The organism is Pseudomonas frederiksbergensis (assembly GCF_003732665.1).
Taxonomy (GTDB): Bacteria; Pseudomonadota; Gammaproteobacteria; order Pseudomonadales; family Pseudomonadaceae; genus Aquipseudomonas; species Aquipseudomonas frederiksbergensis_G.
Genome location: NZ_MOBP01000024.1, coordinates 1 through 57,671 on the forward strand (window position 1 = coordinate 1; position 57,671 = coordinate 57,671).

Here is a 57,671-nt window from a genome sequence, read left to right on the forward strand (position 1 = left end):
AAAACGTAAAGGATGTCCCCGGTTTCGTTTGTAAAGGATGTTCCCGTTTCTACATCGCGAAGAACGATAACGCGGTCTAACGCTGCAACACCAAAATCCGCGACAACAACTCATCCCGATCCACATAACACCCCTGGAAATGCCGGGCGCCAGTAGCAGGATCGAACGCATTGCGCGCATGCAAGGTGCGGCGGTTGTCAAAGCACCACAACTCCCCCGGATTGAGCCGCGTCATCACCCGAAACCGCGCCTCGCGGGTCATGGCAATAAAGCGCCGATACGCCCGATATAGCGTGGGCATGTCGTCGATCGAAGCATCAAACGGCCCGCGCAGAAAGTTCGCCATGCGAATTTCCGACACTTGCCCCAACGCATCCAGCGCGATGATCGGCGCCAGGCAGCGGTAGTCGCTGTGGCGGTCCTTGTTGCGGAATTCCACGGGGATTTCACACAGGGCCCGGAACGACTCCGGGCTCTCCACTCGCAACGCCTGGGCAATGGCAAAACCGTCGACGAAAATACTCTCGCCACCCTCGGCGTCATTCACCAGGCAATGCAGAAATTGCAGCCCCGGTTGCAACTCCCGGGTCGGCAGATCGCTGTGCAGTGGCAGATTGAAAGCGGTGTAGGCGTTACTGTCGGCATCGGCCTTGGATTGCACGTTGAACAGCACGCCGAAATTGCTCTCGCGGATGAAAGAAATGCGCTGGGCGATCAGCTTCAACGAACCGGGTTCGGTGGGCACGCCGCGCACCTGGGTCAGGCCGATATCCCGCACTGCCAGCAGCCATTGCAGCAACGCGTCGTTGTCGTTCATCAATGCTTGATAGTCGAACACCGGCAACTGCAAATCGCTGTTCCACAATTTGGATTTCGGTTTGCCGGCCAAGCGTTCGGCGCGGGATTCGTCGTCGTAGGCGTGGGCGCGCAACCAGCCAGGATCGAAGCGACTGAGGTGGCCATCCTGCCAATCGACATGGAGGCAACCCTCGGTGTCGATTCGGGCCGCATTGGGTATCAGATTTTCCGCGACATCGACGATTTCCAGCACTTGTTCGCGGGTCACGCTGTAGACGCACAACGGGCACGGGCAGTTGTCCCGCAGCCATTGGTGATGGAAGGGGCTGACGCGGCCATCGGCCCAGGTCACCTGGACTCGGTCCGCCAGGGTTTGCACGGCGGTTAACGCGCTGATCAACGGGTAGGTGCGGAAGTCGGCAAAAGCGGCGGCGGTGTTCATGGCGATCTCCTTGTTATTTTTTTGGGGGCAGTGCGATCACTCGGCCAATGTAGTCAGGGGTAGGCAGGTCGGTTTGCTCGGCGACGATGGCTTGCAGCTTGCTCAGGGTTTCTTCGCTGAACGGCGCCGAGCGCGGGCCGGCGAGGTCGACGTGCAGCAGCATTTGCTCGTTGCCGGCCAGCTCCTTGTCACCGCCGACCAAATGCAGGCTGTGGTAGAGGTGCAGGCGTTTGCTGTCGTGGGCGATGATTTGCGTGCGGACCTCAACGTCGGCGTCGAGCTTCACCTCGTGCAGGTAGTTGAGGTGCAGTTCGAGGGTGAACAACGAGTTGCCGCTGGCTTCGCGGTTGTTGCTGTCCATGCCCAGGCGATCCATTAGCGCGTCGGTGGCGTAGCTGAAAATCAGCAGGTAGAAGGCATCGCGCAAGTGGCCGTTGTAGTCGACCCAGTCGGGGATGATTTTGGTTTGGTAGGTGGTGAGAGCGGGCATGATGATGTTTCCGAAATGGGTGGTGACTGGACTGCCGCCTTCGCGAGCAAGCCCGCTCCCACATGGGGTACGCATTCCAATGTGGGAGCGGGCTTGCTCGCGAAGGGGCCAGACCTGCTGACGCGTTACTCGCTGAAGGCCATCCCATGCTTCTCTTTGGTGGTCTTCACCGCCTCCAGCACCGCCAGCAGGCAATCATCACGATAGCGCTCCAGCGCCGAGATGCTGTGGCTGCCCAACTGATCGCTGGTGCCATCCACCACGTCATCAATCAATTTGTCGGTCAGCTCCGGCGCCGGTAGATAGGTCCAAGGCAATTGCAAAGCCGGGCCGAATTGCGCCATAAAGTGCCGCATGCCCGCATCGCCACCCGCCAGGGTGTAGGTCAGGAACGTGCCCATGAACGACCAGCGCAGGCCCGCGCCGAAGCGAATCGCGTCATCGATTTCGCCGGTGGTCGCCACGCCGTCATTGACCAGGTGCAGCGCCTCGCGCCACAGCGCTTCGAGCAAGCGGTCGGCAATAAACCCGGGCACTTCCTTGCGCACATGCAGCGGGCGCATGCCCAAGGATTCGTAGACTTTGATCGCCGCTTGAATCGCTTCCGGCGCGGTGTTCTTGCCGCCGACCACTTCCACCAGCGGCAACAGGTAAACCGGGTTGAACGGATGCCCGACCACGCAGCGTTCCGGGTGGGTCGAGCCTTCATAGAATTCGCTCGGCAACAGCCCCGAGGTGCTGGAGCCGATCAGTGCATTGGGCTTGGCCGCCGCGCTGATTTTGCCGTGCAATTCCAGTTTCAGCTCCAGACGTTCCGGGGCGCTTTCCTGGATGAAATCCGCGTCGCGCACGCATTCTTCAATGGTCGCGACAAAGCGCAGGCGATCTTGCGAGGCGCCGGGGGCCAGGCCTTGTTTCTCCAGCGCGCCCCAGGCATTGGCGACACGCTTGCGCAGCGCCGCTTCGGCACCGGGCGCCGGGTCCCAGGCCACCACGTCGAGGCCATGGGCGAGGGCGCGGGAGACCCAACCGCTGCCGATGACACCGCTGCCCAGCGCGGCGAAGGTTTTGATTTCGGTGATAAAGCTCATGGCGTCGTCCTGAATGAATTCGGTGATCCCTGTGGGGCTGGGCTTGTGTGGCGAGGGGGCTTGCCCCCGTTGGGCCGCGAAGCGGCCCCAAAACCTGCAACCGCGGTATGCCAGGCATACCGCATGCAATGGTTTACGACTGCTTCGCAGCCGAACGGGGTGGTGCGGCATTCCGACAAGCCCCCTCGCCACACAAGCCCGCTCCCACAGGTTGAATGTGTGGTGTGGTTTAACCGCGCTTGGTCAGGCCCATTTTTGCCCGGCCTTCCGCTGGCGTCAGGACGCGGGCGCCGAGGCGGCTGAGGATTTCGCTGGCGCGCTCCACCAGTTGGCCGTTGGTCGCCAGTACGCCTTTGTCCAGCCACAAGTTGTCTTCCAGCCCGACCCGCACGTTGCCGCCCAGCAGCACCGCTTGCGCCGCCATGGGCATTTGCATGCGACCGATACCGAACCCGGCCCAGACCGCGTCGGCCGGCAGGTTGTCGACCATGGCTTTCATGGTGGTGGTGTCGGCCGGCGCGCCCCACGGGATGCCCAGGCACAGTTGGAACAGCGGGTTGTCGAGCAAGCCTTCCTTGATCATCTGCTTGGCGAACCACAGGTGACCGGTGTCGAAGATTTCCAGCTCGGCCTTCACGCCCAGCTCTTGAATGCGTTTGGCGCCAGCCCGCAGCTGCGCTGGAGTGGAGACGTAAATCGTGTCGCCATCGCCGAAGTTCAGGGTGCCGCAATCGAGGGTGCAGATTTCCGGCAGCAGTTCTTCGACGTGAGCCAGACGGGTCAGCGGACCGACCAGGTCGGTGTTCGGGCCGAACTCCATCGGGTTCTCGCCGCCGCCGATTTCCAGGTCGCCGCCCATGCCGGCGGTGAGGTTGACGATGATGTCCACGTCCGCCTCGCGGATGCGCTCCATCACTTCGCGGTACAGCGCGACGTCACGGCTGAACTTGCCGGTTTCGGGATCGCGAACGTGGCAATGGACCACCGTGGCGCCGGCCTTGGCGGCTTCCACGGCAGCGGCCGCGATTTGTTTCGGGGTGACCGGCACGTGTGGGCTTCTGGCGGTCGTGTCGCCAGCACCGGTGAGTGCGCAGGTGATGATGACGTCGTGGTTCATGAGGCGGGTTCCTTGCAGGCGTGATGAGTCCGTTCGCAGCCCGTTCGGGCTGCGATTCGGTGGTTCAATCGGGTTTATTTACTGGTCAATGACAGGTTTTCAGCCGCTGGTTTGCCATCGAAAGTCGTCACACCTTCGAGCCAGCGTTGCTTGTCTTGCGGGTGATCTTTGAGCCATTGCTTGGCCGACTCGAAGGCGTCCTTGTGATCCAGCAGCGGCTGCATCATCCGGCTCTCGTCTTCGGCGGTGTAGGTCAGGTTGCTCAGTAAGCGGCTGACGTTGGGGCATTGTTCGGCGTATTTCGGCGCAGTGACGGTCCAGACCGTGGCCATGCCTTCGTTCGGGCCCAGGGCGTCTTCGCTGCCGGTGAGGTAAGTCATTTTCACGTTGACGTTCATCGGATGCGGCGCCCAGCCGAAGAACACCACGGCCTCGTTGCGGCGCACGGCGCGGTCCACGGCGGCGAGCATGCCGGCCTCGCTGGACTCGACCAACTGGAACTTGCCCAGGCCAAACTGGTTCTTGGCAATCATCGCCTTGATCTGGGTGTTGGCGCCCGAGCCAGGCTCGATGCCGTAAATCTTGCCGCCCAGTTCTTTTTCAAACTTGGCGATGTCGGCGAAGGTTTTCAGGCCCTTGTCGGCGAGGTAAGTCGGGACGGCGAGGGTGGCGCGGGCGTCTTTCAGGCTTGGAGCCTCAAGCACCTTGACCTGATTGGCCGCGACGAACGGGGTGATGGTCTGGGTCATCAGCGGGTTCCAGTAGCCCAGGAACAGGTCCAGGCGCTGGTCGCGGATCCCGGCGAAGATGATTTGCTGGGACGCACTGGTTTGTTTGGTGTTGTAGCCGAGGCCATCGAGCAATACCTGAGTCATGGCGCTGGTGGCGATCACATCGGTCCAGTTCACTACACCCATGCGCACGTTCTGGCACGCGGCGGGGTCGGCGGCCATGACACTGGCGCTCAAGAAAGCAGTACCGCTGAGTGCAAGAACACAGCTGCTGATCAGTCGTTTCATGGTGGGTTCCTCGGCAGGTCGTTATTGTGGGTTCCGGCGTCTTCATGCGCGGTGATGACCAAGTTACGCAGCTAAGCCCCCGTACAAACGCACTGCGGCGACCAGCTCTTGCACTGCAGCGACCTGAGCTCTTGAATGAGGGCCACAAGTGGCGTATCAACGACCACACGCTACCGCCCTCACGTTACCTGCCAGTCGAGTGCGCTCCATGTCCCAGGATTTCTACTTCATGTTGATGCCGGGTTTCTCGGCCATCGGTTTTATCTCGGCCATCGAGCCGCTGCGGGTCGCCAATCGCTTTCGCGGCGAGTTGTATCGCTGGCATGTATTAAGTGCTGATGGCGGCGCGGTTCTGGCCAGCAACGGCATGTCGGTGAACGCCGATGCGGCGCTGGAACCGCTGAAGAAAGGTGCGACGCTGTTGGTGGTCGCTGGTTTCGAACCGCTGAAATTTGCCACCCCGGCCCTGGAACACTGGCTGCGCCGACTGGACAACGAAGGCGTGACCCTCGGCGCCATCGACACCGGCAGCTTCGTCCTCGCCGAAGCCGGCCTGCTCGACGGCCATCGCTTGACCCTGCATTGGGAAGCCATCGACGCCTTCAAGGAATCTTATCCACAGCTCAGCGTCACCCAGGAGCTGTTCGAGATCGACCGCCGACGCATCACCTCCGCGGGCGGCACCGCGTCCATCGACCTGATGCTCGACCTCATCGCCCAAGCCCACGGCCCGGAACTGGCGATCCAGGTCAGCGAACAATTCGTACTCGGGCGCATCCGCCCGCGCAAAGACCACCAACGCATGGAAGTCGCCACGCGCTATGGCATCAGCAACAAGAAGCTGGTGCATGTGATTGGCGAGATGGAACAACACAGCGAACCGCCGCTGAGCACGCTGGCGTTGGCGGAGTCGATCAAAGTCACCCGGCGGCAGTTGGAGCGGTTGTTTCGCCTGCACCTGAACGACACGCCGAGCAACTTTTATCTGCGGCTACGGCTGGAGAAGGCGCGGCAGTTGTTGCGTCAGACGGATATGAGCGTGCTGGAAGTGAGCATTGCGTGCGGGTTTGAATCGCCGTCGTATTTCACCCGCAGCTATCGGGCGCGGTTTGAGCGGTGTCCGCGGGAGGATCGGCGTACCGCCAAGGCATGAACCCGACACAAAACCAATGTGGGAGCGGGCTTGCTCGCGAATGCGGCGAATCCGTCGGCAAATGCATCGACTGATACACCGCATTCGCGAGCAAGCCCGCTCCCACATTTGATCTTCATTGTCTGGAAGAGAGGATTATTTCTTCATCAGCGCCGAACACGCCGCTTTATAAGCTTCATGCTGATACTTGTTCAGCGTCCCCGGCAGCTCGAAATTGTGCTTTTTAGCCTGGGCATTGATCGTCTGCGGCGACAGCAGCGTCACCTCGCAATTCTCCAACAGCTGAAAAACCCCCTCGATCTTGAACGTCGTCGGCCCACCGGCAAACTCACCCTTCTTGCTGCGCTTCTTGATCGCAATCCGGTCAATGGAATTCTCCCGCACAAACGACGCGACCTGAGCGGCGAAGACTTTCACGTTCGCGGCCTCGTCGTCATCGTCCAGGGCGATTTTCTTGGTGGCCAGGGCGACGTGGCTCAGCGCCTGACCGTCGAGAGAGGCCACGGCGATGATCGCTTCGCTGCCTTTGATTTCGATGCCGCAGATGTTCATTGGATATTCCTTAACGAGCTGATGGCGGACAGCTTACAACTCAAGCTGATCGGCGTTGATGCCAAATGCAGGGGCGATTGTCTCGCGAGTGGTCAGATGGTAAAAATAAAAGGAAAAGTTACTCTTTTTAAAAGACTATATATTGCCTATTAATCTTTATTTATTCGTATTGTGGTCCAAATGATGCCTTTTAAAAATTAACCGCTTTTGGCGCTGCTACACTTGCTCACATTCCCAATGAGGTTGAAGCGTGGCCCTTACCCATATCCTCTACTCCCCTGGAGAGCTCGCCTTACAGATTGCCGGAAATGCCAAGCGTCTAAGGCTCAGCAAAAACCTGTCGAGGCGTACTCTCGCGCAAAAGTCTGGAGTGCCTGAGTCCAACATCAAGCGTTTTGAAACCACCGGCAAGATTTCACTCGATGGATTGCTCCTAATTGCGATCTGCCTGGGGGTTGAAGAGCCGCTGACGAGTTTGTTTGCGTCCACTCAATCTCTAACGCTTCAAGAACTGAAAAACTACGAAAGGACACGTGGCCGCCAATGAAATCCGTCAAGGCACTCAGCGTCATGCTTAAGGAATCGAGAGTCGGCGAGTTGGTTGCGATTCCTCGTCAGGGCCTGTTTTTTTCCTACGATCCGGGTTGGTTGGCGAAGGGGTTCAATCTGGCCCCGTTTCATATGGACTTTTCTATCAATCCGCAGAAAGCCGCCGATTTGGCGCTGTTTGACGGCCTGCACGGTGCTTTTAGCGATTCTCTGCCGGATGGCTGGGGTCTGCTGTTGATGGATCGGTTCTTTCGCAGTCAATTGGGCGTTGATCGCCACGCGATAGGACCGCTGGATCGTCTTGCCTATATGGGTAATCGAAGCATGGGCGCGCTTGAGTACGTTCCAATGTTCGAAGCCGTTGAAGCAGACGAAGACCTCGATCTGGCCGCGCTCTTTGAGGCATCACAAACCATACTTTCCGGCAGCACCGACGAGGTCATCACGTCGCTGCGACTGGCGGGTGGTTCCCCCGGAGGTGCCAGACCCAAAGCAGTTATCGGTCTGTCACCAGACAAGTCTCGCGCCGTTTCTTCGTTCGGCGAAATGCCCAAGGGATATGAGCACTGGTTGATCAAATTTCGCTGCGAAGAAGAGCATCGCGATAGCGGTGCCATCGAGCAGGTGTACGCTCTTATGGCACGTAGAGCAGGGGTCGAGATTTCCGAGTCGAAACTGTTTCAGGTGGAAACCGCCAGGGGGGCAGAGCAATTCTTCGCCACGAAACGGTTTGACCGAGAGGCAGGCTCCAAGCGCCATATGCTCACCGCTGCGGCTATTTTGTACGCCGACTTCCGTACGCCAAGCCTTGATTACAGTGATTTGCTGCGAGCAACTTGGGCCATGACCCGGGATGCGACCGAGGTCGAGAAAATGGCCCGATTGATGGTATTCAATGCTCTTGCCCATAATCGTGACGACCACGCGAAAAATTTCTCTTTTTTTGGCGGCCAGGATGGCTGGAAAATGGCCCCCGCTTACGACCTGACGTTTTCCAGCACCGGCGGGCGTGGTAACGAGCACACCACGGCATTCGCTGGCAGAGGCAAGCCCTCACGCAAGGCCCTCATAGAGGTGTGCAAACCTTTCAGCTTTCTCGAGCCCGAAAGCTACATTGAGCAGACGCTGGATGCTTTTTCAGAATGGGGCACCTGTTGCGCTGATCTAGGGATTGATAAACCGCAGAGACAGAAGCTGCTAACCATTCTTGAGTCATTGTGGCAAACGCTCTAACGCCTCACTCCTGCGAAATCGACTCCAAAAACTCCGACCGCTCATCACTCATCCGCGCCACGCAATCATTTTGCGCAATGGTGAATGCCTTGCTACCACTCGTCGCCGGAAACGCTTCCACCGCGCAATCCGCATCACGGGTTTTCAGCCATTGCTGTTGAGCGACTTTGAGTTTTTCCGTGATGTCAGCCAATTGCGCCTTGTTCTTGGCGTAAACCGACTGCAGGCGTTCGTTCAGCCCCTGATAGTTTTCTTTGAGCAGTTGTTCGGCGGTGGTTCTGCTGTAGGCCGAGCATTCCAGGGTCTGGACGTCGTTTTCGACGGCATCGCAGGGGTTGTTGTCGGACTCTTCCGCCGCCTGTAAGCCGGTCGCTATCAGTGCCAAAGCCAGGAACATCGTTTTCATTGCATAGCCCCACATTCCAGTAATGCCGCGAATTCTGGCCCATGCGCAGGCCCTTGAACAGGTGCGTGATCGGTCGCGGCGACGACCCTTTGTCGCGGATTGACGCTTTCGGCAAACCCCCTGTCGTTTTTGCACCCGGCTGCCCCGGTGCTCAGGCATATGCTGGCCCCAAAGCGCCGGCACACGATTCGGCGCACGAATCGCTAATAGGGGACAGCCTGATGAGCCCAGCCGAATTGCACGCCGACAGCATCGTTATCGACGGGCTGATTATCGCCAAGTGGAACCGCGAGCTGTTTGAAGACATGCGCAAGGGCGGTCTGACCGCGGCCAACTGCACCGTGTCGGTGTGGGAGGGCTTCCAGGCCACCGTCAACAATATCGCCGCCAGCCAGAAGCTGATCCGCGAGAACAGCGACCTGGTGATTCCAGTGCGCACCACCGCCGATATCCGCAAGGCCAAGGAGCAGGGCAAGACCGGCATCCTCTTCGGCTTCCAGAATGCCCACGCGTTTGAAGACCAGATCGGCTATGTCGAGGTGTTCAAGCAGCTCGGCGTCGGTATCGTGCAGATGTGCTACAACACCCAGAACCTGGTCGGCACCGGTTGCTACGAGCGCGATGGCGGCCTGTCGGGCTTCGGTCGTGAAATCGTCGCCGAGATGAACCGCGTCGGCGTCATGTGCGACCTGTCCCACGTCGGTTCCAAGACCTCCGAAGAAGTCATTCTCGAGTCCAAGAAGCCGGTCTGCTACTCCCACTGCCTGCCGTCGGGTCTGAAAATCCACCCGCGCAACAAATCCGATGAAGAACTGAAGTTCATCGCCGACCACGGCGGTTTCGTCGGTGTGACCATGTTCGCGCCGTTCCTGGCCAAGGGCATCGATTCGACCATCGACGACTACGCCGAAGCCATCGAATACACCATGAACATCGTCGGCGAAGACGCCATCGGCATCGGCACCGACTTCACCCAGGGCCATGGCCAGGACTTCTTCGAATACCTGACCCATGACAAGGGCTACGCCCGCCGCCTGACCAGCTTCGGCAAGATCATCAACCCACTGGGCATCCGCACCGTCGGCGAGTTCCCGAACCTGACCGAAACCCTGCTCAAGCGCGGCCACTCCGAGCGCGTGGTCCGCAAGATCATGGGCGAGAACTGGGTCAACGTCTTGAAAGACGTCTGGGGCGAATAAGCCACCGCATTTCTGAATCCTTTCCCCCGGCCGTCCGCGCCGGGGGCAACACCCCAATTTTTCTGGAGTTAAGTTTCCATGGCCAAGATCGCCCCGCAATTGCCAATCGAAGTCGACAGCGAAACCGGTGTCTGGACCTCCGACGCCCTGCCGATGCTGTACGTACCGCGTCACTTCTTCGTCAACAACCACATGGGTATCGAGGAAGTGCTGGGCGCTGAAGCCTACGCCGAGATCCTCTACAAGGCCGGCTACAAATCCGCCTGGCACTGGTGTGAAAAAGAAGCTGAATGCCACGGCCTGGAAGGCGTCGCGGTGTTCGAGCACTACATGAAACGCCTGTCGCAGCGCGGCTGGGGCCTGTTCAAGATCCAGGACATCGACCTCGACAAAGGCACCGCCAGCGTCAAGCTCGAACACTCGGCCTTCGTCTACGTGTACGGCAAGGTCGGGCGCAAGGTCGACTACATGTTCACCGGTTGGTTTGCCGGTGCCATGGACCAGATTCTTGAGGCTCGCGGCAGCAAGATTCGCACGGTTGCCGAGCAAGTCTACGGTGGCTCCGAAGAAGGCCACGACGACGGTTTGTTCACCGTCAAGCCGTTGTAAGTCGAGGAACCCGCCATGGCTTTCGAAGCAATGTTCCAGCCGATCCAGATCGGCAAACTGACTATCCGCAACCGCGTGCTCAGCACCGCGCACGCCGAGGTCTACGCGACCGACGGCGGCATGACCACCGACCGGTACGTCAAGTATTACGAAGAGAAAGCCAAGGGCGGGATCGGCCTGGCGATTTGCGGCGGTTCCTCCAGTGTGGCCATCGACAGCCCGCAAGGCTGGTGGAAGTCGGTCAACCTGGCCGACGACCGGATCATCCCGCACTTCCAGAACCTGGCCGATGCCATGCACAAGCATGGCGCCAAGATCATGATCCAGATTACCCACATGGGCCGTCGTTCCCGTTGGGACGGCGAGCACTGGCCGACCCTGTTGTCGCCGTCGGGCATCCGTGAACCGGTGCACCGTGCGACCTGCAAAACCATCGAACCGGAAGAAATCTGGCGGGTGATCGGCAACTACGCCACGGCGGCTGGCCGCGCCAAAGCCGGTGGCCTGGACGGCGTTGAACTGTCGGCGGTGCACCAGCACATGATCGACCAGTTCTGGAGCCCTCGCGTCAACAAACGCACCGACGAATGGGGCGGCAGCTTCGAAAACCGCATGCGTTTCGGTCTGGAAGTGTTGAAGGCTGTGCGCAAGGAAGTCGGCGACGATTTCTGCGTTGGCATCCGTCTGTGCGGTGATGAATTCCACCCGGACGGCTTGTCCCACGAAGACATGAAACAGATCGCCAAGTACTACGACGACACCGGCATGATCGACTTCATCGGCGTGGTCGGCTCGGGTTGCGACACCCACAACACCCTGGCCAACGTTATCCCGAACATGAGTTATCCACCGGAGCCATTCCTGCACTTGGCCGCCGGGATCAAGGAAGTGGTCAAGGCCCCGGTGCTGCACGCGCAGAACATCAAGGACCCGAACCAGGCCACGCGGATTCTGGAGGGTGGCTACGTGGACATGGTCGGCATGACCCGCGCCCACATCGCCGACCCGCACCTGATCGCCAAGATCAAAATGGGCCAGGTCGACCAGATCAAACAATGCGTCGGCGCCAACTACTGCATCGACCGTCAGTACCAAGGCCTGGACGTGCTGTGCATCCAGAACGCCGCGACTTCCCGTGAATACATGGGCGTGCCGCACATCATCGAGAAATCGACCGGTGTGAAGCGCAAAGTCGTGGTGGTCGGTGCCGGTCCTGCGGGGATGGAAGCGGCGCGTGTGTCGGCTGAACGTGGCCACGACGTGACCCTGTTCGAGAAGAAAGAATTCATTGGCGGGCAGATCACCACCGCGTCGAAAGCCCCGCAACGGGACCAGATTGCCGGTATCACTCGCTGGTTCCAGCTGGAATTGGCACGTCTGAAAGTCGACCTGCGCCTGGGCGTGGCCGCCGATGCGGCGACTATTCTCGACCTGCGTCCGGATGTGGTGGTGCTCGCCGTCGGCGGCCATCCATTCCTGGAGCAGAACGAACACTGGGGCGCGGCTGAAGGGCTGGTGGTCAGCAGTTGGGACATCCTCGACGGCAAGGTTGCGCCGGGCAAGAACGTGCTGGTCTACGACACCATTTGCGAATTCACCGGGATGTCCACCGCGGACTTCCTCGCCGACAAGGGCAGCCAGGTCGAGATCGTCACCGACGACATCAAGCCGGGCGTGGCGATTGGCGGCACGTCGTTCCCGACCTACTACCGCAGCATGTACCCGAAAGAAGTGATCATGACCGGCGACATGATGCTGGAGAAGGTCTACCGCGAAGGCGACAAGTTGGTGGCGGTGCTGGAAAACGAATACACCGGCGCCAAAGAGGAGCGGGTGGTGGACCAGGTCGTCGTCGAAAACGGCGTGCGTCCGGACGAAGAAATCTATTACGCGCTGAAGGAAGCGTCGCGCAACAAGGGCCAGATGGACATCGAAGCCCTGTTCGCGATCAAGCCGCAGCCATCGCTGAGCCAGGCGGGTGACGGCTACTTGCTGTTCCGCATCGGCGACTGCGTGGCCCAGCGCAACACACACGCGGCGATCTACGACGCGTTGAGGCTCTGTAAGGATTTCTAAGGCTTGCACATAACCCTGTGGGAGCGGGCTTGCTCGCGAAAGCGGTGGGTCAGACGACATCGATGTTGAATGTCAGTCCGTCTTCGCGAGCAAGCCCGCTCCCACAGGAACCGAGTAAGGCATCTCGACCTGCATGACCCCGAGGTCTTTGGGAGCTCCACATGTTGAACACCCTTCTTCCAATTCTGCTGTTCGCTGCCCTGGGCCTGGCTGTCCTGGGCGCGTTGCGGCGGGTGAATATGTGGCGCCGGGGCCGGGCCTCGAAGGTCGACCTGATCGGCGGCCTGCTCGCCATGCCCAAGCGCTACATGGTCGATTTGCACCACGTCGTCGCGCGGGACAAATACATCGCCAACACCCACGTGGCCACGGCCGGCGGGGCGGTGGCGTCGATTGTGCTGGCGATCCTGGTTCACGGTTTTGGCCTGCACAGCCGCATTCTCGGTTTCGCCCTGTTGATCGCCTCGGCGGTGATGTTCGGCGGGGCGATTTTCATGTTCCTGCGCCGTCGCAATCCACCGGCGCGTCTGTCCAAAGGGCCGTGGATGCGTTTGCCGAAAAGCCTGTTGGCGTTCTCGGCGAGTTTCTTCCTGTTGACCCTGCCGGTCGCCGGCATCCTTCCGGAAAACTTCGGCGGATGGGTAGTAGCTGCGATTCTCGGCGTCGGCGTGCTGTGGGGCGTGAGCGAGTTGTTCTTCGGCATGACCTGGGGCGGGCCGATGAAGCACGCCTTCGCCGGTGCCCTGCACCTGGCCTGGCACCGTCGCGCCGAACGCTTCGGCGGTGGTCGATCCACCGGTTTGAAACCCCTGGACCTCAACGACCCGACCGCGCCACTGGGCGTGGAAAAACCCAAGGATTTCACCTGGAACCAACTGCTCGGCTTCGACGCCTGCGTGCAGTGCGGTAAATGCGAAGCAGCATGCCCAGCCTTCGCCGCCGGCCAACCGCTGAACCCGAAAAAACTGATTCAAGACATGGTGGTCGGCCTCGCTGGCGGCACCGACGCCAAGTTCGCTGGCAGTCCCTATCCGGGCAAAGCCATCGGTGAACACGCCGGTAATCCACATCAACCGATCGTCAACGGTCTGGTAGACGCCGAAACCCTGTGGTCCTGCACCACCTGCCGCGCCTGCGTCGAGGAATGCCCGATGATGATCGAGCACGTCGATGCCATCGTCGACATGCGCCGCCATCTGACCCTGGAACTTGGCGCCACGCCAAACAAAGGCGCCGAAGTCCTGGAAAACCTGATCGCCACCGACAACCCGGGCGGCTTCGCCCCGGGCGGGCGGATGAACTGGGCGGCGGATTTGAACCTGAATCTGATGAGCGAGAAGAAGTCCGTCGACGTGCTGTTCTGGGTCGGCGACGGTGCCTTCGACATGCGCAACCAACGCACCTTGCGCGCCTTCGTCAAAGTGCTGAAAGCGGCCAAGGTCGATTTCGCGGTACTCGGTCTTGAAGAGCGCGACAGCGGTGACGTGGCCCGGCGTCTGGGCGACGAAGCGACGTTCCAATTGTTGGCCAAGCGCAACATCCAGACCCTGGCCAAATACAGCTTCAACCGCATCGTCACCTGCGACCCCCACAGCTTCCACGTGCTGAAAAACGAGTACGGCGCCTTCGACGGCCACTACCTCGTGCAGCATCACAGCACCTACATGGCCGAGATCATCGGCGCTGGCGCTCTGAACCTCGGCCAGCACAAAGGCAGCAGCGTGACCTATCACGATCCGTGCTACCTCGGTCGCTACAACGGCGAATACGAGGCGCCGCGTGAAGTGCTGCGCGCCCTAGGGATTGAAGTGAAGGAAATGCAACGTTCCGGTTTCCGCTCGCGCTGCTGCGGCGGCGGTGGCGGGGCGCCGATCACCGACATTCCGGGCAAGCAACGGATCCCCGACATGCGCATGGACGACATCCGCGAAACCGGCGCCGAACTGGTGGCCGTGGGTTGCCCGCAGTGCACCGCGATGCTCGAAGGCGTGGTCGAACCCCGTCCGCTGATCAAGGACATCGCCGAACTGGTGGCCGACGCGTTGCTCGAAGACGCGGCACCGAGCAAGCCGACCACCCCGGCCAAACGTGAACCTGCGGAGGCCCACTGATGAGCGACATTATCCGCCGCGACCCCCGCGCCGAATGGATTGCCCGTAACCGCTTGCACCCGCTGCACGCGGCGATGCAACCGGCGCAACACAGCTGGATGGGGCCCAACGGCGTCATCCGCAAGAACCTGCATGGCATCGGGTTTATCGGCCCCAACGGCATCAAACGCATCGACCGCAGTGGCGCGCAGCAGGGCGGGGCGACCAAACGTTCAGCCGCCGTTGAAGTGCAACTGCCGCTGCATCAAGTGCCTGCGCCAGCGTTCTACATCAGCGTGGTGCCGGACATGGTCGGTGGCCGCCTGAGCAGTCACGACCGCGATTTGCTCGGCCTCGCTCACCAGTTGGCGGGCAAGGACGGCGCGGTGTTGGCCGTGATTTTCGGCGAACACAAGGAAAACGCCTTCGCCACCGCAGGCGTCGATCGCTTGCTGGTGCTTGAGGGTGATCAATTCAACGGTTATGCACCGGAACAACGAGTCCAGGGCCTGCGGGCTGTGGATAACCAGTTCAGCCCCCGTCACTGGTTGCTGCCGGACAGTCGCAGCGGTGGCGGCGAACTCGGTCGACGTTTTGCCGCGACGTTGGGCGAACGCCCGGCCACGCGGGTCTGGCAGGTCAAGGATCAGGAATGCATTGGCCGCGCCGGTGCTGGCCTGCAAGACCTTGCGCGTCCGGTTGCACGTTTGATTCTGGCCGCCGTCGAATGCGCCGAGCCGGTCAGTGAAACCCGTCACGAAGCCTTGCCGGTGGAGTTATCCACAGCCGTGGTGCGCAGTCTGTCGCGTATCGAGGATCTGGGCGCGGTGGCGGTGGATCCGGCGGCGATTCCAATGGCCGAAGCCGAGTTCATCTTCTCCGGCGGCAACGGGGTCAAGGACTGGGGACTTTTCCACAGGACGGCCGAAGCCTTGGGCGCGACCGAAGGTGCGTCGCGGGTGGCGGTGGACGATGGTTTCATGGCTCGCGACCGTCAGGTCGGCGCGTCCGGCACCTGGGTCACCGCACGGGTCTACGTGGCCGTGGGGATTTCCGGGGCGATCCAGCACCTGCAAGGCATCGGTGCCTGCGACAAGGTGGTGGCGATCAACCTCGACCCAGGCTGCGACATGATCAAACGGGCCGACCTGTCGGTGATCGGCGAGAGCGCCGAGATTCTTCAAGCCTTGATCAATGCGATAGCGGCTTATCGCAACGACGCCAAGCGCGATGCGGCTTAAGGGAAGGAAAGGGTCATGAGTACAAAAGTCATCAGCCTGGTGTCCATCGGCGCCCACCCGACCTCCGGCCGGCCACGCCGCGCCGAGCAGGATGCACGCGCCGTAGAACTGGGCCTGCAACTGGCTGGGGATAACCTGCAAGTGCTGCATGCCGGCGATGTCGCTGAACCGGCGCTGCGTGCCTATCTGGGCATGGGCCTGGAACAACTGCATGTGCTGGAACAACCGGAAGGCGCTGATGCGCTGCCGGCGTTGACGGCTTATTTGCGTGATGCCGGAGCCCAAGTGGTGCTGACCGGCAGCCAGGCGGAAACCGGTGAAGGCTCGGGCATGTTGCCGTTTTTGCTGGCGGAAAGTCTCGGCTGGCCGCTGGTGGTGGGGTTGGCTCAAGTCGAATCCATCGACGGTAATTCGGCCTTGGTGCTGCAAGCCTTGCCCCGTGGTCAGCGTCGTCGCTTGAAAGTGCGGCTGCCGTTTCTGGCGACTGTGGATAACGCCGCGCCGAAGCCTCGGCAAAGCGCCTACGGCCCGGCTCGGCGTGGGGTGTTGCAGGCCGATGAAGTTGAAGTCATTGACGATGCATTGCTGGCGGTCGCGACCCTGCAACCGGCCAAGCCACGGCCCAAGCGCCTGAAAGTGATCAAGGCCAAAAGCGGCGCTGATCGCATGAAAGCCGCGACGGCCAAGGCCAGTGGGGGCGGTGGGCAAGTGCTTAAAGGCGTGACCGCGCAAGCGGGGGCTGAAGCGATTCTCAAGTTGCTGATCGAAGAAGGCGTCGTCCGCTAACGCATAACCCGCGCACATCTAAATCATGTGGGAGTGGGCTTGCTCGCGAAGACGGAGTGTCAGTCGCTATCGATGTTGCCTGACACTCCGTCTTCGCGAGCAAGCCCGCTCCCACAAAGGGAAAACAATGACTGTTGAATTTCGTTCGGCCCTGCGCGCGGATGCGCGGGAGATTGCTCGTTTGTTTCAGATTTCATCGGAGGGCGCGGCGGATTACATCTGGAGTCAACTGGCCCGGCCCGGCCAGGATCTGCTGGACGTGGGCGCCAGTCGCTACGCCCGTGAAGGCGTCGATTTCTCCTACCAGAATTGCCTGATCGCCCAGGCCGGAGGCGAAGTTGTCGGCATGCTGCACAGCTACGTGATGCGTCACGACCCGCTGGCCGCGCCTGTCACCGATCCAGTGCTGGCGCCGTACGCGACGATGGAAATTCCCGACACCCTCTACATCTCCAGCCTGGCGCTGCACGAAGGCTGGCGTAATCAGGGCCTGGGCCAACAGTTTCTCGCCTACGCCTACGACCGCGCCAATCAGTTGGGGCTCAACGGCTTGAGCCTGATCGACTACGCCGCCAACACCGGCGCCCGGCGGTTTTATGAGCGACATGGGTTTCGGATCGTTGATACCTGCCAGATCACGCCGCATCCGATGATTCGGGTGACGGGGGAGGCCTATCTGATGTACCGCCCGTAAAGCCGAACCAAACCCCCTGTAGGAGCAAAGCTTGCTCGCGAAGAGGCCATCACGTTCAACATTGATGTCGCCCGATTTACCGCTATCGCGAGCAAGCTCGCTCCCACAATGGATAGGCGGTGTGCAAACCATTTGTGATCGACATAGACCCCCTGTGGGAGCGAGCTTGCTCGCGATGACGGACAGACATTCAACATCATTGCTGCCTGATATACCGCTTTCGCGAGCAAGCTCTGCTCCTACAGGTAGAGGAACATAAGAAGTTTGTAGATTTATGCACAATCCCTGTTAGCGCTTCTGTGGATAACATGTTCGCCCTTCGCTGCACCCCACGCCAATCAAGCCCTGCAACCCTCCGTACAAAAAACAACCAGCCTAACTTACGGTTTTTTCGGGCTTTTTCCCGAGGATAACGTTGCCCAAGCGCCAATACTTGCCCCCAATCTCTGTTGGCGCTTCTGTGGATAAGATGTTTGCTGTCCGCTGCAAGCCATATAAACCGGGCTTATCAGGCGTCTGATCAAAAAACGATCAAATCGCTGCTTTGATCAACAAAATCTCTCGAAACCCCCGATTTATCGTAGCTCCAAGGGGTTTTCCACAGATTCGCCAAAGTTGCCCCCAAAGTCTGTTGGCGCTTCTGTGGATAAGGTGTTCGCCATCCTCTGCAAGCCAGGTAAAATGTGCCCTGTAAGCTTTCGATCAAAAAACAGCCAATTGCTGTTCAGAACCGTGCTTCTGGATAAGTCACGGTTTTTCTTGGTTATTTATCAAGAGAATTCCTGACAAACCCACACTTGTCCCCATTAGCTGTGGATAACTTGTTCGCTAAACCCTGCAAGCCACGCCGCTTATAGTCCCGAACGCGATAGATCAGATTTCGTACAGTTCTAAGGCACTTCCTTGACTTCAATCTGTCGCGTGTCTTCACTAACCAGTTACAAAAGGACAGCCGTCACTTATCCACATCTGGTTCAGGGAGAACGCGTGATGGATATCCAGCCACACCGCCCCCACCCCATTCCCTGTACGACCTGCGTCCCGGCCGTCGCGACTTCGCTGCGTAAGCGAATCCATCGTCGGGCCGCCAATCAGCGTGCGCGCCTATAGCGCCTGACTTTTTCCAATGACACCGCTGGCTGCCGCCGAATCCGTTCGGTGGCCAGGTACTCGTTCGCCCATTGATTGCAGGCAACCGCAGAGTTGCCCCATCAGCCTGAGAGGAAAAGAACCATGACCCGGATCGCTACGCCCATCAGCGACATCAAGGAACACTACGACGTGATTGTTATCGGCTCCGGCTATGGCGGCGGGATTGCGGCTTCGCGCCTGTCCCGGGCCGGCAAGCGGGTGTGCCTGCTGGAGCGCGGGCGGGAGATGCAGCCCGGCGAATACCCCAACACCATGATTGCGGCCACCGAGGAATTGCAGGTGCATGACCCGGACGGCCATATCGGCTCGCGCACCGGGTTGTTCGACCTGCACGTCAACGCCCAGCAGAACGTGGTGGTCGGTTGTGGCTTGGGCGGCACTTCGCTGATCAACGCCAACGTGGCCCTGGAACCGGAGCCCGGTGTGTTCGACGACCAGCGCTGGCCCCTGGCGGTGCGCGAACATCGCGACACCTTGCTCAAGGACGGTTACGCCCGGGCCCGGGAAATGCTTAAACCGATGCCGTACCCCAGCACTTCGCCGGTGTTGCCCAAACTCGAAGCCAACAAAAAGTCAGCGGATTACCTCAAGCAAGGCGCGCACTTCTACCGGCCGCCGATCAACGTGACCTTCGACAAACTGCCGAACAACCTCAACCACGTCGGCGTCGAGCAACTGCCGTGCAACAACTGTGGCGACTGCGTTTCGGGCTGTAACAACAAGGCCAAGAACACCACGTTGATGAATTACCTGCCGGACGCCTGGAACCACGGTGCGGAGATTTTCTGCCAGGCCGAGGTGCGGCATCTGGAGCGCGACGGCGATGGCTGGATCGTGCACTTCCAATATCTCGATAGCGGGCGTGAAAAGTTCTCGGCGCCGACGTTGTTCGTCAAAGCCGACATCGTGGTGGTGTCCGCCGGCACCCTCGGCTCCACGGAAATCCTCCTGCGCTCCAGGGACAAAGGCTTGTCCACGTCCAACCAGCTCGGCGAAAACATGAGCGGCAACGGCGACATCCTCGGTTTCGGCCACAACTGCGAACAGCCGATCAACGGCATCGGTTTCGGCGCCCACCCGGCCAAAGAGCTGCACCCGGTGGGCCCATGCATCACCTCGATCATCGACATGCGCACCGAAGGCGACTGGCGCAGCCGCATGGTCATCGAAGAAGGCTCGATCCCCGGCGCCCTCGGCCGGCCGATGGTGCCGAGCATGGCCGGGTTCGCCGAGCTGATCGGTGTGCCAACCGACGACAGCTTCACCGGCAAGCTGAAATACAAGGAGCGCGAAGCCGAAAGCTTCCTGCGTGGCCCGTATTACGGCGCGCTGCACAACATGCAGACCTACCTGATCATGAGTCACGACGACGGCAAGGGCCGGATGGTGCTCGACAGCAAGGATCAACTGCGCATCGATTGGCCAGGCGTCGGCGAGCAGGAGAACGTCAAACTCGGCAACGAGCGCCTGCACCTGAGCACCAAGGCGCTGGGCGGGATCTGGGTCGAGAATCCGATCTGGACCAAGCTGCTCAAGCACAGCATCGTTTCGGTCCACCCGTTGGGCGGTTGCGTGATGGGTGAGGACGCGGGGCAGGGCGTGGTCAATCACAAGGGCCAGGTGTTCAGCGGTGCCAGTGGCACTGACGTGTACGCCGGGTTGTACGTGACCGACGGCGCGGTGATCCCGACGTCCCTGGCGGTCAATCCGCTGCTGACGATCTCGGCAGTGAGCGAGCGCAACATGGGTTTGCTGGCGGCCGATCGCGGTTGGAAGATTGACTACACGCTACCTTCGGCACCACGCAAACAAGTGGCGCCGCCGACCCTCGGCGTGCAGTTCACCGAAACCATGAAGGGCTACTTCTCCAAGGACTTCACCCAGGCCCAGGGCACCGATCTGCCGTTGTATGAGACGGCAGCCAAACGCGGCGAATCGGAAAACTCACCCATCGAGTTCACCTTGACCATCACCGCCAACGACCTCAACCGCATGATCAAGGAACCGGAACACGCTGCCACTCTGGTCGGCACGCTGAATGCGCCGGGCCTGTCGCCGCAGCCACTGACCGCCAGCAACGGCGTGTTCAACCTGTTCGAGCAGTTCGAAGAACAGGTCGGCGTGCGCCACATGAAATACGACATGAAACTGACCGCCGAGGACGGTCACGACTACTTTTTCAGTGCCTTCAAAACCGTGCCCGAAGACAACGGCGTGCTGAACATCTGGCACGACACCAGCACCCTCTACGTCACGCTGTATAACGGGCCGGACAAGACTGGCGCGGTGATCGGCTCAGGCGTCATGCACATCCACCCGACCGACTTCGCCAAGCAAATGACCACCATGAAAGTGCTCAACGCCCGCAACGAGCGCGAGCGCATCGAAGGCCTGGCGCGGTTCGGCAAATTCTTCGCCGGTATTCTCTGGGAGAGCTACGGCGGGGTGTTCGCCGGCGATATCTACTTCAACCCGGACGCGCCACCACGGCTGAAACGACCGCTGGATGCGCCAACGCCGAGCGTGCATTTCTTCCAGACCGAGGACAACGTCGAACTGCGCCTGACCCGCTATCAGGGCGGAACCAAAGGCCCGGTGATGCTGGTGCACGGCCTGGGCGTGGGCTCGAATATTTTCTCCACCGACACCATCCAGACCAACCTCCTGGAATACCTGTGCAAGCACGAGTACGACGTGTGGCTGCTGGATTTGCGGGTGAGCATCCTGCTGCCGGCGAGCAAGAGGGAATGGAACGGCGACCAGATCGCCCAGTACGACTTCAAGGCGGCCATCGCGCAAATCCAGCAAGCGACAAAGGCTGCCGATGTGCAATGCGTGGTGCATTGCTACGGCGCGACGACGTTCTTCATGTCGCTGCTGGCCGGGTTGCAAGGGGTGCGCTCGGTGGTCTGTTCGCAGATTGCGGCGGATACCGTGGTAGCGACGGCGACGGGGCTGAAGGCCGGGTTGCACTTGCCGGGGATGCTCGATGTGCTCGGGGTCAAATCCCTGACTGCTTATGCCGACAACAAGGAGAACTGGTTCAACAAACTCTACGACAAAGCCCTCAACGGCTATGCCCGGATCGAAGCCCAGGGCTATTGCACCAACCCGGTGTGCCACCGCATCACCTTCATGTATGCGTCGCTGTACCGCCACGACACCCTCAACGAAACCTTGCACGACAACCTGCACGAACTGTTCGGCGAGTCGAACATGCAGACCTTCGAGCACCTGGCGCTGATCGTGCGCAAAGGCCATTTGGTGAACTTCAAGGGTGAGGACGTGTACATGTCGCACTTCGATCGGCTGAGCATGCCGATCTGTTTCATCAGCGGCGCGGACAACCAGTGCTACCTGCCGGAAAGCACGCTCAAGACCTATGAGCGAGTGTGCAAGGTCCATGGGCCGGAAAACTACAGCCGGCACGTGGTGCCGGGCTACGGCCACATCGACTGCATGTTCGGCAAGGATGCGGTGGTCGATGTGTATCCGATCATCCTGCAACACCTGGAGAAGACCGCTATCGGCTAGCACCTATCACCTGTGGGAGCGGGCTTGCGTGGCGAGGGGGCTTGCCCCCGTTGGGTCGCGAAGCGGCCCCAAAACCAGTGAATGCGGTCTAACAGGAAAAACCGCATCTGCAGGTTTCACGACTGCTTCGCAGCCGAACGGGGGCAAGCCCCCTCGCCACAGGTGTGTGTTTATTCGGGATTGGTGACAACAAGGAAATGGATGATATGGACAGTTACATCCGCTGGTTTCAACGCTTCATCTGGCTAGGCATCGTGATGAATATGTTCTTCGCGATCCCGGCCCTGTTCGCCCCGGCGCTGCTGACGTCGATGCTCGGCCTGCCGCCGCAACTCTCCGATCCGTGGCTGGAAAACGCCGGCATGTTGCTGGTCGGCATCAGCGTGTTCTACATGCCATCGGGCTTCAACGCGCCACGGTTTGTGGTGCATTCGTGGTTGTGCGTGTTGTCGCGGTTGATCGCCGTGGCGTTCTGGATCTACCTGATCAACACCAGTAACCAGGCCACGGTGTTTGTGCCGATGTTCCTCGGTGACCTGAGCATGTTCCTGATCCTCGGGATTCTGCTGTACCTGGGCACCACCCCGGCCACGCGACCGTTGGCGTTGCTCTGCGACGGCTGGCGGGAATGGCGTGCGGGCTGGGCGCTGCGCTGGCAAAGCCACGGGTTCAAAGTCGGGACGCTGATCGTGGTGCTGCTGCTCGGGTTTATCGGTTACGAAACCTGGTATCAGATGCTGCGGGTGGTGCCAGCGGAGAAATATGCCTCCGACGAAGATCATTACAAATATGCCGCCATTGGCCTGGGCATCGAAGCGCGGATTCCGTATTACCTGTTCGCCGTGTTGCCGCAGATGTGCCCGGAGAAACTGCCGAAGCCCGGCGGCTATGAAGTCTTCGGCTTCCTCTACGAAAACGGCAAGGACCTGCCCGTCGGCATGGCCAAGCGGCAGATCGGCTACCCGACCGTCGAGCCGAACTGCGCCCTGTGCCACACCGGTTCCTACCGGGCCAATGCCAGCGACGTCGCCAAAACGGTGGCCACCGCGCCGGCCAACACCTTGCAACTCCAGGCCTTCCAATGGTTCGCCTACGATTGCGCCAGCGACCCGAAATTCACCACCGATGCGGTGATGACGGCGATCAACAGCAAGTTCCAGCTCGGTTTTTTCGAACGGCTGTACAACCGCTACCTGATCATCCCGATGGCCAAGAGTGCATTGCTCGCGCAGAAACAGGCCTACGCCTGGCAGAAGCTGCGTCCGCCACAAGGGCCGGGGCGTACCGACACGTTCAACCCGACGAAAATGGTGGTGTTCGGCTTCCCGGATGACTCGACCATCGGCACCGTCGACTTGCCGCAAGTCTGGAACCAGAAACCCCGGGAGTCGCTGTACCTGCACTGGGACGGCAACAACAACGACATCCACGAGCGCAACTACGCAGCCGCCATGGCCGTGGGCGCGACGCCGGAATCGGTGTTGCCGGAAAGCTTCAACCGCGTGACCAATTGGCTGCTCGGCACCAAGCCTCCGGCCTGGCCGTGGGCGCTGGATCAGGCCAAGGTCGCCCAGGGCAAACCGGTGTGGGACAAGAATTGCGCCGGTTGCCATGAGTTCGGCCGTACCGACACCGGCCAGGTCACTACCAACATCGAAGAGCTGGGCACCGATCCCCATCGGCTGGACTCGTTCACCACCGGTCTGGTGACCGCATTCCACGGCTTCAAAAAACCGCCGTTTGACTTCAATGCCTATCGCAAGACCCAGAGTTACAGCAACACCCCCGCCGACGGCATCTGGATGCGTGCGCCTTACCTGCACAACGGTTCGGTGCCGACCCTGTGGGATTTGCTGCAACCACCGGAACAGCGGCCACAGGTGTTCTTCACCGGCTCCGACGTCTACGACCAGCAGAAGGTCGGCTTCGTCACCACCACCCAAATCCCGGGTGGCTTCAAATACGACACTCGACTGGAGGGCAACCACAACAGCGGCCACCTGTATGGCACGCAACTGTCGGACGTCGATAAACGGGCGCTCATCGAGTTCATGAAAACCCTGTGATCCCACTACGGATGGAGGAATGCCAACATGTCACTGGTCAGTCATTGGGAACATGAGTACGACAAGGTCAAGGTGCGGCTGCATGGCTTGTTCACGCGGCTGGAGATGTCCTGGAAAAAACTCGTCAGCGAGCTGGAGCCGCGAGAGTTCGAGGCCATCGTCGCGCTGTTGCAGCGCGGTCATGACCAGGCGCAATACGTGCTCAAGCACGGCGAATTGCCGGACGATGAGCCGAGCGTGCCGTGGGAGTTGTCCCACGGCTTGTCGATCCTGCACATCGGCAACGCCACGCCGCTGCCGCAATCCACCGACGAGTTGCAAACCCGAGTGTTGAAGGACGGCAGTTTGCTTGGTTGTCGCAAATGGGAACTGCTGGATTTGCTGTGGAGCGAGGCGCTGCTGAAGTGGATTGAAAACCTGCGTCATCACGCGCCGTTCGCCACCACCCCGGCGCTGATGAAAATGGACAGCGACGTGACCCTGGCGATTGCCGGCGACTGGGGCACCGGGCCGTTCGACAGCCATGCCCCGGCGGTGGCGGTGGCCCTGCAAATGCAGCTGGGGGCGCCGGACTTCACCATTCACCTGGGGGATGTGTATTACGCCGGCACCCATTCCCAGGAAGACGTCGACATGGTGGGTTGGCCGCAAGGGCGGCAGGGCTCGTTCACGCTTAATTCCAACCACGAGATGTACAGCGGCGCCCACGGCTATTTCAAGGAACTGGCCAAGCGCTTTCCCCAGCAGCAGGGCACCAGTTACTTCGCGCTGTACAACGACGACTGGCTGGTGGTCGGGCTCGACACCGCGTATGCCTCGGACGCGATCAACCTGTACATGGACGGCACGCTCAACCAGCAGCAGATCGACTGGATGAAACAACTGCCCCAGCGCAAGAAAATCATGGTGCTCAGCCATCACCAGGGTTTCGATATTTCCGGGCACAACAAAACGGCGCTGTATCAACCGGTGTGTGACGCCTTGGGCCGTGAGCCGGACTACTGGTATTGGGGGCATTTGCACAACGGCATCTGCTACGCCGCCCAGGGTGGGCTGCATGCGCGCTGCGCCGGGCATGGGGCGATTCCATATGGCAATGCCAGCGAGCTGAATGGACATTCGCGGGTGCTGTGGTCGGAAACCGAAAATGCGCGGGACGAGGCGTACCCGGATCGGGTGTTGAATGGTTATGTGAAAGTGCGGCTGGTGGGGGAGAACATCGAGGAGACGTTTATTGGCGAGGATGGGAGTGTGAGGTGGTCTTCAAAGTGATTCGGTGAATGTGAAACCGCTTTCGTGAGCAAGCCCGCTCCCACAGTTGATCGTGTTGTTCACAAAATTTGTGCACGACACAGATCCAATGTGGGAGCGGGCTTGCTCGCGAAGCTTTGATTCCAGGCTTGCACCGTGCCGCGGCTTTCGCCAGCAGGCTGGCTCCCACATTGATTGGTGGTGTTCACAGCATTTGTGAACACCACTGTTTCCCTGTAGGAGCGAGGCTTGCCCGCGAAGCTCTTGATCTTAGCCCTGAACAGGAACCCCTTTGAGGTAAGCCGCAGGCTCCGCCCCGAGGTTGTTCAGCAGACGCTCGCTGTACCAATCCACAAAATTCACCACGCCAAACTCATAGGTCTTGGAGTAAGGCCCTGGCTGGTAAGCGGTGGAGTTGATCCCGCGCTGGTTTTCTTCCGCCAGGCGACGATCCTGGTCGTTGGTCGCATCCCAGACCTGGCGCATGCGGTCCACGTCGTAGTCCACGCCTTCAACCGCGTCCTTGTGCACGATCCACTTGGTGGTGACCATGGTTTCCTGAGCACTGATCGGCCACACCGTGAAGACGATGATGTGATCGCCCATGCAGTGGTTCCACGAGTGCGGCAGGTGCAGGATGCGCATCGAACCGAGGTCCGGGTTCTTGATCCGGCCCATGAGTTTGGCGCAGCCCTGTTTGCCATCGAGGGTCATCGACACGGTGCCTTTGAGCAGCGGCATGCGCACGATACGGTTACGCAGGCCGAAACTGGCGTGAGCGTAAGGAATCTTCTCGGCTTCCCAGGCAGCGGCGGACGCGGCGACGTGGTCCTTGAACGCCTGGTCGGCGCGCGGGTCGGTGACGTCGTCCCATTCCAGCAGGGTTTTCAGCAGTTCCGGATGCGACGCGTTGCAGTGGTAGCACTCGCGGTTGTTTTCCAGCACCAGTTTCCAGTTGGCCTTTTCGAACAAGGTGGTCTGGATCGCCACCTTGGTGTTCTCCATGTCGTACGGTTCCATGTAATGGTTCAGCGTCGACAGGAAGTCATCAATCGCCGGCGGGTTCTCCGACAGGCTGATGAAAATGTAGCCGCCCGCGGTTTTCACGTTCACAGGCTTGAGGCCGTACTGCTTCATGTCGAAGTCGGCGCCCATTTCGGTGCCGGCGAACAGCAGGCGACCGTCCAGTTCGTAGGTCCACTGGTGGTAATGGCAAACCAGCTTGGCGACCTTGCCTTTTTCGCTGGTGCACAAGCGCGAACCACGGTGACGGCAGACGTTGTGGAACGCATGCACCACGCCTTCGGCGCCGCGAATCACGATGATCGGGTTCTTGCCGACTTGCAGGGTCAGGTAGTTGCCCTTGGTCGGGATTTCGCAGGTCATGCCGGCGATCAACCACTCTTTCTGGAAGATCTCCTGCATATCGATATCAAACAGCCGCTCGTCAGAGTAAAACGGCTGCGGCAGCGAGTAAGTACGCTCGCGCTCTTGCAGCATCTGCGCGGTGGCCTTGCGTGCGGGTTCCAGCGGATCGCCCAGGCTGATTTTTGCGGTGACGTCCATCGATTTGATCCTCAAGGCCTTTCTGTGAGGCCGGCGAAAAGTGGCTAATCAGGTTTGCTACGCAAGGTGTAAAGAATCTGTCTTTGTGTGAAGCGAGTGTGGGGCCGCCGCACACCAGAACCTTATCCATGGGCGACATGGCCCAATCTGTTCCCGACGCGCAACCCCCGGTAGTTGCGGGCTGGTCGCGATAAGTATGTGAATGTCGCAGATAGGTAAATGGGTGGCTCGCGCTATACGCAGAATCGCCAACATAAGGCCGAGCATCGGCGGTGGAGAACAGCATGTCCAACAGCTTCCTGAATCCGGTAACTACCCAGACCTGGGCCAATGGTCGACACACCGTCCGTTGCGTCAAAGTCATCCAGGAAACCTGGGACGTGCGCACCTTCTGCTTTATGGCCGATCAGCCGATCCTGTTCTTCTTCAAGCCCGGGCAGTTCGTGACCCTGGAGCTGGAAATCGACGGCGTGCCGATCATGCGCTCCTACACCATTTCCAGCTCGCCGTCGGTGCCGTACAGCTTTTCGGTGACCATCAAGCGCGTACCGGGGGGCAAAGTCTCCAACTGGTTGCACGACACCCTGCACGAGGGCCAGGAGCTGGCGGTGCACGGGCCGGTCGGGCTGTTCAACGCCATGGACTTCACCGCGCCGAAGGTGTTGTACCTCAGCGGCGGCGTCGGTATCACGCCGGTCATGTCGATGGCGCGCTGGTTCTACGACACCAACGGCAACGTCGACATGGTGTTTATCCACAGCGCCCGCTCACCCAAAGACATCATTTACCACCGCGAGCTGGAACACATGGCTTCGCGGATCGACAACTTCAGCCTGCACCTGATCTGCGAGAAGCATGGTCTGGGCGAGCCATGGGCCGGTTATCGCGGTTACCTGAACCACAAGATGCTCGAACTGATGGCCCCGGACTTCATGGAGCGCGAGGTGTTCTGCTGCGGACCGACGCCGTACATGAACGCGGTCAAGCGCATGCTCGAGACGGTGGGCTTCGACATGAGCCGTTATCACGAGGAATCCTTCGGCGCCACGCCACCGGAAGCCCGGGCCGACGCGGTGGAACAGGCGGAAATCGCCGCCGACGCACCAGAAGTCGATGTGGCGGACCTGCATCAAGTCGAATTTATCTCGTCCGGCAAGAGCATTCGTGTTGCCCCGGGTGAAACCGTGCATGCGGCAGCGGCCAAGCTTGGCCTGCTGATTCCGAAGGCCTGCGGGATGGGGATCTGCGGCACGTGCAAGGTGATGAAGCTGGGGGGCGAGGTCGAGATGGACCACAACGGCGGGATCACCGAGGAAGACGAGGCCGAAGGATTCATCCTGTCGTGCTGCAGCGTGCCGAAGGGGGATGTGCGGATCGATTTCTGATGCTCGCGCAATAACCTTGTAGGAGCTGTCGAGTGAAACGAGGCTGCGATCTTTTGATCTTGTTTTTAGGATCAAGATCAAAAGATCGCAGCCTCCGGCAGCTCCTACAGGGTTCGTTTTTCAGTCGACAAACAGGTCCGGCATCAGTTTGTCGGTGGAGTCCGGTTCAAAGCGATAACCCTCGAAATCCGTCACCCCGTTTTCCCGCAAAACCTCCTCATCAATTAGCAACCGTCCGGTAATGCTGCGATCCGTACTGTCCAGAATGATGTGCGCGGCATCCGACATGATCGCCGGCGTTCGTGCATGTTTGAAGGACTCCCGCGAGCCGAGCTGAAATTCGATCGCGGCGGTGGCGATCATGGTTTGCGGCCACAGTGAGTTGACGCTGATGCCGTATTTGGCAAATTCCTCGCTCATGCCCAGGGTCAGCATGCTCATGCCGTACTTGGTCACGGTGTAGGGGCTGTATTGCGCGAACCATTTGGTCGCCAGGTTCAGCGGCGGCGACAGGTTGAGGATGTGGCCCATGGATTTTTTCAGATAGGGCAGGGCTGCCTGGCTGCACAGCAACACGGCGCGGGTGTTGATCTGGTGCATCAGGTCGAAACGCTTGAGCTCGATGTGCTGCACCCCGGTGAGTTTGATCGCCCCGGCGTTGTTGACCAGCGCATCAATTCCGCCGAAATGCTCATTGGCCTGGGCCAGCGCCTCACGCACCGCGACTTCATCGCGCACATCCACCTGCAACGCCAACGCCTTGCCACCCGCCGCCTCAACTTCCCCGGCCACACTGAAAATCGTGCCCGGCAACTTGGCATGCGCCTCGGCACTTTTGGCCGCAATCACAATATTGGCCCCATCCCGCGCAGCCCGCAGCGCGATCTCACGCCCGATGCCACGACTGGCGCCAGTGATGAACAGGGTTTTGCCTTGTAGGGACATGCGTGCGCTCCTGATTATTATTGTCTGAGCGAATCGTAATGGCTCGCCAGTCAATGTAGACCAAGTCACTGTGGCCAGGAGGGCATGCCTTAAGGCGAGTCAGTCAAGACCTGAAACCCAATCCATGTGGGAGCGGGCTTGCTCGCGAATGCGGTGTATCAGTCAACGCCAATGTTGAATGACACACCACATTCGCGAGCAAGCCCGCTCCCACAGGGTTTCATTGCATGTCGGGGGTTAGCGGGACATGACTTCGCGGATGTCCGCTGCGAGTTCGCGCACGCGTTCTTCTTCGGTGTCCCAGGAGCACATGAAGCGGGCGCCGCCGTTGCCGATGAAGGTGTAGAAACGCCAGCCCTTGGCGGTCAGGGCGGCGATGGCCGGTTCGGAGAGTTGCAGGAACACGCCGTTGGCCTGTACCGGGAACATCAGTTCCACGCCCTGGATGTCGCTGACCAGTTCCGCCAATAGCTGCGCGCAGTGGTTGGCGTGTTTGGCGTATTTGAGCCAGGCGTCGTTTTCCAGGATGCCGACCCACGGGGCCGAGAGGAAACGCATCTTCGAGGCCAGTTGCCCGGCCTGTTTGCAGCGGTAGTCGAAGTCTTCGGCCAGTTTGTGGTTGAAGAACAGAATCGCCTCGCCCACCGCCATGCCGTTTTTCGTGCCGCCGAAGCACAACACATCAACGCCGGCCTTCCAGGTCAGGTCCGCCGGGGTGCAACCGAGGAACGCGCAGGCGTTGGAGAAGCGTGCGCCGTCCATGTGCAGGTTCAGGCCCAGTTCTTTGCAGGTGACGCTGATGGCACGGATTTCTTCCGGGGTGTAGACGCTGCCGACTTCAGTGGCTTGGGTCAGGGTCACCACGCGAGGTTTGGGGTAGTGGATGTCCTGGCGCTTGAGCGCGACTTCGCGGATCGATTCCGGGGTCAGCTTGCCGTTTTCGGTGCGTGCCACCAGCAATTTCGAGCCGTTGGAGAAAAATTCCGGGGCGCCGCATTCGTCGGTTTCGACGTGGGCGGTTTCCGAGCAGATCACGCTGTGGTAACTCTGGCACAGCGACGACAGGGCCAGGGAGTTGGCCGCGGTGCCGTTGAACGCGAAGAACACTTCGCAGTCGGTTTCAAACAACTTGCGGAAATCGTCGGACGCCCGTGCGGTCCATTCGTCGTCGCCATAGGCACGCTGGTGGCCGTGGTTGGCCTGTTCCATGGCTGCCCAGGCTTCAGGGCAGATACCGGAATAGTTGTCGCTGGCAAATTGTTGGCTCTTATCGGTCATGGCCTGATTCCGTGTTCAAGGCCCTTATGGTGAAGGGACTTGTGGTCAATGATGGTGCGCACTTTACCGAAGATCGTCCGGGGAGCACACGCAGTGATGCTGTCAGAAATTTACACAGTTGACGGGCAATTATGCACATGACGCCACGGGACGGCGCGCTGGATCTGCTCAAGTGGCTGGCGCTGCTGAGCATGGTGCTCGATCACCTGCGATATGTCGGTTACTCCGTCGATTTCCTGTATGTGCCGGGGCGGTTGGCGTTTCCCTGGTTCTGTCTGGCGATGGCGGCGAATCTGACGCGGGTACATACAGCCACAACAAGTGGTCAGTGGCGTTACCTGGGGTGGTTGATCGTCTTTAGTGCCATCAGTGAAATCCCCTATCGAATCTACATTCCTGATCCCGACACGTTGAACGTGATGCCCACGTTGGTGTTGGGGCTGCTGGTGGCGCGTGGCTGGCAGCAACCGACGCTGCAATCACGACTGCTGGCCGTTGCTGCTGTTTTGCTCGCAGTGCTGTTCCCGGAGCGACTGATGTTCGGTTTCTTCGGCGTGTTGTTGCCGCTGGCGATGCTGCTGGTGATCCGCCGGCCCTGGTATTTCAGCCTGTTGCCGGGGCTGGTGTGCCTGGCGGCGAATCAGTGGGAGGTGTTGTTTGGCGCGGCGCGGATGGGTAACGACGCGGCGATCTATGGCATCGCCGCTTGTCTGATCGCGCCATTACTGGGGCTGTTGCTGTTGCGACACGCCGGGCGCTTCAAGCCACCGCCAATGCGCCGCTGGGCGTATGCGCTCTATCCCGTGCATTTCCTGGCCCTGTTGGCCTTGCGCCAAATCATCGCCTGACACATTCCCTGTGGGAGCGGGCTTGCTCGCGAATGCGCCGGGTCAGTCAACGCATGTGCCGAATGACAAACCGCATTCGCGAGCAAGCCCGCTCCCACAGGGGATCCTGGCCAGTTCGGGGGTAGTGTTCGGCCAGCCATTTTGGCCCATGTCGTAAACGCACCTTTGCGTGGCGTCCATAGGCATTTGACCTGTCTGCGCCGGTCATACCATCGCATCCAAAGGGCACTGCCGAAAGGTACGTGCCTCACCGAGACGAAAGGCGCACAAGCCGCCGCTGGGAGAGACGCGATGTTCAGCAAGCAAGACCAGATCAAGGGCTACGACGATGCACTGCTGGCGGCGATGAATGCCGAGGAGCAACGCCAGGAAGATCACATCGAGCTGATCGCGTCAGAGAACTACACCAGCAAACGCGTCATGGAAGCGCAAGGCAGTGGCCTGACCAACAAATACGCCGAAGGCTATCCGGGCAAGCGCTACTACGGTGGCTGCGAGCACGTGGACAAGGTTGAAGCCCTGGCCATCGAACGCGCCAAGCAACTGTTCGGCGCCGATTACGCCAACGTCCAGCCGCACTCCGGTTCTTCCGCCAACAGCGCCGTGTACCTGGCCCTGATCCAGGCGGGCGACACCATTCTGGGCATGAGCCTGGCCCACGGCGGTCACCTGACCCACGGCGCCAAAGTGTCGTCCTCGGGCAAGCTCTACAACGCCGTGCAGTACGGCATCGACGTCAAGACCGGGTTGATCGATTACGACGAAGTCGAACGCCTGGCCGTCGAGTGCAAGCCGAAAATGATCGTCGCCGGGTTCTCGGCTTACTCCAAGACCCTCGACTTCCCACGCTTCCGCCAGATTGCCGACAAGGTCGGTGCGCTGCTGTTCGTCGACATGGCCCACGTGGCCGGTCTGGTTGCCGCCGGTCTGTACCCGAACCCGCTGCCCTACGCCGACGTGGTCACCACCACCACCCACAAGACCCTGCGCGGTCCACGTGGCGGGTTGATCCTGTGCAAGGCCAACGAAGAGATCGAGAAAAAGCTCAACTCCGCCGTATTCCCCGGCGCCCAGGGCGGCCCGCTGATGCACGTCATCGCCGGTAAAGCGGTGTGCTTCAAGGAAGCTCTGGAGCCAGGTTTCAAGGCTTACCAACAACAAGTGATCGACAACGCCCAGGCCATGGCCGGCGTGTTTATCAAACGCGGCTACGATGTAGTGTCCGGCGGTACTGACAACCACCTGTTCCTGGTCAGCCTGATCCGTCAGGGCCTCACCGGTAAAGACGCGGACGCTGCCCTGGGTCGCGCCCACATCACCGTGAACAAGAACGCTGTGCCGAACGATCCACAGTCGCCGTTCGTGACCTCGGGCCTGCGCATCGGCACCCCGGCGGTGACCACTCGCGGCTTCAAGGTGAGCCAGTGCGTGACGCTGGCCGGCTGGATCTGCGACATCCTCGACAACCTCGGCGATGCCGACGTTGAAGCGAATGTGGCGCAGCAAGTGGCAGCCCTGTGCGCGGACTTCCCGGTTTATCGCTGAGCGCGGTTTTGGAGTAAATGACTATGCAACGCTATTCCGGCTTCGGCCTCTTCAAACACTCCCTCAGCCATCACGAAAACTGGCAGAAAATGTGGCGCACGCCGACCCCTAAAAAGGTCTATGACGTGGTTATCGTCGGCGGTGGCGGGCATGGTCTCGCCACGGCTTACTACCTCGCCAAGGAACACGGCATCACCAACGTGGCCGTGGTCGAGAAAGGCTGGCTGGGCGGCGGTAACACTGCGCGCAACACCACCATCGTTCGCTCCAACTACCTGTGGGACGAGTCGGCGCACCTGTACGAACACGCGATGAAACTGTGGGAAGGCCTGTCCCAGGACCTGAACTACAACGTGATGTTCTCCCAGCGCGGCGTTTACAACCTGTGCCATACCCTGCAAGACATTCGTGATTCCGAGCGTCGGGTCAGCGCCAACCGCCTCAACGGCGTGGACGGCGAACTGCTCGATGCCAAACAAGTGGCGGACGAGATCCCGTACCTCGACTGCTCGAAGAACACCCGCTACCCGGTGCTGGGCGCGACCGTCCAGCGTCGCGGCGGCGTGGCCCGTCACGATGCCGTGGCGTGGGGCTTTGCCCGTGCCGCTGACGCACTCGGCGTGGACTTGATCCAGCAGACCGAAGTGATCGGTTTCCGCAAGGAAAACGGCGTGTGCATCGGCGTTGAAACCAACAAGGGCTTTATCGGCGCCAAGCGCGTCGGTGTGGTCACTGCCGGTAACTCCGGGCACATGGCCAAGCTCGCCGGTTTCCGCCTGCCGATCGAATCCCACCCGCTGCAAGCGCTGGTGTCCGAGCCGATCAAACCGATTATCGACAGCGTGATCATGTCCAACGCCGTACACGGTTACATCAGCCAGTCCGACAAGGGCGACCTGGTGATCGGCGCCGGTATCGACGGCTACAACGGCTACGGCCAGCGTGGTTCGTACCCGGTGATCGAACACACCATCCAGGCCATCGTCGAGATGTTCCCCGTGCTGTCCCGCGTGCGCATGAACCGGCAGTGGGGCGGCATCGTCGACACCACCCCGGATGCATGCCCGATCATCTCGAAAACTCCAGTGCCGAACATGTTCTTCAACTGCGGTTGGGGCACTGGTGGCTTCAAGGCCACACCTGGCTCGGGCAACGTATTTGCCGCGAGTCTGGCCAAGGGTGAAATGCACCCGTTGGCCGCACCTTTCTCCATCGACCGTTTCCACAACGGTGCGTTGATCGATGAACACGGCGCTGCTGCGGTTGCCCACTAACAGGAGAAATCCCCATGTTGCATATCTTCTGTCCTCACTGCGGCGAGCTGCGCTCCGAAGAGGAATTCCACGCATCCGGCCAGGCGCATATCCCGCGCCCTCTGGACCCTAATGCCTGCACCGACGAGGAGTGGGGCGACTACATGTTCTTCCGCGATAACCCTCGCGGTCTGCACCATGAGTTGTGGATTCACGCCGCCGGTTGCCGTCAGTACTTCAACGCGACCCGTGACACCGTGACCTACGAGATTCTCGAAACCTACAAGATCGGCACCAAGCCCCAATTCACCGACAAGACCGATAGCCCGAAAGCGGCGAGCACGGCTCTGGGAGAGAAGGTATGAGCCAGACCAATCGCCTGTCCAACGGCGGACGGATCGACCGCAACAAAGTGCTGAGCTTCACCTTCAACGGCCAGGTCTACAAAGGCTTTGAAGGTGATTCCCTGGCCGCAGCCCTGCTGGCCAACGGTGTGGATATCATCGGTCGCAGCTTCAAGTATTCCCGGCCACGAGGCATCTTCGCCGCCGGTGCCGAAGAGCCGAACGCGGTGCTGCAGATCGGCGCCACCGAAGCCACGCAGATTCCGAACGTACGCGCCACGCAACAAGCGCTGTATCAAGGTTTGGTCGCCACCAGCACCAACGGCTGGCCGAGCGTGAACAACGACATGATGGGGATTCTCGGCAAGGTCGGCGGCAAGCTGATGCCGCCGGGCTTCTACTACAAAACCTTCATGTACCCGCAATCGTTCTGGATGACCTACGAGAAGTACATTCGTAAGGCCGCCGGTCTGGGCCGCTCGCCGACCGAGAACGATCCGGACACCTACGACTACATGAACCAGCACTGCGACGTGCTGATTGTCGGCGCCGGCCCTGCTGGCCTGGCCGCTGCATTGGCCGCTGCGCGCAGCGGTGCTCGGGTGATCCTGGCTGATGAGCAGGAAGAGTTCGGCGGCAGCCTGCTTGATTCCCGGGAAAGCCTCGACGGCAAACCGGCCGTTGAGTGGGTCGCCAGCGTTATCGAAGAACTGAAAAACACCCCGGACGTGCTGCTGTTGCCCCGCGCCACGGTCAACGGTTACCACGACCATAACTTCCTGACCATTCACGAGCGCCTGACCGATCACCTCGGCGACCGCGCCCCGATTGGCCAGGTGCGTCAGCGCATCCACCGGGTCCGCGCCAAGCGTGTGGTCCTGGCGACCGGCGCTTGCGAGCGTCCACTGGTCTACGGCAACAACGACGTGCCGGGCAACATGCTGGCTGGCGCTGTGTCGACTTACGTGCGCCGTTACGGCGTGGCACCGGGCAAGAAACTGGTGCTGTCGACCAACAACGACCACGCCTACCGCGTTGCCCTGGATTGGCTCGATGCCAGCCTGCAAGTCGTCGCCATCGCCGATGCTCGCAGCAACCCGCGTGGCGCTTTGGTTGAAGAAGCCCGCGCCAAAGGCATCCGCATCCTGACCGGCAGCGCCGTGATCGAGGCTCGCGGCACCAAACGTGTGACCGCTGCTCGCATCGCCGCGATTGATGTCAAAGGCCACGCCGTCACCAGCCCTGGTGAATGGCTGGATTGCGACCTCGTTGCGACTTCCGGCGGTTACAGCCCGGTGGTCCACTTGGCTTCGCACTTGGGCGGCAAACCGACCTGGCGTGAAGACATCCTCGGTTTCGTACCGGGCGAAGCACCGCAGAAACGCGTGTGCGTCGGTGGCATCAACGGCGTCTACGGCCTCGGCGATTCCCTGGCCGATGGTTTTGAAGGTGGCGCCCGCGCCGCCAGCGAAGCCGGTTTCGGTGTGGTCGAAGGCACCTTGCCCAAAGCCCTGAGCCGTCTCGAAGAGCCAACCCTGGCGCTGTTCCAGGTGCCCCACGAAAAGAACACCGCACGGGCGCCGAAGCAATTCGTCGACCTGCAAAACGACGTCACCGCCGCCGCCATCGAACTGGCAACCCGCGAAGGCTTCGAGTCGGTCGAGCACGTCAAACGCTACACCGCGCTGGGCTTCGGCACCGACCAGGGCAAGCTCGGCAACGTTAACGGCCTGGCGATTGCCGCCCGTTCGCTGAACGTGACCATCCCGCAGATGGGCACCACCATGTTCCGCCCGAACTACACGCCGGTGACTTTCGGCGCTGTGGCCGGTCGTCACTGTGGGCACATCTTTGAACCGGTTCGTTTCACTGCGCTGCATCACTGGCACGTGAAAAACGGTGCTGAATTCGAAGACGTCGGCCAGTGGAAACGCCCATGGTACTTCCCGAAAAACGGCGAAGACCTGCATGCCGCCGTCAAACGCGAATGCAAAGCCGTGCGCGACAGCGTCGGCCTGTTGGACGCTTCGACCCTGGGCAAGATCGACATTCAAGGCCCGGATGCCCGTGAGTTCCTCAACCGCATCTACACCAACGCCTGGACCAAGCTCGACGTGGGCAAGGCGCGCTACGGTCTGATGTGCAAAGAAGACGGCATGGTCTTCGACGACGGCGTAACCGCTTGCCTCGCCGACAACCATTTCGTGATGACCACCACCACCGGCGGCGCGGCTCGGGTGCTGCAATGGCTGGAAATCTACCAACAAACCGAATGGCCAGACCTGAAGGTGTACTTCACCTCCGTGACCGATCACTGGGCAACCATGACCCTGTCCGGGCCGAACAGCCGCAAGCTGCTCAGCGAAGTCACCGACATTGATCTGACCAATGAAGCGTTCCCGTTCATGACCTGGAAAGAAGGCCTGGTCGGCGGCGTGCCGGCGCGGGTGTTCCGGATCTCGTTTACCGGTGAGCTGTCGTACGAAGTCAACGTGCAGGCCGACTATGCGATGGGCGTTCTGGAAAAAATCGCCGAGGCCGGCAAGCAGTACAACCTGACGCCGTACGGCACCGAGACCATGCACATCCTGCGGGCCGAGAAGGGTTTCATCATCGTCGGCCAAGACACCGACGGCTCGATGACCCCGGACGACTTGAACATGGGCTGGTGTGTCGGTCGCACCAAACCGTTCTCGTGGATCGGCCAGCGTGGCATGAACCGCGAAGACTGCGTGCGTGATCAACGCAAGCAGTTGGTGGGCCTGAAGCCGATCGATCCGACCAAATGGCTGCCGGAGGGGGCGCAACTGGTGTTCAACACCAAGCAAACCATCCCGATGACCATGGTCGGTCACGTGACCTCCAGCTACTTGCACAACTCCCTTGGCTATTCGTTTGCCATGGGCGTGGTCAAGGGCGGTTTGAAGCGCATCGGTGAGCGGGTGTTCGCACCGTTGGCCGATGGCAGCGTGATCGAGGCGGAGATTGTTACTTCGGTGTTCTTCGATCCGAAGGGTGATCGCCAGAACATTTAATTCGCCTCGGGTGCTGTGGGCGGGCTGCTATTCGCGAGCAAGCCCGCTCCCACAGGGGAACGCGGTCGAATGTGGGAGCGGGCTTGCTCGCGAAGGCGCCGGACCAGCCACCACAAAGGCCGGAACCAACAGAATTCAGGAACAGGTGCTTTATGACCACAGCCAATGTTTACCAACAACGCCCAACCACCGGGGCCAAGGCCGAGTCGTCGCTGCATCACGCCGACCTCGCCAGCCTCGTGGGCAAGGGCCGTAAAAACGCCGGCGTGATCGTGCGTGAGAAAAAACTCCTCGGCCACCTGACCATTCGTGGCGATGGCCACGATGCCGCGTTCAGCGCCGGCGTGCACAAGGCCCTGGGCATCGAATTGCCGGGCGCGTTGAGCGTCATCGTCAAAGGCGAAACCAGCCTGCAATGGATGGGGCCGGATGAGTGGTTGCTGATCGTGCCGACCGGCGAAGAATTCGCCGCCGAGCAAAAGCTGCGTGAAGCGCTGGGCGATTTGCACATCCAGATCGTCAACGTCAGCGGCGGCCAGCAGATCCTCGAACTGAGCGGCCCGAACGTGCGCCAGGTGCTGATGAAATCCACCAGCTACGACGTGCATCCGAACAGCTTCCCGGTGGGCAAGGCTGTCGGCACGGTGTTCGCCAAGTCGCAACTTGTGATTCGCCACACCGCTGAAGACACCTGGGAACTGCTGATCCGTCGCAGCTTCTCGGATTACTGGTGGTTGTGGTTGCAGGATGCGGCCGCCGAATACGGGCTTAGCGTTCAGGCCTGATGGATGATCGTTCCCACCTGTGGCGAGGGGGCTTGCCCCCGTTGGGCTGCGCAGCAGCCCCAAATCCTCAAGACGCGGTTTGACTGACACACCGCGTTTGCCGGTTTTACGACTGCTTCGCAGCCGAACGGGGGCAAGCCCCCTCGCCACAGGTCTTCGCAGTCGCGTTGGTATTTTCGAACAGGAGTCACCGCACTATGAGCCGCGCCCCAGACACATGGATTCTGACCGCCGACTGCCCAAGCGTCCTCGGCACCGTGGATGCGGTGACCCGCTTTCTGTTCGAGCAGGGCTGCTACGTCACCGAGCACCACTCTTTCGATGACCGGCTCTCGGGCCGATTCTTCATTCGCGTGGAATTCCGTCAACCCGACGGCTTCGACGAACAAGCCTTCCGCGCCGGCCTCGAAGAACGGGGCAAAGCCTTCGGCATGATCTTCGAGCTGACCCCGCCGAACTACCGGCCAAAAGTGGTGATCATGGTCTCCAAGGCCGATCACTGCCTCAACGATTTGCTCTACCGCCAGCGCATCGGCCAGTTGTCCATGGACGTCGCCGCCGTGGTCTCCAACCACCCGGACCTCAAGCCGTTGGCCGACTGGCACCAGATTCCGTACTACCACTTCCCCCTCGACCCCAACGACAAGCCGTCGCAGGAGCGTCAGGTGTTGCAAGTGATCGAAGAGTCCGGCGCCGAACTGGTGATCCTTGCCCGTTACATGCAGGTTCTGTCGCCGGAGCTGTGCCGCAAACTCGACGGCAAAGCGATCAACATCCACCACTCCCTGCTGCCGGGTTTCAAGGGCGCCAAGCCCTATCACCAGGCCTACAACAAGGGCGTGAAACTGGTCGGCGCGACCGCGCACTACATCAACAACGACCTGGACGAAGGCCCGATCATCGCCCAAGGCGTGGAGGTGGTGGACCACAGTCACTACCCGGAAGATTTGATCGCCAAGGGGCGGGATATTGAAGGGCTGACCCTGGCGCGGGCGGTTGGGTATCACATTGAGAGGCGAGTGTTTTTGAACGCCAATCGCACGGTCGTTCTTTAGGACGCCTTCGCGAGCAAGCCCGCTCCCACAGGGGATTTGTGTCGTACACAAAACCTGAATTCACCCTAAACCCATGTGGGAGCGGGCTTGCTCGCGAAGAGGCCCGCACAAACAACGCAAAAAGACACAAGCACAACCAGAGCAATCAACGCGCCGCCGCTCCATGGCGACGCGACCGCTACATAAAAACAACAGCGAGGTGAAAGCATGTCTGGCAATCGTGGTGTGGTGTATCTCGGCGCTGGCAAGGTCGAAGTACAGAAAATCGAATATCCGAAGATGCAGGACCCGCGTGGCAGGAAGATCAACCACGCCGTCATCCTGCGCGTGGTTTCCACCAACATCTGTGGTTCCGACCAGCATATGGTGCGCGGTCGTACCACTGCTCAAACCGGTCTGGTTCTGGGTCACGAAATCACTGGTGAAGTGATCGAGAAGGGCAGCGACGTCGAGAACCTGCAAATCGGCGACCTGGTGTCCGTACCGTTCAACGTGGCTTGCGGGCGCTGCCGTTCCTGCAAAGAGATGCACACCGGTGTCTGCCTGAGCGTCAATCCGGCCCGTCCCGGCGGAGCTTACGGTTATGTCGACATGGGTGACTGGACCGGCGGCCAGGCTGAATACGCGCTGGTGCCGTACGCCGACTTCAACCTGCTGAAACTGCCGGACCGTGATCGTGCGATGGAAAAAATCCGCGACCTGACCTGCCTCTCAGACATCCTGCCGACCGGTTACCACGGTGCCGTGACGGCGGGCGTTGGTCCGGGCAGCACGGTGTACATCGCGGGTGCCGGCCCGGTGGGTCTGGCGGCGGCTGCTTCCGCTCGCCTGCTGGGCGCGGCGGTGGTGATCATCGGTGACGTCAACCCGGTCCGTTTGGCGCATGCCAAGGCCCAGGGTTTCGAAATCGCCGATCTGTCCCTGGACACGCCGCTGCACGAGCAAATCGCTGCACTGCTGGGCGAGCCGGAAGTGGATTGCGCCGTCGACGCCGTAGGCTTCGAAGCACGCGGCCACGGCCATGACGGCGTGAAACACGAGGCTCCGGCCACCGTGCTCAACTCGCTGATGGGCGTAGTTCGCGTGGCCGGCAAAATCGGTATTCCGGGCCTGTACGTGACGGAAGACCCGGGTGCCGTGGACGCCGCCGCGAAAATGGGCAGCCTGAGCATCCGTTTCGGCCTCGGCTGGGCCAAATCCCACAGCTTCCACACCGGCCAAACCCCGGTGATGAAGTACAACCGCCAGTTGATGCAGGCGATCATGTGGGACCGTATCCACATTGCCGACATCGTCGGCGTGGAAGTCATCAGCCTCGATGACGCGCCCCGTGGCTACGGCGAGTTCGACGCCGGCGTACCGAAGAAGTTTGTGATCGACCCGCACAAGTTGTTCAGCGCGGCTTAAGTTTCACTCATTAAAGGGCAACCCTCGGGTTGCCCTTCTCATTTTCAAATAAACGATCTATTTGAATTCGCACTTACTGGCGTCATCGCCGGCGCATTGATCGCCGTTCCAATTGTCTCCAATAGCCTGGACAGGATGTCCGAGCCTGAGACCGACTGAAGCGCCTTCGTCGTCAGTACCGTCATATCGGCAGATGGCCACTGACTTGGCGCTATCTTTGTCTTTAAGGAGCACTGAGGTGAACTTGAACTCAGTGGCATTTTGAGAACTGCTAACGGTGACCGTCGGGCAAGTTGCGGCATAAGCGGTGCTCATCATGGCAAAGCACATAACGGCACCTGCAACAAATTTCAGCTTCATGCTTTTTACTCCATTTCATAACTTGGAGTTCCTATTCTTGCTACGTCGTGAATAACCGTGAACTGTCAGTTCTGACAGTTAATTAGATGCGTTCGCTATGAACGAAAAGTTTTTAATGCTCAGCCTTGCTATAGAGCTGCCAATGCGCCCTGGTAAAGCACCGGCCCCGTCGGTTGCCCGGTCGGCGAGCCGCCCTTGGGCTCCAGGCTCACCGCCAACGCAATCGGCTTGCCGATCAGCGCCTTCTGCGCATCGCTCAGCTCAACCTTGCCTTTGCCGCCCGCCGGAATCACGCCGAGGGAAATCGGTTTGCCGTCCGCCGGTATCGCCCACAGCTCCAGGCTGCGTCCCGGATCAACCGCAGCCAACTTCAGCGGCTCGACGTTCAGGAAATTCCCGTGGGCTTCAACTTTCAACGCAGGTTGTGCGTCGGCGCTCAGCAATGTGGCGCTGTAACGGGCCTCATCGCGGTTGTAGAGCATGCTCAGGAATACGATCAGCAGCAGCGAACAAAGCGCCGCTGTCACCCGCGTCCAGGACCAGAATGAACGCTTCTCGGGCACATGCAGCACTTGCGGTTCGATTCGTGCGGTGATGCCTTCCCACACATGTTCCGGCACCGGTTGCTCGGGCAGCGACTCGGTCAAACTCACCAGGCTGTCCTGCCAGTGCGCCAGTTCTGCGCGCAGGGCCGCGTCTTCCAGTAACAACTGTTCAAAACGTCGACGGGCCGCCGTCGGCATCAGGCCGATGGCGTAGTCGGCGGCGAGGGCGCGGCGCAGGGGCGGGGTCTGGTAGTTCATGATTCAAGGCACCTGCGCAGGCGTTCCATGCCACGGCGGATCCAGGATTTCACCGAGCCCAGCGGCGCGGACAGGTGTTCGGCCAGTTCAGAACAGGACAGCCCTTGAAAGTAGGCGACGGTAATCGATTGGCGCTGCATGCCTTCGAGGCTGTCCAGGCAGCGGTTCAGCGCGTTGGCTTCGCGGCGGCTATTGAGTAATTCGTGGGCCGAGGGACTTTCATCCACCAACGCCAGTTCTTCCAGATCGGTCAGCGGCCGGTCGCGGTGTTTGCGCAACTGATCGATGGCCTGGTTGCGGGTGATGTTGATCATCCAGGTCAGCGGTGCCGACAGGTGCGATTCATAGCGCGAGGCGTTGTTCCAGATGCGCACGAAGCTTTCCTGCAACACCTCTTCGGCCAGCTCATGGTGACCCATGAAACGCAGGGCGACACCGTACAGGCGCGGGCCGACGCTACGGTACAACGTCTCGAACGCGCGGCGGTCCCCCAGAGAGCACTGGGCCAGAAGCTGCCGGAGCTGATCGGTGTCGGCGATGGCAATAACGGTTCTCCAGGCAATCGAGGGAGCGACGGTGGACTGCGAAGAGGTTAGTCCACGGCGCGCAGTTGTTCCATTCACGGGCGGACACCTCGGGAAAATGCCGGCCCCGATGCGCAGGGCCGGCGAGCACGGCCTAACCTTTGGGCATCAGTACTTTGTCGATGACCTGAATCACGCCATTGGACTGATACACGTCGTAGGTGGTGATGTCGGCGACATCGCCTTTTTCATCCTTGAGCGTGATGTTGTGCGGGCCGTTCATCATCACCCACAACTTGCCACCGGCGACGGTGGTGAGTTCGGCCTTGCCGCCACCGGCCTTGATCTTCGCGGCCAGGGTCATCATGTCGAGTTTGCCGGCGACGACGTGGTAGGTGAGGAGCTTGGTCAGAGTGGCTTTGTTCTCGGGTTTGAGCAGCGTATCCACCGTGCCGGCGGGCAGGGCGGTGAACGCCGAGTTGACCGGGGCGAACACGGTGAACGGGCCTTTGCCTTTGAGGGTATCGACCAGACCGGCGGCTTTGACCGCAGCCACCAGGGTGGTGTGGTCGGCGGAGTTCACCGCGTTATCGACGATGTCCTTGTTCGGCAGCATGCTTTGGCCGCCGACCATGACAGTGTCGTGGCTCATGTCTGCCGCTTGTACGCTGTTGAGGGCGAATCCGCCGCCAAGGGTCAGGGTCAGCAGGCTGGCAATCAACGGGGTTTTGATCGAAGTGCGTTTCATGGTGGTGATCCTTGTGGGGAGAATCGGCCAGGAGTGTCTGTCCGTGCTTGATATACGCGGCGGGGTCTAGACTGGATGCACACCAAGAAACTCTTTTATTGGCGGCCACGATTCCTGTGGGAGCGGGCTTGCTCGCGAAGGCGTCGTGTCAGTCAACGTATGTATTGAATGTCAGTCCTCCTTCGCGAGCAAGCCCGCTCCCACAGGGGGTTGGGAACATTCCCCGGGGATGTCAGTCGAACGCACAGTTTTTTGCCGCCCATGGGTGGGCGGTTTCTGCCTAAAGAGGTTGTCTGGATGAAGATTTCACGCGGTTTTGCACTGGCTTCGCTTATGACCCTGGCGGCCAGCCCGGTCTTCGCCGGTTTCAGCCTGGACGATGTGACCAAAGCGGCTTCGAGCATGCAGGGCGGTAACGCCGCCACTGCCGCCGCCCCGACACAGGAAACCGCTGGACTGCTCGGCGCGCTGACTTCGCAGTTGAATGTAAAACCCGAGCAAGCCGTCGGTGGCACCGCGGCGATGCTGGGGCTGGCGAAGAATCAATTGAGCAACACCGATTATTCGCAACTGGCCAAAAGCGTGCCGGGGCTGGACAAGCTGTCGGGTGGTGGTGGTCAATTGGGCGCCCTGAGCGGGTTGCTTGGTTCTTCCGGTAAATCGGCAGGGCTGGAAAATGCCTTGGGCAATGTGAAGAACACCAACGACCTGAACAGTGCATTCGGTGCTCTGGGCATGGACAGCGGGATGGTCGGCCAGTTTGCCCCGGTGATCCTCAAGTATCTGGGTGACCAGGGCGTTGGCGGTCCGTTGCTGGAAAGCCTGGGCGGGATTTGGGGCGCCGGTTCCGGTAGCTGATTCAGCGGCGCTCGGCGCGCAACGCGTCGATGCGCCGGTCCTTCTCGATCCAGAGCTGGTTGACCCAGTTCTGGATTTTTTCGCGAAACAGCGGATCGTTTTCGTAATCCCCCTGCCACAACGCCGGGTCCAGTTCGCGGGTCTGGATGTCGATGATGACCTTCGGCACGTTGCCGCTGATCAAATCCCAGAACCCGGGAATCTTCTGCTGCGGATACACCACCGTCACATCGAGGATGGCGTCCAGCTGTTCGCCCATGGCCGCCAGCACAAACGCCACGCCACCGGCCTTGGGCTTGAGCAAGTGGGTGAACGGTGATTGCTGCTGGGTACTTTTTGCGGTGGTGTACCGGGTGCCTTCCAGGTAATTGACCACCGTCACCGGCTGACGCTTATACAGCTCGCACGCCGCTTTGGTGATCTCCAGATCATGCCCGGCCAATTCAGGGTTTTTCGCCAAAAACGCCTTGGTGTAGCGCTTCATGAACGGGTAATCCAGCGCCCACCAGGCCAGGCCCAGGAACGGCACCCAGATCAGTTCTTTCTTGAGGAAGAATTTGAAGAACGGCGTGCGCCGGTTCAGGGTCTGGATCAGCGCCGGGATATCAACCCAGGACTGATGGTTGCTGATCACCAGGTACGAGGTGTCACCACGCAGGTCATCGCCGCCGCGAATGTCCCATTGGGTCGGGATGCAGAGACGGAAGATCAGCTTGTCGATTTCGGCCCAGGTCTCGGCGATCCACATCACCGCCCACGAGGCATAGTCGCGAAAGCGCCCGGGCAGGACCAGTTTGAGCAGGGCAAACACCATCAGCGGGCCGAACAGGACCAGGGTGTTGAGCAACAGCAGGAGGGTAACGAAACAGCCGGTGAGCAGGCGGCGCATAAGTAACTCTTGAAAGCGTTTGGGCGCGCCATGATAAGCAGCTTCGGGCGGCAGGCCAAATCGGCGGTGACGAATGTTTCACCTTTGAGCCGGTATGCTTGAGTGAATTTGAACAGGTCAGGCTGTTGTAGTGATTGATCTGGCCTCTTCGCGGGCAAGCCTCGCTCCTACGGTTATGTTTCGTACGAGATATTGCGTATGACACAAATCCTGTAGGAGCGAGGCTTGCCCGCGAAGGCGATCTCAGGAACGAACGAATTGCTTTCTGACGGTCTAAAATCCCGCTGCCCACTCCTTATGGATGCCCATTACGTGAAATCCCTCCTTGCACTGCTGACCCTCGTGGCCCTGCCGGTCATGGCCGCCGAGCCGACCTTGTACGGGCGTTACGAATACATCGCGCTGCCGGAAATCGGCGGTGAAGTCCTCAAGGCCAAAATGGACACCGGTGCCCTGACCGCGTCGCTGTCGGCCAAGGACATCGAAATGTTCACCCGCGATGGTGACGAGTGGGTGCGCTTCCGCCTCGCTACCAAGGACGCGAGCAACAAGGTCTACGAGCACAAAATCGCGCGGATCAGCAAGATCAAGACCCGCTCTGAAGAAGACGAGGACGAGAAGGACGAAGCCGCCCCCACCAAGCGTCCAGTCGTCGATCTGGAACTGTGCCTGGGCAACGTCAAGCGCACGGTCGAGGTCAACCTCACCGACCGCAGCAGCTTCAACTACCCGCTGCTGATCGGCGCCAAGGCCCTGCGTGAATTCGGCGCGGCGGTGAACCCGGCCCGACGTTTTACTGCGGATAAACCCGACTGCTGATTGACGAGATGTGAGGCTTGGGCCACCGTTGCGCAACTTAACTGCCGTGCTCGGACGCCATGCCTCATATCCTGATTGTCGAAGACGAAGCGGCCATTGCCGATACGTTGATTTTTGCGTTGCAGGGCGAAGGATTCACCACCACTTGGGTGAGCCTCGGCGCGGCGGCGCTTGAGCATCAACGCCAGACCCCGGCCGACCTGATCATTCTCGACATCAGCGGCTTCGAAACCTGCAAGCAACTGCGGCGTTTCAGCGACGTGCCGGTGATTTTTCTAAGCGCCCGCGATGCAGAGATCGACCGCGTCGTGGGCCTGGAAATCGGCGCCGACGATTACGTGGTCAAACCGTTCAGCCCCCGGGAAGTGGCGGCGCGGGTCCGGGCGATCCTCAAGCGCATGGCCCCGCGAGCGCCGGCAGAAGTCGCTTCGACACTGTTTCGCATCGACAGCGAACGGGTGCAGATCAGCTATCGCGGCCAGCCCCTGAGCCTGACCCGCCACGAATTCCGCTTGCTGCAATGCCTGCTCGAACAGCCCGAACGCGTCTTCAGTCGCGAGCAATTGCTCGACGCCCTGGGCGTGGCCGCCGATGCTGGCTACGAGCGCAGTATCGACAGCCACATCAAAAGCGTGCGCGCCAAACTGCGCCTGGTGCGGGCCGACGCCGAACCCATCCAGACCCATCGCGGCCTCGGCTACAGCTACAGCCCGGGGCATAGCTGATGTCACTGGGCATCCGCATTTTCCTGGTCTATGTGCTGTTTATCGGCCTGACCGGTTACTTTGTGCTCAACACCGTGATGGAAGAAATCCGCCCCGGTGTGCGCCAGTCCACCGAAGAAACCCTGGTGGACACCGCCAACCTGATGGCCGAAATCCTGCGCGACGACTTCAAGGCCGGGACCCTCAACCAGAATCACTGGCCTCAACTGCTCAAGGCCTACGGCGAGCGACAGCCAAAGGCGAGCATCTGGGGCCTGCCGAAAAACCAGGTCAACCACCGCATCTACGTCACCGACGCCAAAGGCATCGTGGTGCTGGACTCCAGCGGCGCGGCGGTGGGCCAGGACTATTCGCGCTGGAACGACGTTTACCTGACCCTGCGCGGCGAATACGGTGCGCGCTCCACCCGCAGCGATCCCAACGACGCGACTTCCTCGGTAATGCACGTCGGCGCGCCAATCCGCGATAACGGCCAGATCATCGGCGTGGTCACCGTGGCCAAGCCCAACAGCTCATTGCAGCCCTACGTTGATCGTACCGAACGGCGATTATTCGCGTATGGCGCCGGTTTGATCGGCCTCGGTTTACTGTTCGGCGCCGTGCTGTCGTGGTGGCTGAGCGCGGCGCTGCGACGGTTGACCGCTTACGCCCAGGCGGTCAGCGAAGGTCGTCGGGTCGAGGTGCCGCATTATCGCGGCGGCGAACTGGAACAACTGGCGACGGCGGTTGAGCAGATGCGCACGCAACTGGAGGGCAAGGCCTATGTCGAGCGCTACGTGCACACCTTGACCCATGAATTGAAGAGCCCGCTGGCGGCGATTCGCGGCGCGGCGGAACTGTTGCAAGGTGAGATGCCGCTGGCCCATCAGCAGCGTTTCGTCAGCAACATCGACAGCGAAAGTGCGCGGATGCAGCAGTTGATCGAGCGGTTGTTGAACCTGGCGCAGGTTGAGCAGCGGCAAGGGCTGGAGGAGCGGGTCGAAGTGCCGTTGGTGGCGTTGGTGGACGAGTTGCTGGACGCCCAATCGGCGCGGATCGAGGGTAAACAGTTGCGGGTTGAGCAGACGATTACTCCGGATTTGCTTTTGATCGGCGAGCCGTTTCTGTTGCGTCAGGCGTTGGGCAATCTGCTGGAAAACGCCCTGGATTTCACTCCGGTTCGGGGGCGGTTGCACCTCGGTGCCGAGCGGGTGGGTGAGCAGGTTGAGATCAGGTTATTCAACCAGGCTGAGGCGATTCCTGAGTATGCATTGCCGCGCCTGAGTGAGCGCTTCTACTCATTGCCTCGGCCGGACAGTGGGCGTAAGAGCACCGGGTTGGGGCTTAACTTCGTTGAAGAGGTGGTCAAGTTGCATGGTGGCGAGATGAGCATTGGTAATGTGCGGGGCGGGGTTGAAGTGACGCTGCGCCTGCCTTAGGACCGTGTCGCGGCCTTCGCGAGCAAGCCTGCTCCCGATGTAGAAATGCGTTCCCATGTGGGAGCGGGCTTGCTCGCGAAGAGGCCGGCCCAGTCTCCACAAAGTCTCCACATTCCCCCCACAAAACCCCCACACGCCCACCCCAGACTCTCCCTCATTCGAACAGGGAGAGACCCACATGAACCGCAGCCTGACCCTCAAACTCGGGGCGATTGCCCTTCTGATTCTGTTATTGCTGATCCCGTTGCTGATGATCAACGGCGTGATCCAGGACCGTCAGCAACTGCGCGACGGCGTGCTCGAAGACATCGCCCGCAGTTCCAGCTACAGCCAGCAATTGACCGGGCCGCTGATGGTGGTGCCGTATCGCAAGGTGGTGCGCACCTGGAAGCTCAACGAAAAAACCAACGAGCGTTACCAGGAAGTCGGTGAGGAGCGGGGCCGTTTGTACTTCCTGCCGGAGCGCTTTGAACTCGATGGCAACGTCCAGACCGAACTGCGTGCCCGGGGCATTTATGAAGCGCGGTTGTTTCACGCCGATAACCGTATCAGCGGCCTTTTCACGATCCCGGAACAACTGGGCATCAAGGAAGACTTCGCCGACTACCAGTTTGACCAGCCATTCCTGGCCGTGGGCATCAGCGACATTCGCGGTATCGAGAATGCACTGAAACTGGAACTCGACGGCCAGCGCCTGGACTTCGTGCCGGGCAGCCAGGTGGGTTGGTTGGGCGAGGGTGTACACGTGACGCTGCCGATGCTGGACGCAAAAAAAACCACGGAACTGGCCTTCGGTTTCGACCTGCGCCTGCAAGGCACCGGTCAGTTGCAAGTGCTGCCGGTGGGCAAGACCAGCAAAGTGTCGTTGGCCGCGAATTGGCCGCACCCAAGCTTTATCGGCAACTACCTGCCGGCCCAGCGTGAAGTCACCGACCAGGGCTTCACCGCCAATTGGCAAACCTCGTTTTTCTCCACCAACCTGCAAGAAGCGTTGAGCAGTTGTGTGTCCGGCGGTGGCTGTGAAGCGTTCAACGGCCGCAGCTTCGGTGTGAGCTTCATCGACCCGGTGGACCAGTACCTGAAAAGCGACCGGGCGATCAAATATGCGCTGTTGTTCATCGTCCTGACCTTCGCCGGTTTCTTCCTCTTCGAAGTGCTGAAAAGCCTGGCGGTGCACCCGGTGCAATACGCGCTGGTCGGCGTGGCCCTGGCGTTCTTCTACCTGTTGCTACTGTCGCTGTCCGAGCACATCGGCTTTGCCCTGGCGTATCTGCTGTCGGCCAGCGGTTGTGTGTTGCTGATCGGGTTTTATGTCTGCCACGTGCTGCGCAGTGTGCGCCACGGCCTGAGTTTTTCGGCGGGGTTGGCGGGGTTGTACGGTTTGCTCTACGGCTTGTTGAGTGCCGAGGATTACGCGCTGTTGATGGGTTCGCTGTTGCTGTTCGGGCTGCTGGGTGTGTTCATGGTGCTGACCCGCAAACTGGACTGGTACGGGATCGGGGCGAAGCCAGTCAAGCCGTTGGTGTTTGATATGGGAGCGGTGGAATGAGCCGGTCGTTGGGGTTGCGGGAGGATCAGCGGGAAGGGGAGGTGTTGGCGACGCTGATTATCGGGTTGTTTCCAATCGATTCGGTGTGGTGCCTTCGCGAGCAAGCCCGCTCCCACAAGGGATCTCCAGTGAACACAAAAAATGTGCAAACCACCGATCAAATGTGGGAGCGGGCTTGCTCGCGAAGAGGCCCGCCCAACCAGTGAAGATCTAAACCTTGGGCATAGTGGCCAACATCGAAGGCCGCTGACTCACTTCAAAAAACCACTCGGCCAGTTGCGGATTCGCCACGCGCCATTCCAGATCGGGATGGCGCAGGTCGAGGTAACCCAAGGCACAGGCCACGCTGATCGCCGCCACATCAAAATGACTGGTCAACTCGGCAATCGCCTCCGCTTCCAACACGGCCAAGGCCCGGCGGATCTTCTCGCGCTGACCATCGAGCCACTGGTCCCAATGTTTTTCCGGGGCACGCAGGGCTTGTTCGTAACGAATCATCACCGCCGCGTCCATGATCCCGTCGGCCAGGGAGGCCAGGGTCAGGCGCCGCCAGCGGGCCGGGCCGTCACGGGGGATCAGCGGGTTGCCGACGTGCTGGTGATCGAGGTAGTCGAGGATCACTCGGCTGTCATGGATGACGTTGCCATCGGCCAGGCGCAGGGCCGGGATCTTGCCCAGCGGATTGTCTTGGCACAGCGCCAGGTCCGGGCTGACCGGCGTCAGTTGGCTGAGTTGCAGGGCCACGCGGTCGGTCTGGCCGGTCTCGTGCAGCAGCACCATGACTTTGCGGACGAAGGGCGAGGCAGGGTTGTGGAACAGGGTCATGCTCGGGGCGGACATGGCAGCGTCTCGATCGGTGGCAGTGCGGGGCAGCATAGCGCGTTGGTTCTATTCCTCAAGATCAGAAGTGCACACAGAACCCCTGTGGGAGCGGGCTTGCTCGCGAAGGCGGTGTGTCATTCAGCATCAATGTTGACTGATACACCGCCTTCGCGAGCAAGCCCGCTCCCACAAGGGGTTGTGATGTTTCTGGGGATTAGCGGCGTTGGAGTAAGCCGCGCAGGGCGAGGGCGGCGGGGATGCCCAGGCCCAACCAGCTCAACGCATCCCACACACCATCACCCAGCAATGCCGAGAACAACCCGGCCGCACTCAGCAGCGCGATCACCAACGGTGTGGCGAAGACTTTCCAGAAGTTCGACTGCCTGGGCTTCATGCCGGGCTCTCCAGTTTATCGAGCACCGGTTTCGCCGCTTTGCGCCGCACCACCCACAGATAAACCCCGCTACCGAGCACGATGATGGTCAGTACATCCAGGGTCGCCCAGAGGATTTTCATCGGCATGCCGCCGTAATCACCGAAGTGCAGTGGTTGCGACATGCCCATCGCGTCCATGTACCACGGGCGCTCGGCCACGGCGGTGACTTTCAGAGTACTGGCGTCGATCAACACCGGTGTCAGCAAGTGCGAGGTCAGGTGCGTGCTGCCTTTCATGAACACGGCGTAATGGTGTTCGCTGGAGAAACGCGTGCCGGGGAAGGCGATGAAGTCCGGCTGCATGCCCGGCGCGACTTCCTTGGCGATGTCGAGCAGTCGCGTGGCCGGAGCCAGTTGCGTCAGCGGCGGCGCATCGCGATAGGGCGCGACCATCGCGCTCAGGCTGTCGTTGCGCCACGCAGCGATCAGCAGGTCGGCGCAGGCGCTGATCACGCCGGTCACGCCAACCACCAAGGCCCAGGTCAGGGTCACTACACCGATCAGGTTGTGCAGGTCGAGCCAGCGCAGGCGGGTGGATTTGTCCTGGCGCACGGTGGCGAACTTCAGGCGACGCATGAACGGCAGGTACAGCACCGTGCCGGACACAATCGCCGCCACGAACATGATCCCCATGAACGCCAGCAGCAACTTGCCCGGCAGCCCGGCAAACATGTCCACGTGCAAGCGCAGCATGACCATCATCAGCCCGCCGTTGGCCGACGGCATCTCCAGCGCTTCACCGGTGCGCGCATCGAGCATGAAGGTGTGGGACGAGTTGGGCTCGGTGCCAGCGGTTTTCGCCATGATCGCGATCACGCCGTTGGGGTCTTCATCGTCGTAGCCGAAGTACTGCATGACCTCGCCGGGTCGATGCTTCTCAGCGGCGGCCACCAACTGCTGCAGATTCAACTGCGGGGTATCGGCCGGCATGACCTTCAACTCGGCGGCATCCCCCAGCAAATGGTCGATCTCGTGGTGGAAGATCAGCGGAAGACCGGTCAGTGCCAGCATCAGCAGGAAGACCGTGCAGATCAGGCTCGTCCAGGTGTGGATGCAGGACCAGCGGCGAATTGTTTTACTTTTCATTTCATGGCCTTCAGAAAGACCAAAGCCGTCCACTGGGGACGGCTTGGTCATAGGGCGTGTCAGGTCAGGCGATTACCACTTGTAAGAAGCACTGGCGACGACGCTGCGTTGGTCGCCGTAGTAGCAGTAGAAACTGTCACAGGTGGAGATGTAGTCCTTGTCGAACAGGTTGGTGGCGTTCAGCGCCAACGACGCACCTTTGAGGCTGTTGTCGAGGCGGCCGAGGTCGTAATGCACCGAGGCGTCGAACACGGTGTAGGCGTCAGCCTTGCCCAGCCAGGTGTTGCCCTGGTCGCCATAGGTGTTGCCGGTGTAGCGCACGCCGGCGCCCACGCCGAAGCCGTCGAGCACGCCGGTGTGCCAGGTGTAATCGGTCCACAGCGAGGCTTGCTGATTCGGCATCAGTTGCAGGCGATTGCCCTTGAAATCGCCTTTTTGCACTTCGGACTTGGCCAGGGTGTAGGCGGCGATGACTTTAAGGTTGTCGGTCACGTCGGAAACGGCTTCCAGCTCCAGGCCCTTGACCTTCACTTCGCCAGTTTGGCTGGTGATAGGGATATCGGCCACGGTGGTGGTGACCGAGACGTTTTTCTGGGTCAAGTCATACACCGCCGCACTCAGCAACGTGTTGCTGCCCGGCGGCTGATACTTGATACCCAGTTCCCACTGCTTGCCTTCGGTCGGCTTGAACGAATCAGTCGGCGAACTGCTCGCGTTGCTGGTGGGCTGGAACGACTCGGCATACGACAGGTAAGGCACGAAACCCGAGTCGAAGACGTAGCTGATCGCTGCGTTGCCGCTGAATTTCTTGTTGCGATCAGTGTTGGTCGCGTCGGCCTTGTTGAAGTAGGTGGTGCCGGTGTGAATCCAGTCTTCGCGACCGCCCAGGGTCAGGCGCCATTGGTCGAGGGCCATCTGGTCCTGGACGTAGAGGCCGGTCTGGTTGGTTTTCTGATCGTAGTCGTAGAACGCCGTGGAGCGCGCCGGACGTTCGATCGGCAGACCGTAGATCGGATTGTTCACGTTGGTGGCGGGGGCGCTGCCGAAGATCGAGGTGTAGTTGGAATTGGTGCGCTGGTGATCGAGGCCGATCAACAGCGTGTGGCGGATATCACCGGTGGCGAAATCACCCTGGAAATTGTTATCCACGGCGAACTGGCTGATGTCTTCGTCGACGCTGGTGGTGGTGCGCCCGACGTTACCCTGGTCGTCGACCAGGGTGAACGGGTACGAACCGACCGTAATGGCCTGGAACGACAGGTCGGTCTTGGTGTAGCGCAGGTTTTGCTTGAACTGCCAGACATCGTTGATGCGGTGTTCAAACGCGTAGCCCAGTGCGTAGTAGGTGCGGTCGTAGTATTCCCAGTTCGGGTCACCGAGGTTTTTGTGGTGGGAGATATCGCCGAACGGTGAATTGATTTTCGTGCCTTGCACCGGCAGGAACTGGCTGGTGATGCCGGTATCGTCGCGGGTGAATTGCGTGAGCAGGGTGAGCTTGGTGTCCGGGTCGATATTCCAGGTCAGGCTCGGGGCGATGTTGTAGCGCTTGTTGTCGATGTGGTCGATCTGAGTGCCGCTGTCGCGCAGCACACCGCTCAGGCCGTAGAGGAAGCGGCCTTCATCGTCGATCTTGCCGGTGCTGGCGAAGTTGATCTGGCGGTAGTTGTCGCTGCCGTATTGCAACTGGATTTCATTGCTCGACTCGGCGCTCGGGCGGCGGCTGACCATGTCCAGCAGGCCACCGGGCGGGGTCTGGCCGTAGACCGAAGAGGCCGGACCGCGCAGCAGGGCGAGGCGGTCCAGGTTCCAGGTTTCCTGTTTCGGCATGGCGTACACGCCTTTAGGCAGCGGCAAACCGTCGAGGAACTGGGTCGGTTCGAAGCCGCGCACCCGCAACCAGTCGGCACGGGTGTCGCTGCCGTAGCTGCTGGCAACGATGCCGGGCATGTAGCGCACGGCGTCGTCGAGGTTTTGAACCTTGCGGTCGTCCATCTGCTGGCGGGTGGCGACGGAAATCGAGCGCGGTGCTTCGACCAGCGCCGTGTCGGTCTTGGTGCCGGCAGCGGTGCGCGTGGCGACGTAACCTTCGACCGGGCCCCAGGCACTTTCAGCATTTTCCACACCAATCACGGCGGTTTCCGGCAACGCCATCACGCCCTCGGGCACGGCCACCAGGCTGTAGGTGCCAGTGCTGCTCTGTTCCAGTTGCAGGCCGGTGCCGCGCAAGGCTTCGCGCAGGGCCGCAGTGGCGTCGAACTGGCCGTTGACCGGTGCCGAGGTCTTGCCCGCCGCCAGCGCCGGGTTCAGCGACAGCGCGAGGCCGGCCTGGCTGGCGATCTGGTTCAGGGTGCTGGCCAATGGTGCAGCGGGGAGGTTGTAAGCGCGAGCGCTGGATGCCTGTTCCGCGGCGATCAGTTGGCTGCTGGCCAGGGGGGCACAAAGGGCAATGGCGACCGCCAGCAAACTGGGGCGCAACAAGGTGTCGAGCGAACGGGACATACAGCGGCTCCTGAAAGGGAATACTTCTCAATTGCCTAGGTGCCGGACGAGAATGCAAAAGTGATAGGGCTGGATGAAAATAATTTCGATTCAAGATTTTTGGAGTGGCTGCTGGCCTCTTCGCGAGCAAGCCCGCTCCCACAGTTGATCTGCGGCGAACACAAACCCCCTGTGGGAGCGGGCTTGCTCGCGAAGGCGTCAGATCAGACGCCAAAAATCTCAGGGCTTAACGTCAGCCTTCGCCACCGTCACCCACCACGCCGTGTGCTGTTCAATCTGCACCGGCAAGGTCGGCAGCAGCGCGCTCAACGCCTTGTCCGTGTCGTGCAACGGAAAGCTGCCGGTGATGCGCAAATCGGCAATCTCCGGCGCCACGCCCAGGTGCCCGCGGCGGTAGCGGCCGAGTTCATGCACCAGGTCTTCCAGGCGTGCGTTGTCCACCACCAGCATGCCCCGGGTCCAGGCATCGGCGCCGAGGTTGAGCGCGACGATTGGCCCCAGGCCATTGCTGCGCATGAGCACTTGCTGGCCTTCGCGCAGGATCTGTTCTTCCGGGCTCGATTCGGGATGAGCCGCCACCGCCGACTGCAACACGCTCAGGCGCGTGCCTTCTTCTTCGCGCTTGACCAGGAACCGCGTCCCCAGTGCGCGCAGGCTGCCTTCGCGGGTTTCGACGATAAACGGCCGGGCATCGCCATGGCCGGTTTCGACGAGGATTTCCCCGTCCTGAAGGATGATCCGCCGCTGCTTCTCATCGAAGCGCACATCCACGGCGCTGTGGGTGTTGAGGTTGATCACCGTGCCGTCGGCCAGGCGCAGGGTGCGTTGTTCGCCGGTGGCGGTGCGTTGATCCGCCAGCCAATAGTCGACGGGCAGGTAACGATCCCCGGCGAACAGCGCCAAACCAATCACCGCAACCACACTGGCCAAGCCGCTGCCGAGCTTGCGCACGCGCCGCCGGATGCTTTCCCGCGATTGCAGCAACGCCGTGCGGGCCGGGCCGTTGGCGACGCTGAAGCGTTGGTCGAGCATGCCCAGTTGGCGCCAGGCCCGGGCGTGTTCTTCGTGGGCGGCGTGCCATTTGGCGAATTCTTCGCGTTCGATCGGGTTGCCGGAATCCAGGGACAGTTGCCAGGCAATCGCCGCATCCAGTACCTGGGCCGACACCGGTTTGGAACTGACCGGGCTCATACCGGCTCACCGTACAGCGCGATGTAGCATTGGCGAATGCCCTGGGCCAGGTATTGCCGCACGCGAGGCACCGAGACCCCGAGTTTCTCGGCGATTTCGGCGTGGCTCAGGCCATCGAGGCGGTTATAGAGGAAAGCCGCCCGGGCTTTGCTCGACAGTTTGCCGAGCAGGCGGTCGATGGCCTTGAGGTCTTCGAGGATCATTTGCTGCTCTTCCACGGACGGTTGTTCGCCTTCGGGAATCAGCATCAATTCGGTGAGGTAGGCCTGTTCCAGCGCGGCGCGGCGGAAATAGTCGAACAACAGGCCCTTGGCGATGGCCACCAGGAACGCCCGGGGTTCGCGGGGTTCCTTGAGCTCGTCACGACCGAGCAGGCGGACAAAAGTGTCCTGGCTCAGGTCCTCGGCCCGTTGCGGGCAGGCCACATTGCGGCGCAGCCAGGCCAATAGCCAACCGCGATGGTCGCGATATAACGCACCAACGAGCTCACTGTGGGGGCCTTGGACTGACGACACGTAGCATCACCGATTGGGAAGTGTTAACTAACGAGAATTGTTCGCGATTGTGGCAGGAGCGGAGGAGGTAAGCAATTCGCGTTGGTCGGGAGGCCGCGGTGAGGGTATTCAGTGAGACCGCGTTATCGTTCTTCGCGGGCAAGCCTCGCTCCTACAGGGGAACGCATTTCAAATGTAGGAGCGAGGCTTGCCCGCGAAGGCGCCAGAACAGACGCCGCAGGTTCAGAACGAAGGCGCCCGCTGCCGCCGCTTCCACTGGCTGATCCGTTGCTGCAAATTCAACGGGCTGTGAATCTGCTGCTGCCGCGCCCGGCTGAACAAAATCAACGCCAACTCAGCCGTCGCCAAGGCATCGGCACTGGCGTTATGCCGCTCGAAGACTTCAAGCTTGAACCAGTCAATCCATTCATCCAGCCCCGCCTCACGGATATTCGCTTGCGGGCAGAGCAGCGGCGCGATGTCCGCTACATCCAGAAACGGATGCTGCAACTTGTAGCCAAGATGATCTTTCAGCGCCCGCCCAAGCATGTGTTGATCAAACGGCGCATGAAACGCCAGCACCGGGCTGTCGCCGAGGAATTCCATGAACTCCAGCAACGCTTCGGCCGGGTCGCTGCCGGCGGCAATCGCGCTCGGCCCCAGGCCATGGATCAACATGCTCGGCGCCAGTTTCATATCAACGCATTGCAGGGTGCGTTCGAACTGTTGGCTGAAATCAATCGCGCCGTCCTCGATCACCACCGCGCCTATGGACAGCACCCGATCCTTGTTCAGGTTCAGCCCGGTGGTTTCCAGGTCCAGCACCACCCAGCGCTGCTCCCGCAGGCTGCATTCGCGCAGCTCGGCGCCAATCGGCAAGTGTTGCAGGCGTAGTTGCAGGTCCTCGGCCAGCAGCGGCGTCGCCGGGCGCAACCAGGAAAACAGGCTCATAGCTGATACCGCAAAGTCAGGCTGCTTTGCAGGCGTTGAGCCTGGCGCAGGGACTCACGCAGGATGCGTCGGTCCAGGTGATTGAGGCTGTCGGGATCGACGCGGTTGGAGTAGGGCAAATTCTCCCGGGTCTGTAGCTGATGTTGCTGCATGCGGGTTTGCTGGATGAAGTGATAAGCCTCTTCATACGCTGCGCCGTCCAGCCGATCGATGACTTCTTTTTCCACCAGTTGCCGGAAGCGTTCCTGGGTGTTGTTGGCTTCGATGCCATTGGCCAGGGCCAGCAAACGGGCGCCATCCACAAACGGCGTCAGGCCTTGGACTTTCAGGTCCAGCGTGGCTTTCTCGCCATTCTTGCGCGCCAGCACGAACTCGCGGAAACGTCCTACGGGCGGACGGTTGCGCAGGGCGTTCTCGGCCATCATCCGCTGGAACAAACGGTTGTCCGCCACCTGATCGAGAATCCCCCGGCGCAGTTGCTCGCAACCTTGCTCGTCGCCCCAGAC

Annotated in this window: 50 protein-coding genes (1 of these 50 running past the window's edge); 27 read left to right on the forward strand and 23 right to left on the reverse strand. The window is 60.6% G+C overall.

All coding sequences use genetic code 11. From position 1 onward, the window contains the following. Positions 1 to 76: 76 nt before the first annotated feature. The 5 genes from BK665_RS31435 to choX all read right to left on the reverse strand — a co-directional run bounded on the left by BK665_RS31435 (position 77) and on the right by choX (position 4,957). Positions 77 to 1,240: a gamma-butyrobetaine dioxygenase gene (locus tag BK665_RS31435; RefSeq protein ID WP_123410362.1), complete on the reverse strand. Its 1,164-nt coding sequence runs from the start codon at positions 1,238 to 1,240 to the stop codon at positions 77 to 79. 13 nt (positions 1,241 to 1,253) lie between these two features. Further along, positions 1,254 to 1,730, reverse strand: a complete 477-nt coding sequence (locus BK665_RS31440; RefSeq protein ID WP_123410363.1) for a thioesterase family protein — start codon at positions 1,728 to 1,730, stop codon at positions 1,254 to 1,256. A gap of 125 nt (positions 1,731 to 1,855) precedes the next feature. Beyond that, positions 1,856 to 2,821, reverse strand: coding sequence for an L-carnitine dehydrogenase (locus BK665_RS31445; protein WP_123410364.1), 966 nt, complete (start codon positions 2,819 to 2,821; stop codon positions 1,856 to 1,858). Positions 2,822 to 3,050: 229 nt separating this feature from the next. Continuing rightward, entirely contained in the window at positions 3,051 to 3,938 is an 888-nt protein-coding gene (gene cdhC / locus BK665_RS31455; RefSeq protein ID WP_123410365.1) for a 3-dehydrocarnitine:acetyl-CoA trimethylamine transferase CdhC, read from the reverse strand. A gap of 74 nt (positions 3,939 to 4,012) precedes the next feature. After that, the gene (gene choX / locus BK665_RS31460; RefSeq protein ID WP_123410366.1) at positions 4,013 to 4,957 is read right to left on the reverse strand and encodes a choline ABC transporter substrate-binding protein; all 945 of its coding nucleotides are present in this window, start codon (positions 4,955 to 4,957) and stop codon (positions 4,013 to 4,015) included. A gap of 208 nt (positions 4,958 to 5,165) precedes the next feature. On the opposite strand from choX, the gene BK665_RS31465 reads away from it, so the two are divergent. Beyond that, entirely contained in the window at positions 5,166 to 6,110 is a 945-nt protein-coding gene (locus BK665_RS31465; RefSeq protein ID WP_123410367.1) for a GlxA family transcriptional regulator, read from the forward strand. Positions 6,111 to 6,245: 135 nt separating this feature from the next. Here BK665_RS31465 and BK665_RS31470 read toward each other — a convergent pair whose 3' ends face one another. After that, positions 6,246 to 6,662: a DUF3010 family protein gene (locus tag BK665_RS31470; RefSeq protein ID WP_123410368.1), complete on the reverse strand. Its 417-nt coding sequence runs from the start codon at positions 6,660 to 6,662 to the stop codon at positions 6,246 to 6,248. Positions 6,663 to 6,912: 250 nt separating this feature from the next. Here BK665_RS31470 and BK665_RS31475 point away from each other — a divergent pair, with 250 nt between their 5' ends. Continuing rightward, on the forward strand, positions 6,913 to 7,209 hold the full coding sequence (locus tag BK665_RS31475) for a helix-turn-helix domain-containing protein (protein ID WP_123410369.1): 297 nt from the start codon (positions 6,913 to 6,915) through the stop codon (positions 7,207 to 7,209). Then, the gene (locus BK665_RS31480; RefSeq protein ID WP_123410370.1) at positions 7,206 to 8,444 is read left to right on the forward strand and encodes a type II toxin-antitoxin system HipA family toxin; all 1,239 of its coding nucleotides are present in this window, start codon (positions 7,206 to 7,208) and stop codon (positions 8,442 to 8,444) included. The genes BK665_RS31475 and BK665_RS31480 overlap by 4 nt, the downstream gene beginning before the upstream one ends. A 4-nt stretch (positions 8,445 to 8,448) precedes the next feature. Here BK665_RS31480 and BK665_RS31485 read toward each other — a convergent pair whose 3' ends face one another. Next, positions 8,449 to 8,850, reverse strand: a complete 402-nt coding sequence (locus tag BK665_RS31485) for a lysozyme inhibitor LprI family protein (protein WP_123410371.1) — start codon at positions 8,848 to 8,850, stop codon at positions 8,449 to 8,451. Positions 8,851 to 9,071: 221 nt separating this feature from the next. Between BK665_RS31485 and BK665_RS31495 the strand changes: the two genes are divergently transcribed. The 10 genes from BK665_RS31495 (at position 9,072) to BK665_RS31550 (ending at position 25,569) form a co-directional block, all read left to right on the forward strand. Then, entirely contained in the window at positions 9,072 to 10,049 is a 978-nt protein-coding gene (locus BK665_RS31495; protein WP_008033250.1) for a dipeptidase, read from the forward strand. A 78-nt stretch (positions 10,050 to 10,127) separates the two neighbouring features. Beyond that, positions 10,128 to 10,658 carry a DUF5943 domain-containing protein gene (locus tag BK665_RS31500; protein ID WP_008083165.1) on the forward strand — a complete coding sequence of 177 codons (531 nt, stop codon included), beginning with the start codon at positions 10,128 to 10,130 and terminating at the stop codon, positions 10,656 to 10,658. A gap of 15 nt (positions 10,659 to 10,673) precedes the next feature. Next, positions 10,674 to 12,734, forward strand: a complete 2,061-nt coding sequence (gene dgcA, locus BK665_RS31505; protein WP_123410373.1) for a dimethylglycine demethylation protein DgcA — start codon at positions 10,674 to 10,676, stop codon at positions 12,732 to 12,734. A 161-nt stretch (positions 12,735 to 12,895) separates the two neighbouring features. After that, positions 12,896 to 14,845, forward strand: coding sequence for a dimethylglycine demethylation protein DgcB (gene dgcB, locus BK665_RS31510; protein WP_123410374.1), 1,950 nt, complete (start codon positions 12,896 to 12,898; stop codon positions 14,843 to 14,845). Next, a complete protein-coding gene (gene etfA, locus BK665_RS31515) occupies positions 14,845 to 16,065 on the forward strand; it encodes an electron transfer flavoprotein subunit alpha (protein WP_123410375.1) in 1,221 nt (406 codons plus the stop codon). The genes dgcB and etfA overlap by 1 nt, the downstream gene beginning before the upstream one ends. Before the next feature lie 15 nt (positions 16,066 to 16,080). Next, a complete protein-coding gene (gene etfB / locus BK665_RS31520) occupies positions 16,081 to 16,851 on the forward strand; it encodes an electron transfer flavoprotein subunit beta (protein WP_123410376.1) in 771 nt (256 codons plus the stop codon). Positions 16,852 to 16,978: 127 nt separating this feature from the next. After that, on the forward strand, positions 16,979 to 17,545 hold the full coding sequence (locus tag BK665_RS31525; RefSeq protein ID WP_123410377.1) for a GNAT family N-acetyltransferase: 567 nt from the start codon (positions 16,979 to 16,981) through the stop codon (positions 17,543 to 17,545). Positions 17,546 to 18,778: 1,233 nt separating this feature from the next. Beyond that, on the forward strand, positions 18,779 to 22,231 hold the full coding sequence (locus tag BK665_RS31535; RefSeq protein ID WP_123410378.1) for an alpha/beta fold hydrolase: 3,453 nt from the start codon (positions 18,779 to 18,781) through the stop codon (positions 22,229 to 22,231). 206 nt (positions 22,232 to 22,437) lie between these two features. Then, the gene (locus BK665_RS31545; protein WP_123410379.1) at positions 22,438 to 24,297 is read left to right on the forward strand and encodes a c-type cytochrome; all 1,860 of its coding nucleotides are present in this window, start codon (positions 22,438 to 22,440) and stop codon (positions 24,295 to 24,297) included. Positions 24,298 to 24,324: 27 nt separating this feature from the next. After that, positions 24,325 to 25,569 (forward strand): metallophosphoesterase family protein, encoded by a 1,245-nt coding sequence (locus BK665_RS31550; protein WP_123410380.1) that lies wholly within the window; start codon positions 24,325 to 24,327, stop codon positions 25,567 to 25,569. 249 nt (positions 25,570 to 25,818) lie between these two features. Here BK665_RS31550 and gbca read toward each other — a convergent pair whose 3' ends face one another. Beyond that, entirely contained in the window at positions 25,819 to 27,114 is a 1,296-nt protein-coding gene (gbca, locus tag BK665_RS31555; protein ID WP_123410381.1) for a glycine betaine monooxygenase oxygenase subunit, read from the reverse strand. Between the two features lie 284 nt (positions 27,115 to 27,398). Between gbca and gbcB the strand changes: the two genes are divergently transcribed. Then, a complete protein-coding gene (gene gbcB / locus BK665_RS31565) occupies positions 27,399 to 28,499 on the forward strand; it encodes a glycine betaine monooxygenase reductase subunit (protein WP_123410382.1) in 1,101 nt (366 codons plus the stop codon). 120 nt (positions 28,500 to 28,619) lie between these two features. Here gbcB and BK665_RS31570 read toward each other — a convergent pair whose 3' ends face one another. Together BK665_RS31570 and BK665_RS31580 are read right to left on the reverse strand one after the other, a co-directional pair. Then, positions 28,620 to 29,444, reverse strand: a complete 825-nt coding sequence (locus BK665_RS31570; RefSeq protein ID WP_123410383.1) for an SDR family oxidoreductase — start codon at positions 29,442 to 29,444, stop codon at positions 28,620 to 28,622. 237 nt (positions 29,445 to 29,681) lie between these two features. Further along, positions 29,682 to 30,722 (reverse strand): threonine aldolase family protein, encoded by a 1,041-nt coding sequence (locus tag BK665_RS31580; protein ID WP_123410384.1) that lies wholly within the window; start codon positions 30,720 to 30,722, stop codon positions 29,682 to 29,684. 131 nt (positions 30,723 to 30,853) lie between these two features. On the opposite strand from BK665_RS31580, the gene BK665_RS31585 reads away from it, so the two are divergent. The 8 genes from BK665_RS31585 to fdhA all read left to right on the forward strand — a co-directional run bounded on the left by BK665_RS31585 (position 30,854) and on the right by fdhA (position 40,994). Beyond that, positions 30,854 to 31,570 (forward strand): TraX family protein, encoded by a 717-nt coding sequence (locus tag BK665_RS31585; RefSeq protein ID WP_123410385.1) that lies wholly within the window; start codon positions 30,854 to 30,856, stop codon positions 31,568 to 31,570. A 291-nt stretch (positions 31,571 to 31,861) separates the two neighbouring features. After that, positions 31,862 to 33,115, forward strand: a complete 1,254-nt coding sequence (gene glyA, locus BK665_RS31595; RefSeq protein ID WP_123410387.1) for a serine hydroxymethyltransferase — start codon at positions 31,862 to 31,864, stop codon at positions 33,113 to 33,115. Positions 33,116 to 33,138: 23 nt separating this feature from the next. Next, positions 33,139 to 34,389, forward strand: coding sequence for a sarcosine oxidase subunit beta (locus BK665_RS31600; RefSeq protein ID WP_123410388.1), 1,251 nt, complete (start codon positions 33,139 to 33,141; stop codon positions 34,387 to 34,389). A gap of 14 nt (positions 34,390 to 34,403) precedes the next feature. Next, positions 34,404 to 34,733, forward strand: a complete 330-nt coding sequence (locus BK665_RS31605; RefSeq protein WP_123410389.1) for a sarcosine oxidase subunit delta — start codon at positions 34,404 to 34,406, stop codon at positions 34,731 to 34,733. Then, positions 34,730 to 37,747 carry a sarcosine oxidase subunit alpha gene (locus BK665_RS31610; RefSeq protein WP_123410390.1) on the forward strand — a complete coding sequence of 1,006 codons (3,018 nt, stop codon included), beginning with the start codon at positions 34,730 to 34,732 and terminating at the stop codon, positions 37,745 to 37,747. Before BK665_RS31605 ends, BK665_RS31610 begins: the two co-directional genes overlap by 4 nt. Before the next feature lie 152 nt (positions 37,748 to 37,899). Continuing rightward, complete coding sequence (locus BK665_RS31615) at positions 37,900 to 38,532, forward strand: sarcosine oxidase subunit gamma (RefSeq protein WP_123410391.1); 633 nt, start codon at positions 37,900 to 37,902, stop codon at positions 38,530 to 38,532. 197 nt (positions 38,533 to 38,729) lie between these two features. Continuing rightward, complete coding sequence (purU, locus tag BK665_RS31620) at positions 38,730 to 39,587, forward strand: formyltetrahydrofolate deformylase (protein ID WP_123410392.1); 858 nt, start codon at positions 38,730 to 38,732, stop codon at positions 39,585 to 39,587. A gap of 207 nt (positions 39,588 to 39,794) precedes the next feature. Beyond that, positions 39,795 to 40,994, forward strand: a complete 1,200-nt coding sequence (gene fdhA, locus BK665_RS31625; protein ID WP_123410393.1) for a formaldehyde dehydrogenase, glutathione-independent — start codon at positions 39,795 to 39,797, stop codon at positions 40,992 to 40,994. A gap of 57 nt (positions 40,995 to 41,051) precedes the next feature. Here the strand turns inward: fdhA and BK665_RS31630 are convergent, their stop codons facing one another. The 4 genes from BK665_RS31630 to BK665_RS31645 form a co-directional block, all read right to left on the reverse strand. Then, positions 41,052 to 41,354 (reverse strand): hypothetical protein, encoded by a 303-nt coding sequence (locus BK665_RS31630; protein WP_123410394.1) that lies wholly within the window; start codon positions 41,352 to 41,354, stop codon positions 41,052 to 41,054. A 128-nt stretch (positions 41,355 to 41,482) separates the two neighbouring features. After that, on the reverse strand, positions 41,483 to 42,157 hold the full coding sequence (locus tag BK665_RS31635; protein WP_123410395.1) for an anti-sigma factor: 675 nt from the start codon (positions 42,155 to 42,157) through the stop codon (positions 41,483 to 41,485). Further along, positions 42,154 to 42,780, reverse strand: a complete 627-nt coding sequence (locus BK665_RS31640; protein ID WP_123410396.1) for a sigma-70 family RNA polymerase sigma factor — start codon at positions 42,778 to 42,780, stop codon at positions 42,154 to 42,156. Before BK665_RS31640 ends, BK665_RS31635 begins: the two co-directional genes overlap by 4 nt. Before the next feature lie 55 nt (positions 42,781 to 42,835). Next, the gene (locus BK665_RS31645; RefSeq protein ID WP_123410397.1) at positions 42,836 to 43,429 is read right to left on the reverse strand and encodes a fasciclin domain-containing protein; all 594 of its coding nucleotides are present in this window, start codon (positions 43,427 to 43,429) and stop codon (positions 42,836 to 42,838) included. Between the two features lie 297 nt (positions 43,430 to 43,726). On the opposite strand from BK665_RS31645, the gene BK665_RS31655 reads away from it, so the two are divergent. Next, positions 43,727 to 44,287: a DUF2780 domain-containing protein gene (locus BK665_RS31655; RefSeq protein WP_123410398.1), complete on the forward strand. Its 561-nt coding sequence runs from the start codon at positions 43,727 to 43,729 to the stop codon at positions 44,285 to 44,287. A gap of 1 nt (position 44,288) precedes the next feature. Here BK665_RS31655 and yihG read toward each other — a convergent pair whose 3' ends face one another. Further along, a complete protein-coding gene (yihG, locus tag BK665_RS31660) occupies positions 44,289 to 45,176 on the reverse strand; it encodes a 1-acylglycerol-3-phosphate O-acyltransferase, YihG family (protein ID WP_123410399.1) in 888 nt (295 codons plus the stop codon). 312 nt (positions 45,177 to 45,488) lie between these two features. Between yihG and rloA2 the strand changes: the two genes are divergently transcribed. From rloA2 to creD, 4 genes are all read left to right on the forward strand, one after another. Continuing rightward, entirely contained in the window at positions 45,489 to 45,995 is a 507-nt protein-coding gene (gene rloA2 / locus BK665_RS31665) for a retropepsin-like aspartic peptidase RloA2 (protein WP_185076705.1), read from the forward strand. Between the two features lie 59 nt (positions 45,996 to 46,054). Continuing rightward, positions 46,055 to 46,720, forward strand: coding sequence for a two-component system response regulator CreB (gene creB, locus BK665_RS31670; protein WP_123410401.1), 666 nt, complete (start codon positions 46,055 to 46,057; stop codon positions 46,718 to 46,720). Then, positions 46,720 to 48,138: a two-component system sensor histidine kinase CreC gene (creC, locus tag BK665_RS31675; protein WP_123410402.1), complete on the forward strand. Its 1,419-nt coding sequence runs from the start codon at positions 46,720 to 46,722 to the stop codon at positions 48,136 to 48,138. The genes creB and creC overlap by 1 nt, the downstream gene beginning before the upstream one ends. 178 nt (positions 48,139 to 48,316) lie before the next feature. Further along, positions 48,317 to 49,687, forward strand: a complete 1,371-nt coding sequence (gene creD / locus BK665_RS31680; RefSeq protein ID WP_123410403.1) for a cell envelope integrity protein CreD — start codon at positions 48,317 to 48,319, stop codon at positions 49,685 to 49,687. Positions 49,688 to 49,897: 210 nt separating this feature from the next. Here creD and BK665_RS31690 read toward each other — a convergent pair whose 3' ends face one another. The 8 genes from BK665_RS31690 to BK665_RS31725 form a co-directional block, all read right to left on the reverse strand. Further along, entirely contained in the window at positions 49,898 to 50,527 is a 630-nt protein-coding gene (locus BK665_RS31690; RefSeq protein ID WP_123410415.1) for a glutathione S-transferase, read from the reverse strand. Between the two features lie 196 nt (positions 50,528 to 50,723). Then, positions 50,724 to 50,903: a hypothetical protein gene (locus BK665_RS31695; protein WP_123410405.1), complete on the reverse strand. Its 180-nt coding sequence runs from the start codon at positions 50,901 to 50,903 to the stop codon at positions 50,724 to 50,726. Continuing rightward, positions 50,900 to 52,030 (reverse strand): PepSY-associated TM helix domain-containing protein, encoded by a 1,131-nt coding sequence (locus BK665_RS31700; RefSeq protein WP_123410406.1) that lies wholly within the window; start codon positions 52,028 to 52,030, stop codon positions 50,900 to 50,902. The genes BK665_RS31695 and BK665_RS31700 overlap by 4 nt, the downstream gene beginning before the upstream one ends. Before the next feature lie 72 nt (positions 52,031 to 52,102). After that, positions 52,103 to 54,529 (reverse strand): TonB-dependent siderophore receptor, encoded by a 2,427-nt coding sequence (locus tag BK665_RS31705; protein ID WP_123410407.1) that lies wholly within the window; start codon positions 54,527 to 54,529, stop codon positions 52,103 to 52,105. 219 nt (positions 54,530 to 54,748) lie between these two features. Then, the gene (locus BK665_RS31710; protein WP_123410408.1) at positions 54,749 to 55,720 is read right to left on the reverse strand and encodes a FecR domain-containing protein; all 972 of its coding nucleotides are present in this window, start codon (positions 55,718 to 55,720) and stop codon (positions 54,749 to 54,751) included. Beyond that, positions 55,717 to 56,235 (reverse strand): RNA polymerase sigma factor, encoded by a 519-nt coding sequence (locus BK665_RS31715; protein WP_123410409.1) that lies wholly within the window; start codon positions 56,233 to 56,235, stop codon positions 55,717 to 55,719. The genes BK665_RS31710 and BK665_RS31715 overlap by 4 nt, the downstream gene beginning before the upstream one ends. Positions 56,236 to 56,457: 222 nt before the next feature. Beyond that, positions 56,458 to 57,165: a 3'-5' exonuclease gene (locus BK665_RS31720; protein ID WP_123410410.1), complete on the reverse strand. Its 708-nt coding sequence runs from the start codon at positions 57,163 to 57,165 to the stop codon at positions 56,458 to 56,460. Next, positions 57,162 to 57,671, reverse strand: partial view of a putative nucleotidyltransferase substrate binding domain-containing protein gene (locus tag BK665_RS31725; protein ID WP_123410411.1) — the end only. The gene runs 1,425 nt beyond the window's last position; only the last 510 of its 1,935 coding nucleotides appear in the window; the start codon falls outside the window, past its right edge — the gene reads right to left on this strand; its stop codon occupies positions 57,162 to 57,164. Before BK665_RS31725 ends, BK665_RS31720 begins: the two co-directional genes overlap by 4 nt.

Excerpts from the sequence above, each read along its gene's own strand:
- BK665_RS31435 (WP_123410362.1), bottom strand. The coding sequence starts at position 1,240 with ATGAACACCGCCGCCGCTTTTGCCGACTTCCGCACCTACCCGTTGATC.
- BK665_RS31440 (WP_123410363.1), bottom strand. The coding sequence starts at position 1,730 with ATGCCCGCTCTCACCACCTACCAAACCAAAATCATCCCCGACTGGGTC.
- BK665_RS31445 (WP_123410364.1), bottom strand. The coding sequence starts at position 2,821 with ATGAGCTTTATCACCGAAATCAAAACCTTCGCCGCGCTGGGCAGCGGT.
- cdhC (WP_123410365.1), bottom strand. The coding sequence starts at position 3,938 with ATGAACCACGACGTCATCATCACCTGCGCACTCACCGGTGCTGGCGAC.
- choX (WP_123410366.1), bottom strand. The coding sequence starts at position 4,957 with ATGAAACGACTGATCAGCAGCTGTGTTCTTGCACTCAGCGGTACTGCT.
- BK665_RS31465 (WP_123410367.1), top strand. The coding sequence starts at position 5,166 with ATGTCCCAGGATTTCTACTTCATGTTGATGCCGGGTTTCTCGGCCATC.
- BK665_RS31470 (WP_123410368.1), bottom strand. The coding sequence starts at position 6,662 with ATGAACATCTGCGGCATCGAAATCAAAGGCAGCGAAGCGATCATCGCC.
- BK665_RS31480 (WP_123410370.1), top strand. The coding sequence starts at position 7,206 with ATGAAATCCGTCAAGGCACTCAGCGTCATGCTTAAGGAATCGAGAGTC.
- BK665_RS31485 (WP_123410371.1), bottom strand. The coding sequence starts at position 8,850 with ATGAAAACGATGTTCCTGGCTTTGGCACTGATAGCGACCGGCTTACAG.
- BK665_RS31495 (WP_008033250.1), top strand. The coding sequence starts at position 9,072 with ATGAGCCCAGCCGAATTGCACGCCGACAGCATCGTTATCGACGGGCTG.
- BK665_RS31500 (WP_008083165.1), top strand. The coding sequence starts at position 10,128 with ATGGCCAAGATCGCCCCGCAATTGCCAATCGAAGTCGACAGCGAAACC.
- dgcA (WP_123410373.1), top strand. The coding sequence starts at position 10,674 with ATGGCTTTCGAAGCAATGTTCCAGCCGATCCAGATCGGCAAACTGACT.
- dgcB (WP_123410374.1), top strand. The coding sequence starts at position 12,896 with ATGTTGAACACCCTTCTTCCAATTCTGCTGTTCGCTGCCCTGGGCCTG.
- etfA (WP_123410375.1), top strand. The coding sequence starts at position 14,845 with ATGAGCGACATTATCCGCCGCGACCCCCGCGCCGAATGGATTGCCCGT.
- etfB (WP_123410376.1), top strand. The coding sequence starts at position 16,081 with ATGAGTACAAAAGTCATCAGCCTGGTGTCCATCGGCGCCCACCCGACC.
- BK665_RS31525 (WP_123410377.1), top strand. The coding sequence starts at position 16,979 with ATGACTGTTGAATTTCGTTCGGCCCTGCGCGCGGATGCGCGGGAGATT.
- BK665_RS31535 (WP_123410378.1), top strand. The coding sequence starts at position 18,779 with ATGACCCGGATCGCTACGCCCATCAGCGACATCAAGGAACACTACGAC.
- BK665_RS31545 (WP_123410379.1), top strand. The coding sequence starts at position 22,438 with ATGGACAGTTACATCCGCTGGTTTCAACGCTTCATCTGGCTAGGCATC.
- BK665_RS31550 (WP_123410380.1), top strand. The coding sequence starts at position 24,325 with ATGTCACTGGTCAGTCATTGGGAACATGAGTACGACAAGGTCAAGGTG.
- gbca (WP_123410381.1), bottom strand. The coding sequence starts at position 27,114 with ATGGACGTCACCGCAAAAATCAGCCTGGGCGATCCGCTGGAACCCGCA.
- gbcB (WP_123410382.1), top strand. The coding sequence starts at position 27,399 with ATGTCCAACAGCTTCCTGAATCCGGTAACTACCCAGACCTGGGCCAAT.
- BK665_RS31570 (WP_123410383.1), bottom strand. The coding sequence starts at position 29,444 with ATGTCCCTACAAGGCAAAACCCTGTTCATCACTGGCGCCAGTCGTGGC.
- BK665_RS31580 (WP_123410384.1), bottom strand. The coding sequence starts at position 30,722 with ATGACCGATAAGAGCCAACAATTTGCCAGCGACAACTATTCCGGTATC.
- BK665_RS31585 (WP_123410385.1), top strand. The coding sequence starts at position 30,854 with ATGCACATGACGCCACGGGACGGCGCGCTGGATCTGCTCAAGTGGCTG.
- glyA (WP_123410387.1), top strand. The coding sequence starts at position 31,862 with ATGTTCAGCAAGCAAGACCAGATCAAGGGCTACGACGATGCACTGCTG.
- BK665_RS31600 (WP_123410388.1), top strand. The coding sequence starts at position 33,139 with ATGCAACGCTATTCCGGCTTCGGCCTCTTCAAACACTCCCTCAGCCAT.
- BK665_RS31605 (WP_123410389.1), top strand. The coding sequence starts at position 34,404 with ATGTTGCATATCTTCTGTCCTCACTGCGGCGAGCTGCGCTCCGAAGAG.
- BK665_RS31610 (WP_123410390.1), top strand. The coding sequence starts at position 34,730 with ATGAGCCAGACCAATCGCCTGTCCAACGGCGGACGGATCGACCGCAAC.
- BK665_RS31615 (WP_123410391.1), top strand. The coding sequence starts at position 37,900 with ATGACCACAGCCAATGTTTACCAACAACGCCCAACCACCGGGGCCAAG.
- purU (WP_123410392.1), top strand. The coding sequence starts at position 38,730 with ATGAGCCGCGCCCCAGACACATGGATTCTGACCGCCGACTGCCCAAGC.
- fdhA (WP_123410393.1), top strand. The coding sequence starts at position 39,795 with ATGTCTGGCAATCGTGGTGTGGTGTATCTCGGCGCTGGCAAGGTCGAA.
- BK665_RS31630 (WP_123410394.1), bottom strand. The coding sequence starts at position 41,354 with ATGAAGCTGAAATTTGTTGCAGGTGCCGTTATGTGCTTTGCCATGATG.
- BK665_RS31635 (WP_123410395.1), bottom strand. The coding sequence starts at position 42,157 with ATGAACTACCAGACCCCGCCCCTGCGCCGCGCCCTCGCCGCCGACTAC.
- BK665_RS31645 (WP_123410397.1), bottom strand. The coding sequence starts at position 43,429 with ATGAAACGCACTTCGATCAAAACCCCGTTGATTGCCAGCCTGCTGACC.
- BK665_RS31655 (WP_123410398.1), top strand. The coding sequence starts at position 43,727 with ATGAAGATTTCACGCGGTTTTGCACTGGCTTCGCTTATGACCCTGGCG.
- yihG (WP_123410399.1), bottom strand. The coding sequence starts at position 45,176 with ATGCGCCGCCTGCTCACCGGCTGTTTCGTTACCCTCCTGCTGTTGCTC.
- creB (WP_123410401.1), top strand. The coding sequence starts at position 46,055 with ATGCCTCATATCCTGATTGTCGAAGACGAAGCGGCCATTGCCGATACG.
- creC (WP_123410402.1), top strand. The coding sequence starts at position 46,720 with ATGTCACTGGGCATCCGCATTTTCCTGGTCTATGTGCTGTTTATCGGC.
- creD (WP_123410403.1), top strand. The coding sequence starts at position 48,317 with ATGAACCGCAGCCTGACCCTCAAACTCGGGGCGATTGCCCTTCTGATT.
- BK665_RS31690 (WP_123410415.1), bottom strand. The coding sequence starts at position 50,527 with ATGTCCGCCCCGAGCATGACCCTGTTCCACAACCCTGCCTCGCCCTTC.
- BK665_RS31695 (WP_123410405.1), bottom strand. The coding sequence starts at position 50,903 with ATGAAGCCCAGGCAGTCGAACTTCTGGAAAGTCTTCGCCACACCGTTG.
- BK665_RS31700 (WP_123410406.1), bottom strand. The coding sequence starts at position 52,030 with ATGAAAAGTAAAACAATTCGCCGCTGGTCCTGCATCCACACCTGGACG.
- BK665_RS31705 (WP_123410407.1), bottom strand. The coding sequence starts at position 54,529 with ATGTCCCGTTCGCTCGACACCTTGTTGCGCCCCAGTTTGCTGGCGGTC.
- BK665_RS31710 (WP_123410408.1), bottom strand. The coding sequence starts at position 55,720 with ATGAGCCCGGTCAGTTCCAAACCGGTGTCGGCCCAGGTACTGGATGCG.
- BK665_RS31720 (WP_123410410.1), bottom strand. The coding sequence starts at position 57,165 with ATGAGCCTGTTTTCCTGGTTGCGCCCGGCGACGCCGCTGCTGGCCGAG.